The 55,847-nt window shown below is 71.8% G+C and carries 54 protein-coding genes and 1 tRNA gene (1 of these 55 only partly in view); 38 read left to right on the top strand and 17 right to left on the bottom strand.

Features of this window, described 5'->3' with window-relative positions; translation table 11 throughout:
* The 7 genes from ftsX to rpoH all read left to right on the top strand — a co-directional run.
* A protein-coding gene (gene ftsX, locus G545_RS0107315) for a permease-like cell division protein FtsX (RefSeq protein WP_027069808.1) crosses the window boundary here: on the top strand, positions 1–692 show its 3' portion. It extends 247 nt beyond the left edge of the window; 692 of the gene's 939 nt are visible here — the last part of the coding sequence; its start codon lies beyond the left edge, outside the window; the stop codon is at positions 690–692.
* Between the two features lie 35 nt (positions 693–727).
* A complete protein-coding gene (locus G545_RS0107310) occupies positions 728–1,570 on the top strand; it encodes a response regulator (protein WP_027069807.1) in 843 nt (280 codons plus the stop codon).
* A 54-nt stretch (positions 1,571–1,624) separates the two neighbouring features.
* A complete protein-coding gene (locus tag G545_RS0107305) occupies positions 1,625–2,473 on the top strand; it encodes an N-formylglutamate amidohydrolase (protein ID WP_052106777.1) in 849 nt (282 codons plus the stop codon).
* A complete protein-coding gene (locus G545_RS14000) occupies positions 2,464–3,657 on the top strand; it encodes a flavohemoglobin expression-modulating QEGLA motif protein (protein WP_052106776.1) in 1,194 nt (397 codons plus the stop codon). Before G545_RS0107305 ends, G545_RS14000 begins: the two co-directional genes overlap by 10 nt.
* Positions 3,654–4,730 (top strand): ATP-grasp domain-containing protein, encoded by a 1,077-nt coding sequence (locus G545_RS0107295; protein WP_197050220.1) that lies wholly within the window; start codon positions 3,654–3,656, stop codon positions 4,728–4,730. The genes G545_RS14000 and G545_RS0107295 overlap by 4 nt, the downstream gene beginning before the upstream one ends.
* A 26-nt stretch (positions 4,731–4,756) precedes the next feature.
* Positions 4,757–5,515, top strand: coding sequence for a uracil-DNA glycosylase (gene ung, locus G545_RS0107290; RefSeq protein WP_052106775.1), 759 nt, complete (start codon positions 4,757–4,759; stop codon positions 5,513–5,515).
* Positions 5,516–5,678: 163 nt separating this feature from the next.
* The gene (gene rpoH / locus G545_RS0107285; protein ID WP_027069803.1) at positions 5,679–6,557 is read left to right on the top strand and encodes an RNA polymerase sigma factor RpoH; all 879 of its coding nucleotides are present in this window, start codon (positions 5,679–5,681) and stop codon (positions 6,555–6,557) included.
* An 87-nt stretch (positions 6,558–6,644) separates the two neighbouring features.
* Here the strand turns inward: rpoH and G545_RS0107280 are convergent, their stop codons facing one another.
* Complete coding sequence (locus tag G545_RS0107280) at positions 6,645–8,864, bottom strand: primosomal protein N' (RefSeq protein ID WP_043711509.1); 2,220 nt, start codon at positions 8,862–8,864, stop codon at positions 6,645–6,647.
* A 446-nt stretch (positions 8,865–9,310) separates the two neighbouring features.
* Between G545_RS0107280 and G545_RS0107275 the strand changes: the two genes are divergently transcribed.
* The 4 genes from G545_RS0107275 (at position 9,311) to sppA (ending at position 14,365) form a co-directional block, all read left to right on the top strand.
* Positions 9,311–10,348 (top strand): hypothetical protein, encoded by a 1,038-nt coding sequence (locus tag G545_RS0107275; protein ID WP_027069801.1) that lies wholly within the window; start codon positions 9,311–9,313, stop codon positions 10,346–10,348.
* On the top strand, positions 10,335–10,979 hold the full coding sequence (locus tag G545_RS15955; RefSeq protein WP_161625777.1) for a DUF3106 domain-containing protein: 645 nt from the start codon (positions 10,335–10,337) through the stop codon (positions 10,977–10,979). Before G545_RS0107275 ends, G545_RS15955 begins: the two co-directional genes overlap by 14 nt.
* Complete coding sequence (locus G545_RS13990) at positions 10,960–12,408, top strand: MATE family efflux transporter (protein WP_052347285.1); 1,449 nt, start codon at positions 10,960–10,962, stop codon at positions 12,406–12,408. Before G545_RS15955 ends, G545_RS13990 begins: the two co-directional genes overlap by 20 nt.
* Positions 12,409–12,472: 64 nt before the next feature.
* Positions 12,473–14,365 carry a signal peptide peptidase SppA gene (gene sppA, locus G545_RS0107260; protein ID WP_027069800.1) on the top strand — a complete coding sequence of 631 codons (1,893 nt, stop codon included), beginning with the start codon at positions 12,473–12,475 and terminating at the stop codon, positions 14,363–14,365.
* Positions 14,366–14,426: 61 nt separating this feature from the next.
* Here the strand turns inward: sppA and lptM (G545_RS16055) are convergent, their stop codons facing one another.
* Positions 14,427–14,549 carry an LPS translocon maturation chaperone LptM gene (gene lptM / locus G545_RS16055; protein ID WP_269429834.1) on the bottom strand — a complete coding sequence of 41 codons (123 nt, stop codon included), beginning with the start codon at positions 14,547–14,549 and terminating at the stop codon, positions 14,427–14,429.
* Positions 14,550–14,634: 85 nt separating this feature from the next.
* Here lptM (G545_RS16055) and G545_RS0107250 point away from each other — a divergent pair, with 85 nt between their 5' ends.
* Positions 14,635–15,411 carry an SDR family oxidoreductase gene (locus tag G545_RS0107250; protein ID WP_027069799.1) on the top strand — a complete coding sequence of 259 codons (777 nt, stop codon included), beginning with the start codon at positions 14,635–14,637 and terminating at the stop codon, positions 15,409–15,411.
* On the opposite strand, the gene G545_RS0107245 is transcribed toward G545_RS0107250, so the two are convergent.
* Positions 15,399–15,911, bottom strand: coding sequence for a winged helix-turn-helix transcriptional regulator (locus G545_RS0107245; RefSeq protein ID WP_027069798.1), 513 nt, complete (start codon positions 15,909–15,911; stop codon positions 15,399–15,401). The two genes, G545_RS0107250 and G545_RS0107245, sit on opposite strands and share 13 nt — an antisense overlap.
* Before the next feature lie 135 nt (positions 15,912–16,046).
* On the opposite strand from G545_RS0107245, the gene G545_RS0107240 reads away from it, so the two are divergent.
* The 3 genes from G545_RS0107240 to G545_RS16050 are packed head-to-tail and all read left to right on the top strand — an operon-like array spanning position 16,047 to position 18,658.
* Positions 16,047–17,357 (top strand): D-amino acid dehydrogenase, encoded by a 1,311-nt coding sequence (locus G545_RS0107240; protein WP_027069797.1) that lies wholly within the window; start codon positions 16,047–16,049, stop codon positions 17,355–17,357.
* The gene (gene alr, locus G545_RS0107235) at positions 17,336–18,487 is read left to right on the top strand and encodes an alanine racemase (RefSeq protein WP_027069796.1); all 1,152 of its coding nucleotides are present in this window, start codon (positions 17,336–17,338) and stop codon (positions 18,485–18,487) included. Before G545_RS0107240 ends, alr begins: the two co-directional genes overlap by 22 nt.
* 36 nt (positions 18,488–18,523) lie before the next feature.
* On the top strand, positions 18,524–18,658 hold the full coding sequence (locus tag G545_RS16050; protein WP_269429844.1) for a hypothetical protein: 135 nt from the start codon (positions 18,524–18,526) through the stop codon (positions 18,656–18,658).
* A gap of 14 nt (positions 18,659–18,672) precedes the next feature.
* Here G545_RS16050 and G545_RS0107225 read toward each other — a convergent pair whose 3' ends face one another.
* The 6 genes from G545_RS0107225 to G545_RS0107200 all read right to left on the bottom strand — a co-directional run bounded on the left by G545_RS0107225 (position 18,673) and on the right by G545_RS0107200 (position 25,707).
* Positions 18,673–19,539, bottom strand: coding sequence for a hypothetical protein (locus G545_RS0107225; protein ID WP_052347284.1), 867 nt, complete (start codon positions 19,537–19,539; stop codon positions 18,673–18,675).
* 50 nt (positions 19,540–19,589) lie between these two features.
* Positions 19,590–20,150 (bottom strand): L-threonylcarbamoyladenylate synthase, encoded by a 561-nt coding sequence (locus G545_RS0107220; RefSeq protein ID WP_027069794.1) that lies wholly within the window; start codon positions 20,148–20,150, stop codon positions 19,590–19,592.
* Positions 20,150–22,639 (bottom strand): DNA topoisomerase I, encoded by a 2,490-nt coding sequence (locus tag G545_RS0107215; RefSeq protein WP_027069793.1) that lies wholly within the window; start codon positions 22,637–22,639, stop codon positions 20,150–20,152. Before G545_RS0107215 ends, G545_RS0107220 begins: the two co-directional genes overlap by 1 nt.
* A gap of 156 nt (positions 22,640–22,795) precedes the next feature.
* Positions 22,796–23,284, bottom strand: coding sequence for a DUF494 family protein (locus G545_RS0107210; RefSeq protein ID WP_027069792.1), 489 nt, complete (start codon positions 23,282–23,284; stop codon positions 22,796–22,798).
* A 58-nt stretch (positions 23,285–23,342) separates the two neighbouring features.
* On the bottom strand, positions 23,343–24,470 hold the full coding sequence (dprA, locus tag G545_RS0107205) for a DNA-processing protein DprA (RefSeq protein WP_043711506.1): 1,128 nt from the start codon (positions 24,468–24,470) through the stop codon (positions 23,343–23,345).
* A gap of 82 nt (positions 24,471–24,552) precedes the next feature.
* Entirely contained in the window at positions 24,553–25,707 is a 1,155-nt protein-coding gene (locus G545_RS0107200; protein WP_027069790.1) for a LysM peptidoglycan-binding domain-containing protein, read from the bottom strand.
* 165 nt (positions 25,708–25,872) lie between these two features.
* On the opposite strand from G545_RS0107200, the gene def reads away from it, so the two are divergent.
* From def to rsmB, 3 genes are read left to right on the top strand one after another with little or no spacing between them, the layout of a single operon-like run.
* Positions 25,873–26,385, top strand: coding sequence for a peptide deformylase (gene def, locus G545_RS0107195; RefSeq protein ID WP_027069789.1), 513 nt, complete (start codon positions 25,873–25,875; stop codon positions 26,383–26,385).
* Positions 26,386–26,394: 9 nt separating this feature from the next.
* A complete protein-coding gene (gene fmt, locus G545_RS15950; RefSeq protein WP_027069788.1) occupies positions 26,395–27,312 on the top strand; it encodes a methionyl-tRNA formyltransferase in 918 nt (305 codons plus the stop codon).
* The gene (gene rsmB, locus G545_RS0107185) at positions 27,309–28,607 is read left to right on the top strand and encodes a 16S rRNA (cytosine(967)-C(5))-methyltransferase RsmB (protein ID WP_027069787.1); all 1,299 of its coding nucleotides are present in this window, start codon (positions 27,309–27,311) and stop codon (positions 28,605–28,607) included. The genes fmt and rsmB overlap by 4 nt, the downstream gene beginning before the upstream one ends.
* Here the strand turns inward: rsmB and G545_RS13985 are convergent.
* The gene (locus G545_RS13985) at positions 28,583–29,410 is read right to left on the bottom strand and encodes a glycosyltransferase family 2 protein (RefSeq protein ID WP_081677778.1); all 828 of its coding nucleotides are present in this window, start codon (positions 29,408–29,410) and stop codon (positions 28,583–28,585) included. The genes rsmB and G545_RS13985 overlap by 25 nt on opposite strands.
* A 66-nt stretch (positions 29,411–29,476) precedes the next feature.
* On the opposite strand from G545_RS13985, the gene G545_RS0107175 reads away from it, so the two are divergent.
* Positions 29,477–30,319, top strand: coding sequence for a glycosyltransferase family 2 protein (locus G545_RS0107175; RefSeq protein ID WP_027069786.1), 843 nt, complete (start codon positions 29,477–29,479; stop codon positions 30,317–30,319).
* 4 nt (positions 30,320–30,323) lie between these two features.
* Here the strand turns inward: G545_RS0107175 and G545_RS0107170 are convergent, their stop codons facing one another.
* From G545_RS0107170 to G545_RS0107160, 3 genes are read right to left on the bottom strand one after another with little or no spacing between them, the layout of a single operon-like run.
* Positions 30,324–31,865 (bottom strand): PH domain-containing protein, encoded by a 1,542-nt coding sequence (locus tag G545_RS0107170; protein ID WP_052347283.1) that lies wholly within the window; start codon positions 31,863–31,865, stop codon positions 30,324–30,326.
* Complete coding sequence (locus G545_RS0107165) at positions 31,852–32,409, bottom strand: PH domain-containing protein (protein ID WP_043711503.1); 558 nt, start codon at positions 32,407–32,409, stop codon at positions 31,852–31,854. The genes G545_RS0107170 and G545_RS0107165 overlap by 14 nt, the downstream gene beginning before the upstream one ends.
* Positions 32,409–33,443, bottom strand: coding sequence for a lauroyl acyltransferase (locus tag G545_RS0107160; protein WP_407059629.1), 1,035 nt, complete (start codon positions 33,441–33,443; stop codon positions 32,409–32,411). Before G545_RS0107160 ends, G545_RS0107165 begins: the two co-directional genes overlap by 1 nt.
* Between G545_RS0107160 and dtd the strand changes: the two genes are divergently transcribed.
* The 5 genes from dtd (at position 33,376) to G545_RS0107135 (ending at position 38,407) form a co-directional block, all read left to right on the top strand.
* Positions 33,376–33,816, top strand: a complete 441-nt coding sequence (dtd, locus tag G545_RS0107155; RefSeq protein ID WP_027069782.1) for a D-aminoacyl-tRNA deacylase — start codon at positions 33,376–33,378, stop codon at positions 33,814–33,816. The two genes, G545_RS0107160 and dtd, sit on opposite strands and share 68 nt — an antisense overlap.
* Before the next feature lie 109 nt (positions 33,817–33,925).
* Positions 33,926–35,827, top strand: coding sequence for an RNA polymerase sigma factor RpoD (rpoD, locus tag G545_RS0107150; protein ID WP_027069781.1), 1,902 nt, complete (start codon positions 33,926–33,928; stop codon positions 35,825–35,827).
* 131 nt (positions 35,828–35,958) lie between these two features.
* Positions 35,959–36,034 (top strand) — tRNA-Ile (locus G545_RS0107145).
* Between the two features lie 72 nt (positions 36,035–36,106).
* Positions 36,107–36,997 carry a pirin family protein gene (locus G545_RS0107140; RefSeq protein ID WP_407059633.1) on the top strand — a complete coding sequence of 297 codons (891 nt, stop codon included), beginning with the start codon at positions 36,107–36,109 and terminating at the stop codon, positions 36,995–36,997.
* Positions 36,998–37,060: 63 nt separating this feature from the next.
* Positions 37,061–38,407: an FAD/NAD(P)-binding protein gene (locus G545_RS0107135; RefSeq protein ID WP_043711501.1), complete on the top strand. Its 1,347-nt coding sequence runs from the start codon at positions 37,061–37,063 to the stop codon at positions 38,405–38,407.
* A gap of 47 nt (positions 38,408–38,454) precedes the next feature.
* Here the strand turns inward: G545_RS0107135 and G545_RS0107130 are convergent, their stop codons facing one another.
* Complete coding sequence (locus G545_RS0107130) at positions 38,455–39,321, bottom strand: MBL fold metallo-hydrolase (protein WP_027069778.1); 867 nt, start codon at positions 39,319–39,321, stop codon at positions 38,455–38,457.
* A 159-nt stretch (positions 39,322–39,480) separates the two neighbouring features.
* On the opposite strand from G545_RS0107130, the gene G545_RS0107125 reads away from it, so the two are divergent.
* From G545_RS0107125 to hemC, 5 genes are all read left to right on the top strand, one after another.
* Positions 39,481–39,669, top strand: coding sequence for a hypothetical protein (locus G545_RS0107125; RefSeq protein ID WP_027069777.1), 189 nt, complete (start codon positions 39,481–39,483; stop codon positions 39,667–39,669).
* Positions 39,662–40,678, top strand: a complete 1,017-nt coding sequence (locus G545_RS0107120; RefSeq protein ID WP_027069776.1) for an SDR family oxidoreductase — start codon at positions 39,662–39,664, stop codon at positions 40,676–40,678. The genes G545_RS0107125 and G545_RS0107120 overlap by 8 nt, the downstream gene beginning before the upstream one ends.
* A 103-nt stretch (positions 40,679–40,781) precedes the next feature.
* Complete coding sequence (locus tag G545_RS0107115; protein ID WP_036137249.1) at positions 40,782–41,471, top strand: alpha/beta hydrolase; 690 nt, start codon at positions 40,782–40,784, stop codon at positions 41,469–41,471.
* 3 nt (positions 41,472–41,474) lie between these two features.
* Positions 41,475–42,191, top strand: coding sequence for a LytR/AlgR family response regulator transcription factor (locus G545_RS0107110; RefSeq protein ID WP_027069774.1), 717 nt, complete (start codon positions 41,475–41,477; stop codon positions 42,189–42,191).
* 118 nt (positions 42,192–42,309) lie between these two features.
* Positions 42,310–43,242, top strand: coding sequence for a hydroxymethylbilane synthase (hemC, locus tag G545_RS0107105; protein WP_027069773.1), 933 nt, complete (start codon positions 42,310–42,312; stop codon positions 43,240–43,242).
* Between the two features lie 16 nt (positions 43,243–43,258).
* On the opposite strand, the gene G545_RS0107100 is transcribed toward hemC, so the two are convergent.
* Both G545_RS0107100 and G545_RS0107095 read right to left on the bottom strand, forming a co-directional pair.
* Positions 43,259–43,912 carry a DUF481 domain-containing protein gene (locus G545_RS0107100; RefSeq protein ID WP_027069772.1) on the bottom strand — a complete coding sequence of 218 codons (654 nt, stop codon included), beginning with the start codon at positions 43,910–43,912 and terminating at the stop codon, positions 43,259–43,261.
* 91 nt (positions 43,913–44,003) lie between these two features.
* A complete protein-coding gene (locus G545_RS0107095) occupies positions 44,004–45,764 on the bottom strand; it encodes an SLC13 family permease (protein ID WP_027069771.1) in 1,761 nt (586 codons plus the stop codon).
* Between the two features lie 178 nt (positions 45,765–45,942).
* Here G545_RS0107095 and G545_RS0107090 point away from each other — a divergent pair, with 178 nt between their 5' ends.
* Positions 45,943–46,920: a helix-turn-helix transcriptional regulator gene (locus G545_RS0107090; RefSeq protein ID WP_027069770.1), complete on the top strand. Its 978-nt coding sequence runs from the start codon at positions 45,943–45,945 to the stop codon at positions 46,918–46,920.
* A 12-nt stretch (positions 46,921–46,932) separates the two neighbouring features.
* Here G545_RS0107090 and G545_RS0107085 read toward each other — a convergent pair whose 3' ends face one another.
* On the bottom strand, positions 46,933–47,658 hold the full coding sequence (locus G545_RS0107085; protein ID WP_052106773.1) for a DUF481 domain-containing protein: 726 nt from the start codon (positions 47,656–47,658) through the stop codon (positions 46,933–46,935).
* A 145-nt stretch (positions 47,659–47,803) separates the two neighbouring features.
* Here G545_RS0107085 and G545_RS0107080 point away from each other — a divergent pair, with 145 nt between their 5' ends.
* The 8 genes from G545_RS0107080 (at position 47,804) to xerC (ending at position 55,795) form a co-directional block, all read left to right on the top strand.
* Positions 47,804–48,133 (top strand): hypothetical protein, encoded by a 330-nt coding sequence (locus G545_RS0107080; RefSeq protein WP_043711498.1) that lies wholly within the window; start codon positions 47,804–47,806, stop codon positions 48,131–48,133.
* 74 nt (positions 48,134–48,207) lie between these two features.
* Entirely contained in the window at positions 48,208–50,325 is a 2,118-nt protein-coding gene (locus tag G545_RS0107075; RefSeq protein ID WP_027069767.1) for a prolyl oligopeptidase family serine peptidase, read from the top strand.
* 94 nt (positions 50,326–50,419) lie between these two features.
* Positions 50,420–52,573 (top strand): S9 family peptidase, encoded by a 2,154-nt coding sequence (locus G545_RS0107070; protein ID WP_027069766.1) that lies wholly within the window; start codon positions 50,420–50,422, stop codon positions 52,571–52,573.
* A gap of 38 nt (positions 52,574–52,611) precedes the next feature.
* Positions 52,612–53,013 (top strand): YbaN family protein, encoded by a 402-nt coding sequence (locus G545_RS0107065; protein WP_027069765.1) that lies wholly within the window; start codon positions 52,612–52,614, stop codon positions 53,011–53,013.
* Between the two features lie 46 nt (positions 53,014–53,059).
* A complete protein-coding gene (gene lptM / locus G545_RS15845; RefSeq protein ID WP_036137302.1) occupies positions 53,060–53,365 on the top strand; it encodes an LPS translocon maturation chaperone LptM in 306 nt (101 codons plus the stop codon).
* The gene (gene dapF, locus G545_RS0107055; protein ID WP_052106779.1) at positions 53,358–54,245 is read left to right on the top strand and encodes a diaminopimelate epimerase; all 888 of its coding nucleotides are present in this window, start codon (positions 53,358–53,360) and stop codon (positions 54,243–54,245) included. Before lptM (G545_RS15845) ends, dapF begins: the two co-directional genes overlap by 8 nt.
* Positions 54,242–54,907: a DUF484 family protein gene (locus tag G545_RS0107050; protein ID WP_027069763.1), complete on the top strand. Its 666-nt coding sequence runs from the start codon at positions 54,242–54,244 to the stop codon at positions 54,905–54,907. The genes dapF and G545_RS0107050 overlap by 4 nt, the downstream gene beginning before the upstream one ends.
* Before the next feature lie 9 nt (positions 54,908–54,916).
* Entirely contained in the window at positions 54,917–55,795 is an 879-nt protein-coding gene (xerC, locus tag G545_RS0107045; protein WP_027069762.1) for a tyrosine recombinase XerC, read from the top strand.
* Positions 55,796–55,847: the final 52 nt, after the last annotated feature.

Genomic DNA, 55,847 nt, shown 5'->3' with positions numbered 1-55,847 from the left:
TCGAAGTCACCCGTGCCCGGGAGCTCGCCGACGAGCTGCGGGCCCGCCCGGACGTCGCCTCGGTGGAGCTGCGCGAGCCGGAGCAGGGCCTGGCCGACCTGCGCGAGGCCACCGGCCTCGGCGATGCGATCGATGCGCTGGGCAGCAACCCGCTCCCAAGCCTGCTGGTGGTCCGGCCCACCGGGGACGAACGCGCGCTGGCGGACGTGCTTGCGCAGCTGCCGGAGGCGGACCTGGTGCAGCACGACGCGGCCTGGCGCGAGCGCCTGGACGGCTGGCTGCGGTTCGGCAGCCGGCTCGCGTGGGTACTGGCGGCGATGCTCGGCCTGGGTGCGCTGCTGGTCGTGGGCAACACCGTGCGGCTGGACATCCAGCAGCGGCGCGAGGAGATCGGGGTGCTCCAGCTGCTGGGAGCGACCGATGGCTTCATCCGCCGGCCCTTCCTCTACCTGGGCGCCTGCTATGGCGTGCTGGCGGGGGCCCTGGCGCTCGCGCTGCTGACCGCGGCGGACATGGCCCTGCGCACGCCGCTGGCGGAACTGGCGCACAGTTACGGAAGCAGCTTTGCATTGCAGGGGTTCGGCCTGCAGCATGGTGCGATCATCCTGGTCGCCGCCGCGCTGCTGGGGTGGCTCGGGGCCGGACTGGTCACCGGCCACTTCCTGCGCCAGACCCGCCCCACCGACACCTGACGGCCGGGGTGGCGACCCCACCCGCAGGCCAACGCATGAACCAGACCGTCGACAAGCTCAGCCACGTCGTCAGCGACGCGCCCCGGGTGATGGTGGTCGACGGCTCGAGGCTGGTGCGCAAGCTGATCGCCGACGTGCTCGAGCGGGAACTCGGCAACGCCTCCGTGGTCAGCTGTGCCTCGATCGCCGAGGCGCGGCAGGCGCTGGCCGACGGGGCGGTCGACCTGGTCACCACCTCGCTGGCGCTGCCCGATGGCGATGGCATCGAACTGGCGCGCGCGGTGCGCGAGGCCGCGGGGCAGGCGTACGTACCGGTGATCGTCGTGTCCGGCGACGCGCAGTCGCACCTGGAGGAGCGCCGCTTCACCGAGGACGTCACCGACTACTTCGACAAGGCGCTGGGCCACGCCGCGCTGGCGACCTTCATCCGCGGCTACGTGCAGCCCGAGCCGATCCCCGGCGCTCGCGTGCTGTACGTGGAGGACAGCCGGGTGGTCGCGCTGGCGACCAAGCGCATGCTCGAGCGCCAGCAGCTGGAAGTGCTGCACTTCGTCGGGGTGGAGGAGGCGCTGGAGCACCTCGAACAGCGCCGCGCGGCCGGCGACGGCGACCTCGGCGCCGACCTGCTGCTCACCGACGTGTACCTCAAGGGCGAGCTCGACGGCCACGACCTGCTGGAGCGGGTCCGCAACGGCTTCGGCTACGGCAAGCGCCGGTTGCCCGTGCTGGTGATGACCGGGGATGCCAATCCGGAGAACCAGGCCGTGCTGCTGCGCGCCGGCGCCAACGACCTGGTGCTCAAGCCGATCGAGGAGCGCCTGCTGGTGACCAAGGTGCTGTTCCAGTTGCGCCTGTCGCGCCTGCCCGCGGGTAGCTGAACGCCGCCCCGCACGCTCACGGGTCGATGATGCCGCCGGTGGAAACATGCCGGCATGGATGATGCAAAGCGTTACGGGGACTGGTTCACGACCGGTACCCGCTTGGCGGTCGCGCGCCGGGTTCCGGAGTGGGACATCGTCACCGGCCACGGCCCGGTGATCGCCGCGGCGGTGCACGACGGCCACCGGATGCGTCCTTCGCTGCTCCCGCACCTTGCGATCGACGAGGCCGGCCGGCGGCGTGACGAGGATCCGATGACCGGCCTGTTCACCGAGGTCGGCGACGTGCGCATCCGCGTGCGCACCTCCCGCTTCGAGGTCGACCTCAACCGCCCGCGCGACCTCGCCCTGTCCACCAACCCGGAGGACACCTGGGGCATCCGCTTCTGGAAGGGCCCGCTACCCCCGGACGAACTGGAGCGCTCGCTGGCGATCCACGACCGGTTCCGGGCGATGTTCACCGAACTGATGGAGCGCATGATCGACCGCTGGGGCGCGGTGCTGGTGATCGACCTGCACAGCTACAACCATCGGCGCGACGGCGCGCATGCCGAACCCGCGGCCGCCGAAGGCAACCCGGACATCGACCTGGGCATCACCACGCTGGACCCGGACCGCTGGGGCGGCGTGGCGGAGTCGTTCGCCGGGCAGCTGCGCCGCCACCGGGTCGCCGGCCGCGAACCGGACGTGCGCGCGAACGTGCGTTATCCCACCGGCGGCGACTTCCCCGAATGGGTGTACGCCACCTGGGGCGCCGCCGCCTGCACCATCACCGTGGAGTACAAGAAAATCTACATGGACGAGTGGACCGGCCAGGTCGACCTGGAGGCCGTCGAGGACCTGCGCGACGGCCTGCAGGCCGCGGTCGACGCGGTCCGGCCGGAGTTCCTGGCGTGCCGCTGAACCCCCGGCCGCCGCAGCCGTTGCCGCCCTTCGCCGCGGGCGTCGACCGGGCGCTGGCCGAGATGGACGGGGAGGTCGACTGGTTGCTGGCGCTGTCGCCGATCGACAACGAGGCGATGTGGAACGCCTTCGCCGACAGCGGCTACCGCGAAATGCCGGAGCTGAAGTACATCGACCTGGAAACCGACCTGGACGATGTGCGAAGGCGCCTGGACGCCCTTCCGATCGGCTCGGTCGAGTCGCCGTTGCTGCGCCGCCTGCTCGACGAGAAGCGGCGTGAGATGGACCGTCAGGTCGAGCTGGTGCGGTTGCGCGGCCGCGAAGGCTTCCGTGACGCGAGCGTGGCGCTGTTCGGCGGCGTCGATGCCGGGCTGCTGGAGTGCGCCCGGGAGATCATGCGCGACGTGCGCCCCGGTGCGCCGCTCAAGGCCGATGCTGGCATCGACGAAATGCTGGAGGCGGTGGAGGCCGAGCTCGACTGGTACCGCGAGTCCTGCCCCGGCTTCCATGCCGAGGTGGTGGTCGACACCGACCTCAACTCGATGATGATGGTCTCGCATGGGACGTTCTACGTGGACGGCGACCTGCGGCTGCCGCACGCGCGCATCCAGCCGCTGGTCCAGCACGAGATCGGCACCCACGTGGTGACCCGGCACAACGGCAGCCGGCAGCCGCTGTGCCAGCTGCAGGTGGGCCTGGCCGATTACGACCCGCTGCAGGAAGGCCTCGGCGTGCTGGCCGAGTACCTGACCGGCTATCTCCCGGGCGAGCGCCTGCGGGTGCTCGCCGCGCGGGTCGTCGCCACCGACATGGCCATGCAGGGCTGCGGCGTACCGGAAATCTTCGACCTGCTCCACAACACCCACGGGATGCCCACCGACGACGCCTTCGACGTGGCGGTGCGGGCGCTGCGCGGGGGCGGGCTGACCAAGGATGCCGTCTACCTCGGCGGTCTGCGTGACCTGCTCGCGCACCTTGCCGGCGGCGGCGCGCTGGAGGACCTCTACGTCGGCAAGTTCGCCCTCTCGCACATCGATGCGCTGGACGAACTGGCCGAACACGGCTGGCTGGTACCGCCCGAGGTGCTGCCACGCTTCTTCCACCAACCCGGCTTCGCCGAGCGGCTCGAACGCTGCCGCTCGACCCGCGTCGTCGACCTACATCACGAGGTGCCCGTGGCATGACCGCCATTCCCGAGCCCACCAGGGCGATCCAGCTCGGCTTCGTCATCAACGACATGTCGACCGAACAGGAGAACTACACGACCATCCGCCTCGCCCGTACCGCGGTGAACCGCGGCCACCGGGTGGCGCTGGTGGGGCTGGGCGGCTTCATCTACGACGCCAACGACACCGTGCGGGCGCACGCCCACGTGCCTGCGGCAAGCCACTACGAGAGCGATGCCGAGCTGCTGGCCGAGCTGCAGGGCGAGCAGGCCTCGACCGAGCGCATCTCGATCGAGGAACTGGACGTGCTGATGCTGCGCTCCGACCCGGCCGACGAGGTCGAGGAGCGGCCCTGGGCACCCACCAGCGGGCTGCTGTTCGCCCACCTGGCGGCCCTGCGCGGGGTGATCGTGCTCAACGACCCCACGCACCTGGCGCATGCCTCCAACAAGACCTACTTCCAGCACTTCCCGGAGGAGGTGCGCCCGGCCACCTGCATCACGATGGACCGCGACGAGATCAAGTCCTTCATCAACGCACAGGGCGGGCACGGCGTGATCAAGCCGCTGCAGGGCTCCGGCGGGCAGGGCGTGTTCGTGGTCAATCCGGAGAGCGCCAGCAACCTCAACCAGATGATCGATGCGGTGATCCGCGACGGCTACGCGATCGTGCAGGAGTACCTGCCGCGCGCGGCCGACGGCGACCTGCGCCTGCTGACCCTCAACGGCCGGCCGCTCATGGTTGACGGCACCTGCGCCTGCATCCGGCGCTACAACGAGAGCGGCGATGCGCGAAGCAACATCAGCGCCGGCGGCAAGTACGAGCTGGTCACCCCCGACGCGGACGCGCTGCGCCTGGCGGGGATCGTCGCGCCCAAGCTGATGCGCGACGGGATGTACCTGGCCGGCCTGGATATCGTCGGCGACAAGATGATGGAGATCAACGTCGACACCCCGGGCGGGCTGAACATGATCGAGGACCTGAGCGGGCTGCCGTTCTCCGCCCACATCATCGCCGACCTGGAGCGCAAGGTCCGCCTGCGCGACCACTACAAGCGCAGCCTGACCAACACCGAACTGGCAATGATGTGACGGGGCCACGGTGATGTAATAGGCGGATGTCCTCCGCCGCCTCGCCCGCCCCCGCCCCGCCCGCCGCCCGCATCCAGCTGGAACCCTCGTGGAAGGAGCGCGTGGGTGGCTGGCTGGAGCGGCCCGAGATGCGCGCGCTCTCCGCGCACCTGCGCGAGCGCAAGCGCGCCAGGGTCGAGGTGTATCCACCTGGCGGCGACATCTTCGCCGCCTTCGCGGCCACGCCCTTCGACCGGGTGCGGGTGGTGGTGCTGGGCCAGGATCCGTACCACGGCCCGGGCCAGGCGCATGGGCTCTGCTTCTCCGTGCGTCCCGGGGTGCCGGTCCCGCCCTCGCTGGTGAACATCTACAAGGAGCTGCAGGCCGACCTCGGAATTCCGCCGGTGCCCCACGGGTGCCTGCTGCCGTGGGCGCGGCAGGGCGTGCTGCTGCTCAACGCGGTGCTCACGGTCGAGGCGGGCCGGCCCGGGGCCCACCAGGGCCTCGGCTGGGAAGGCTTCACCGACCATGTGGTGGACGTGCTGGCGCGCGAGCGCGAGGACCTGGTGTTCCTGCTGTGGGGCAGCTACGCGCAGAAGAAGGGCGCGGTGATCGATCGCACCCGCCATTGCGTGCTGCGCGCGCCGCACCCCTCGCCGCTGTCGGCGCACCGCGGCTTCCTCGGGTGCGGGCACTTCTCCAAGGCCAACCGGTATCTCGCGTCCCGCGGCAAGGCACCCGTCGACTGGGCTCTCCCCGCGAGCGCCGAGGCGGCGTGGCGCGGCGACGGCATGGTGGTGCCGTGAACCGGAATTGCCTATCTTTTTTATCGGGAACTTACGTTCACCGGGGCAGTCTAAGCAGCCAGCTCGCTTCCGCCGGAAGGGCGGAGTGGTGTTCCATGAATGGAACATCGAGCGCCATCTGATGCATTAGCCCCAAGCTATTGGAACTGGTAAAATCATCGCCATGACGGATACCCCGGTTTCCACGGCGCTTGTCGCCAACAATCTTCCGGTCCCCAGCGCGCTCGGCTCGCTGGACGCCTACATCGGCGCGGTGCACCGCATCCCGGTCCTCACCGTGGAGGAGGAGCAGAGCCTGGCCCGCCGGTTCCGCGACCAGGGGGACCTCGACGCGGCCCGCGAACTGGTGCACTCGCACCTGCGCTTCGTCGTCCACGTGGCGCGCGGCTACAACGGCTACGGCCTGCCACTGGGCGACCTGATCCAGGAAGGCAACATCGGCCTGATGAAGGCGGTCAAGCGCTTCGACCCCGACCAGGGCGTGCGCCTGGTCAGCTTCGCGGTGCACTGGATCCGCGCCGAGATGCACGAGTTCATCCTCAAGAACTGGCGCATCGTGAAGGTCGCGACCACCAAGGCGCAGCGCAAGCTGTTCTTCAACCTGCGCAAGAGCAAGAAGCGCCTCGGCTGGCTCAACGCCGAGGAAGTCAGCGCGGTGGCCGCCGACCTCAACGTGTCCGAGCGCGAGGTGCTGGAGATGGAGTCGCGCCTCTCCGGCCGCGACATCGGCTTCGACGCACCGGCCGGCGAGGACGAGGAGCGTGCGCCGCCGTCGCCGGCGGCCTATCTCCGCGCCGACGAGGAAGACCCCTCGCAGCTGTACGCGCGCGAGGACGACGAGGACAACCAGCTGTCGCTGCTGCGCGAAGGCATGTCCCAGCTGGACGAGCGTTCCCGCGACATCGTCGCCCGCCGCTGGCTGGGCAGCGAGGGCAAGGTCACCCTGCAGGAGCTGGCCGACGAGTACGGCGTGTCCGCCGAGCGGATCCGCCAGATCGAGGCGAATGCCCTGAAGAAGATGCGCGCGCTGTTCGCGGCCTGATCGCGGCGCAGACCGGTCTCACAAGTGGGCGGCCCCGGAAACGGGGCCGTCCGTCTTTGTGCCGTGGGCAATTGCCGATGGCGCCGTTCAGTACAGGTCGACCGGGTCCACGTCGAGCGACCAGCGCACCCGGCGGGCCTCGGGCAAGGCGCGGATCCGCGGCAGCGCCGCCCCGAGCAGGGCGTGCAACCCGGGCCTGGCGGGCGAGGACAGCAGCAACTGCGTGCGCTGGTATCCGGCGCGACGTGGCATGGGCGCCGGCAACGGGCCGTGCAGGTCGACCGCGGGTTCTTCCCCCGCCTCCTCCTCCAGTACCGCCCGCGCGGCGCGCAGGAAGCCGTCGCAGTCGGCCAGCTGCCGGGCCTCGGCCCGGAGCAGCGCGAGGTACGCGAAGGGCGGGAACCCGGCGGCCTCGCGCAGCCCCAGCTCCTGTGCCGCGAAGGCGTGGTAGCCCCCCTGCAGCAGCGTGGCCAGCAGCGGATGGTCGGGATGGTGGGTCTGCAGCAGCACCCGCCCCGGCCTGGCCGCGCGCCCCGAGCGGCCGGCGACCTGGATCAGCAGCTGCGCAAGCTTCTCCGGCGCACGGAAGTCGGCGCTGAACAGTCCCTCGTCGATGCCGACCACGGCGACCAGCGTGAGGTTGGGCAGGTCGTGTCCCTTCGCCAGCATCTGGGTGCCGACCAGGATCCCGGGTCCGTCGCCGAACTCCGCCAGGCGCTGCGCCAGCCCGTCGCGCTGGCGCGTGCTGCCGCGGTCGATGCGGACCACCCGGCGGCCGGGGAAGCGCTCCTGCAGGACCTCCTCGATCCGCTCGGTGCCGGCCCCCTGTGGCTGCAGCCCGAGGCCGCCGCAGTCGGGGCAGGCACTGGGCGCCGGGCGCCGTGCGCCGCAGTGGTGGCACTGCAGCCTGCGCCCGGCCGCATGCACCGTCATCGGCGTACCGCGCTCCTCGGTGCTGCAGCGGACGCAGGCGGCGCTCCAGCCGCAGTCGTGGCACAGCAGCACGGGCGCGTAACCGCGGCGGTTGCGGAACACCAGCACCTGGCCACCGGCGTCTAGTTCGCGCTCGACCTCGCCCAGCAGCTCGGGCGAAAGGCCGGCCTGGAGTGGCCGCTTGCGCACGTCCACCACGCGAACCGACGGCGGCCGCGCCTCGCCGGCGCGGCGGTGCAGCCGCAGGTGCCGGTACCGCCCCGCCTGCGCGTTGTTGAGCGACTCCAGCGAGGGGGTGGCACTGCCCAGGACCACCGGGACGCCCATCGACTTGCCCCGGTAGAGGGCGAAGTCCCGGGCGTGGTAGCGGATGCCGTCGAGCTGCTTGAAGCTGCCGTCGTGTTCCTCGTCGACGACGACCAGGCCCGGTTCGGGCAGGGGCAGGAATACCGCCGAGCGCGTGCCCACCACGACGCGTGCCTGCCGGTCGTGGCAGGCGGCCCAGGTGCGCGCGCGGTCACCGTCCGACAGGCCCGAATGGAACACGTGGACCGGGATGCCCAGGCGGGCACGGAAGCGCGCGAGCAGCTGCGGGGTCAGCCCGATTTCCGGCACCAGCACCAGCGCCTGGCGCCCACGCGCCAGGCACGCCTCGATCGCGTGCAGGTAGACCTCGGTCTTGCCGCTGCCGGTCACGCCGTCGAGCAGGAAGGGGGCGAAGCCCGCCGCGCCGGTGATCGCGTCGATCGCGGCCTGCTGCTCGGCGTTGGGGGCCGGCCCGGGCGCCCCCGTGGTCGCGGCGGCGGGCGCGTCGAGGATGACCTGCACGGCCAACCCCCGCTGCTCGAGCGTACGTGCCGCCGGACGCCAGCCGTCCAGCCGGGCGGCGAGGCCGTCCTCGTCGAGCGGGCCGCTGGCGAGCGCGCCGGCCAACGCTTTCGGGCGACCCTCGCGCATGGACGCCAGCCCTTCCAGGCCCGCCGGGGTCAGCTGCCACCCGCGTGGGCGCACGTCCGGCAACGGCTCGCCGTGGCGCAGGGTGCCCGGGAGGGCGGTCGCCAGCACTTCGCCCAGGGGCGCATGTACATAACGCGCCAGCCAGCGCAGGGAGGCCAGCAGCTCCCCCGACACCAGCGGGGCGGGGTCCAGTGCGGCCATCGCCTGCTTCAGCTCACCGGGCCCGCCGGGTTCCGGCGCGCCCTGTTCCACGACGACGCCGACCAGTTCGCGGCGGCCGAACGGCACCCGCACCCGGCAGCCGACATCCGGCACCGGGCCGGGGGGCGGCAGGTAGTCGAACAGGCGGTGCAGCGGGACCGGCAGGGCGACGCGCAGCACCCCCCCGGCGTCCGTGGAGGGCGCGTCGGAAGCCATGCGGCAAGTCTAGCGACAGCGGCGGTGGGTGACGCCGGGGGTCAACCGGCAATTGCCGCACACTCCTGTCGGAAATCTTCGCAATCGGCTGCAAGTGCCCGTCGCCAAAGAGGAACTCTGCTTATCCACACCGCCTGTGGACAACTCTGTGCATTGGCCGTCGGCAAACCCGCGTAACGCCGATGCCACAAGCACTCCGGTTGGGTTGGTGAAAAAAACGCCAAGGCTCCTATTTCCTGTTATTTCAAGGGCTTGGCCGTGAAACATAGGCGTAACGAACGCTTTGAGCTTGCTGAACACCCGTTCAGACTGGACTTGCGCCCTCTGTGCAAAACCCCTTGTCGCCGCAGGCGCCCTTCACGCGCTGCCTGCAAGCCTGACCGCGCTTGGGGTTGCCCGTCGGCAACCCCCCGGCCGGTATGATCTGGCGATGATGAGGGCCCCCGATGCGTCCTGAGGTTTCCCCGACGGCTTCCCCCGCGCTGGCTGCGTTCCTGCGCGGGATCGAGCGCCGCGCCGCGGTGTTTGCCGAGCTGCAGTGCGGCGATGCCGCCACCGGCGACCGGGCGCTGGCGGCCGCGATGGCCGGGTTCCGGGCCAGTGCGGCGGAGGAGGACCCGGGGGCCGCCCACGTGATGTCGGCCTGGCCGGTCCGGTTCTGGAGCCTGCTGCTGGCCCGCCCGGAGCTGCTCGGACACGTCCCGGTGCGCGCGGAGCTTTCGTCGACCGACCGGCTCGCGTCACTGGGTGCCGGTCCGCGCGCGGCCCTGCTGCTGAGCCTGGCCGGCGGGCTCGACGAGCAGGGGGCGGCGAAGGTCCTGGGCGTGACCACCCAGGGGTACGGCGTCGCCGTGCGCCGCGCCCTGGCCCAGTTGGCGGGGAACGACGACCAGGACGCCCTGGCAACCCAGTGGCGCCAGCTGCGCGACCAGGTGCACCGCCGCATCAAGAGCCTGCCGCCGGACCGGCAGCGCGCCCTTGCAGGCATGCGCGCCGCCGCGCTGGCCGGCGCCGCCACGGATGCCGCGGCGACCGGCCCGGATCCAGGGTCGCCCCCCGCCCGGCCGCGCTGGCTGGTGCCCGCGCTGTGGGTCCTGCTGGCGGTGTGCGTACTGGCGTTCGTGGCGACTTTCTTTGGCGACGCACTGCGGGCGCGGCTGGCGGGTCCGGAAGAAGGCGAGGTCTGGAGCCGCTCGCTCGAGCGGGGGGAGGAGCCGGCCTCGCGCTACGACCGCCAGGTGGAGGTGCTGACCCACCGTGACTTCGAACTGCTCGCCGATCCCGGTGGCATGGACGATGCGCGGGAGCTGGGTTTCCATTCCTGGCTCGCCGCGCAGGGCGTGAGTGCCCCGGCCCCCGGTGCCGAGCCGGGACTCGCGCGTGCCGATACGCCGCGGTTGGCGCCAGGAGGACCGGCGGCCGCAGGGGATGCCGCCGCGCCAACCGGCACCGAGACGGTGGAGACCGACCATGAGCCGCACTGAGCGCCGCGCATGCTGGGCCGTGGTGCCGATGCTGCTGGCCGCGGGCGTGGCGCTTGCCGTGCCGCCTGGGCTGGAAGGACTGGCCGGGGTGTGGGACAAGCTCGATCCCTCGCGCCGCCAGCAGCTCCAGGAACGCGCGGCCACCTGGGAGCGATGGGACGAGGCACGCCGCCGCGCGTTCGTCGAGCGGATGACCGAGTGGGACGGCCTGGCTCCCGGCGAGCAGGCGGCATTCCGGGTGCGCTACCGGGCGTGGCAGGACCTGACCAACTACGACCGTGCACGGGTGCGCGCGGCCGCCACCGCGTACGCCGGGCTCCCGGATGACGAGCGGCGGGCGTTGCGCGAGCAGTTCGAGGCGCTCGACGTCAGCGAGCGCAGGGGCTGGCTGCTGGGTCCGGAACTCGGCGCCGATTACCCGGCGCTGCAGCCCCTGCTGGCCCAGGTGCCCGCGGACCAGCACGACGCGCTGCTGCGGGCGCTGCGCGGAATGGACGCCGTCCAGCGCCGGGACCTGGCGGTGCTGGTGCAGCGCACCGCCCCCCAGGACCGCGACCAGCTGCGGCGCGAACTCGTCTCCACCGCGGCCTCCAACCGGGGCCAGTGGCTGCGTGGACGCCTCGGGCGCTGAGGCCCGGGGCGCCGCGGCGCCGCGCTTCCGCCACGACGTCGCCCGCACCGCACTGCTGGCCGCGCCGCTGGTGGCCGGGCACCTGTCGACCGGGCTGATCGGCTTCGTCGACAGCGTGATCGCCGGGCGCCACGGCACCGACACGCTGGCGGCGGTGGCGGTCGGGACGGCGCTGTTCTGGCTCCCGATGATGGTGCCCCTGGGCACGCTGCTCTCGGTGCCGCCGGCGGTGTCGCAGCTGGACGGCCACGGACGGCGGGAGGAGGTCGGGCCGCTGTTCCGCCAGGCCATGTGGCTGGCCGCGGGCCTGGGACTGCTGCTGTTCTGCTTCCTCACCGCGGTGGTGCACGCGTTGGAGCCGATGGGGATCGCGCCCTCGATCGTCCCCGGCGCGACTGCGTTCCTGCACGGGATCCGCTGGGGCGTCCCGGCGCTGACCCTCTATGTGTGCATGCGCTACCTCAGCGACGGCCTGCACTTCACGGTTCCCGGCATGGTGCTGGGTTTCGGGGGGCTGCTGGTGCTGGTTCCGCTGGGCTACGTGCTGACCTGGGGCGCGCTGGGCTTTCCGGAGCTGGGGCCGGGTGGGCCCGGCTATGCCTCGGCGGTGATGCTGTGGTGCCAGGCGATCGCGTTCGCGCTGTACCTGTGGCGGGGCCGGCGCTTCGCCGGCCTGCGGCTGTTCGGGCGGTTCGAACCGCCGCGTTGGGCGCCGATCCGGCGGCTGCTCGCGGTGGGGCTGCCGATCGGGGTGACGGTGGCGATGGAGGGCGGGCTGTTCGTCGTCACCGCCCTGCTGATCGGGCGGCTGGGAGAGGTGCCGGCGGCGGCGCACCAGATCGCGATCAACGTTGCCAGCCTGTGCTTCATGGTGCCGATGGGGCTGGCGGAGGCGACCACCGTCCGGGTGGGGCATGCGCTCGGCCGGGGCGATGGCGACGGCGTGCGCCGGGCCGCGCGCGCTGGCCTGCTGATCGTGCTGGGGACGCAGGCGGCTTCGGCGCTGGTGCTGTTGCTGGGCAACCAGTGGGTGGTGGGCTTCTACACCGCCGATGCCGCGGTCGCGGCGACGGCGGCCGGCCTGATGCTGTACGCGGCGGCGTTCCAGTTCCCCGACGGGGTCCAGGTGATCAGTGCCGGCGCGCTGAGGGGGCTGGGCGACACGCGGGTGCCGATGCTGCTGGCGGCGGTGTCGTACTGGGGCGTCGGGATGGTCCTGGGGAGCATGCTGGGGCTCGGGCTCGGGGGGTTCGTCGAGCCGATGGGCCCGCGCGGCATGTGGATGGGGCTGATCGCCGGCCTGTCGGTGGCCGCGGTGCTGCTGGGACTGCGCTACCGTCGCTCCACCCGGCCACGGCGGCTCGATCCCCTGCTGCTCCGGCCCGGCAGCGTCGAGCTGCCCGGCGGCGTGAGTCCCGCCAGCGGGTGACCAACGGCGGATGCCGGCCCCCGGGCAACCCGGTAGTCTGCACGCGTTGCCACGGAGTCAAAGAATGAGCCAGCCTGCGCGTCGCGGCCCGATCGCCCGCTTCTTCATCGGCATCTGGGATGCGATGAACTTCACCCGGCGGTTGATCCTCAACCTGCTGTTCTTCTTCCTGCTGTTCCTGTTCGTCGCGATCCTGTCCTCCGGCGAGGGCATCGTGCCGCTGCACGGCCAGACCGCCCTGGTGGTCGCGCCGGAGGGAACGCTGGTCGAGCAGTACAGCACCGACCCGTTCACCCGCAGCCTGACCGAGGGGATGGGCCAGGGCGGAGGCGAGGTGCAGCTGCGCGACCTGCTGGCGGCGCTGGACCACGCCGCCGGGGACGAGCGCATCGAGCGCGTGGTGCTGGAGCTGGACGGGCTTTCGGGCGGGGGCATGGCGTCCTGGCGCGAGGTCGCCGCCGCGGTGGACCGCGTGCGCGCGGCCGGCAAGGAAGTGGTGGCCTTCAGCGAGGGCATGGGCCAGGGCGCGTACCTGGCGGCCTCGCACGCGGACGAGCTGTACATCGACCCGATCGGCGGCGGCGTGGTGCTGGAAGGCCTCGCCAGCTACCGCCCGTACTTCCGCGAGGCGCTGGAGGAGAAGCTCGGCGTCGACGTCCACCTGTTCAAGGTGGGCGAGTACAAGTCCGCCGCCGAGCCGTTCGTGCTCGACGCCGCTTCCCCGGAGTCCAAGGAAGCCGACCTGTACTGGATGAACGACCTGTGGCAGCGCTACCTGGGCGACGTCGGGGCCGGGCGCGGCATCGAGCCGGCACGCCTGTCGGCCGACATCGCCCGGCTGCCGGAGGACCTCGCCGCCGCCGGCGGGGACCTGGCCCGCTATGCGGTGGAACGCGGCCTGGCCGACGGCACCATGACCCGCGAGGAGTTCGGCGAACTGATGGCCGGGCGCGGCGTGGCCGACGAGGACGCCGACAACGGTTACCGGCAGGTATCGCTCAAGGACTACCTGGCCCACCTGGAAGGTGCCCTCGGCGGCGTGGTGGACGCGCGCCCGTCGGTAGCGGTGGTGGTCGCGGCGGGCCCGATCAGTGGTGGCAAGCAGCCCCCCGGTCGGGTGGGCGGGGAGTCCACCTCGGCGCTGCTGCGCGAGGCGCGCGACGACGACCAGGTGAGCGCGGTGGTGCTGCGGGTGAGCTCGCCGGGTGGCGAGGTGTTCGCCTCCGAGCAGATCCGCCGCGAGGTGGTGGCGCTGCGCGAGGCCGGCAAGCCGGTGGTGGTGTCCATGGGCGACGTGGCCGCTTCCGGCGGCTACTGGATCAGCATGGATGCCGACCGCATCTACGCCGATCCGTCGACGATTACCGGTTCGATCGGGATCTTCGGCATGTTCCCGTCGATGCCGCGCGCGCTGGACCGCATCGGCGTGCACACCGACGGCGTGGGCACCACGCCGATCGCCGGTGCCTTCGACATCACCCGCCCGCTCGACCCGCAGGTCGGCATGGTGATCCAGTCGGTGATCGAGAAGGGCTACCGCGACTTTACCGGGAACGTCGCGCAGGCGCGGGGGCGCAGCGTGGAGCAGGTCGACGAGGTCGCCCGCGGCCGCGTGTGGAGCGGTGCGCAGGCGATGGACCGCGGGCTGGTCGACGAGATGGGCTACCTGCGCGATGCCCAGGCGCACGCCGCCTCGCTGGCCGGGCTGGAGGAGGACGGCTACCAGGTGCGCTACCTCGAGAAGACCGGCACCCCGTTCGAGCAGTTCATGCAGGGCTTCGCCTCCAGCCGCCTCGGCGCGCTGCTGCTGCGCGACTCCGACCTGGTGCGTGGCCTGGCCGCCAGCGCGGTGCCGGGAATCGAACGCGACCTGGAGCTGTTCCAGGACGCCCTGCAGGTGCGGCCGGGTACTCCGGTCAAGGCGCTCGCGCACTGCCTCTGCGCCCCGGGCCTGTAGCTACCAATAGCCGGACATCCGGCGCGACGCGATACGCCGCCCGGAGGGCGGCTGTCGCGCCCTACGGCGAATCCCCTGCGGCCTGCGGTTCGGGGCGGTGCTCGGGTTCGGGCGGGTCGGGGCGCCCGCAGGCGGCGAGGACGAGGGCGGCCAGCAGGGCCGCGGCGGTCAGGGTCCTGCGCATGGCAAGCTCCATCGGCGGGATGCGGGGACGCGGCTATCCTAGGGGCCCGCGCGGCAAGGCCGCGTAGACCGTTGCGAGGAACATGATGGACCCCAGGCGCTGGCGGCTGGACGGACAGCTGGCGGTGGTGACCGGCGGCAGCGCCGGGATCGGGCGGGCAATCGCCCGCGAACTCGCCGGCTTCGGCGCCGACCTGCTGCTGGTCGGCCGCGACGCCGACGCTCTCGACGAGGTCCGCGAAGAGATCGCCGACCTGTTCCCGGACCGCGGACTGCACACCCACGTCGCCGACCTGGCCGACGGCACCGCGCGCGGCGCGCTGCTGGACCGCATCGAGGACCTCGGCGAGGGGCCGCACATCCTGGTCAACAACGCCGGCGGCAACCTGCCGCGCGCGGCCACCGACTACGCCGAGGACGAGTACCGGGGGATCTTCGAGCTCAACGTGTTCGCCGCATTCGAGCTGTGCCGCCAGCTGCACCCGCTCCTGGCCCGGCATGGCGCGGCGAGCATCGTCAACGTCGGCAGCGTCTCGGGCATCACCCACGTGCGCACCGGCGCGCCCTACGGCATGAGCAAGGCGGCGATGCACCAGATGACCCGCAACCTGGCCGCCGAGTGGGCCGGCGACGGCATCCGGGTCAACGCGGTCGCGCCCTGGTACATCCGTACCCGCCGCACCTCCGGCGCCCTGGCCGATCCCGACTACCTGGACGAGGTGCTCGATCGCACCCCGCTGGGGCGCATCGGCGAACCGGAGGAAGTCGCCGCCGCGGTGGCCTTCCTGTGCCTGCCGGCCGCCGCCTACATCACCGGCGAGTGCATCGCCGTCGACGGGGGGTTCCTGCGCTACGGCTTCTGAAGCCGCGGCTCGCGCCCGCCGCGCTCCGGGATCGGCAGGCTCAGGGTCTCCTTGGCCTCCTCCATCACGATGTAGCTCTTGGACTCGCGCACGTGCGGCAGCGCCAGCAGGGTGGTGCCCAGCAGCTTGCGGTAGGAGGCCATCTCCGAGATCCGCAGCTTGATCAGGTAGTCGAAGTCGCCGGACACCAGGTGGCACTCCAGCACGTTGGGCAGCTTGAGCGCGGCAGCGCGGAAGTCCTCGAAGATGTCGCCCGACTTGTACGCCAGGCTGATCTCCACGAACACCAGCAGCCCGGCGCCCACCTGGTGGGGGTCCAGGCGGGCGTGGTAGCCGGTGATCACGCCCTCGCGCTCGAGCCTGCGCACGCGCTCGGTGCACGGGGAGGTGGACAGGCCGACGCGCTCGCCCAGCTCGGTGAAGGAAATCCGGCCCTCCTCCTGGAGGATGCGGAGGATCTTGCGGTCGATCTTGTCGAGTTCGCGGCTGCGTACGGGCATATGGAACTGGATGATTGCTGAACCTGCCGGAAGTATCCCTGTTTTGACGGGAGAGTGCAGGAAATATCCTTGCTTGTGCCGTCCTATACTCCCGGCCGGGAAGGCGGGCGGTCCGCCGGCTACGGGGTTTTCGCAATGCGCGTGCTGGTGCTTGGTGGTGGGGTGATCGGCGTGTCCAGTGCCTGGTACCTGGCGCAGGCCGGGCACGAGGTGGTGGTGGTCGACCGGCAGCCGGAGGTCTCGCGGGAGACCAGCTACGCCAATGCCGGGCAGGTTTCCCCGGGCTACGCCTCGCCCTGGGCCGCGCCCAAGGTCCCGCTCAAGGCGGTGAAGTGGCTGCTCTCGCGCCACGCGCCGCTGGCGATCAAGTTGACCACGGACCCGCGGCAGTACCTGTGGATGGCGCGGATGCTGCGCAACTGCACCTCCGACCGCTACGCGGTCAACAAGGCGCGCATGGTGCGGCTGGCCGAGTACAGCCGCGACTGCATGGTCGAGCTGCGCGCCGCCACCGGCATCGCCTACGAGGAGCGGATGCTCGGCACTCTTCAGCTGTTCCGCACCCGGGCGCAGCTGGAGGACGCGGCCAAGGACATCGAGGTCCTGCGCGAGTACGGCGTGCCCTACGAGCTGCTGGACCGTGCCGGCGTCATCGCCGCCGAGCCGGGGCTGGCCCATGCGAAGGCGCCGATCGCCGGCGGCCTGCGCCTGCCGCATGACGAGACCGGCGACTGCGAGATCTTCACCCGCAAGCTGGCGGCGCTGGCGAAGCAGGCCGGGGTCGAGTTCCGCATGTGCAATCGCGTCGAGCACATCGAACACGACGGCGGCCGGGTCACCGGCGTGCGCATCGACGGCAAGGTGGAGACCGCCGACCGCTACGTGGTCGCGCTGGGCAGCTACAGCGCGCCGATGGTGCGCCCGCTGGGGCTGGACCTGCCGGTGTATCCGCTCAAGGGCTACTCGCTGACGCTGCCGATCGTGGACGCGGCGCGTGCGCCGGTCTCCACGGTGCTGGACGAGACCTACAAGATCGCGGTCACCCGCTTCGAGGACCGGATCCGCATGGGCGGCATGGCCGAGGTGTCGGGCTTCGACCTGTCGCTGTCGCCGCGCCGCCGGGCGACGCTGGAGAAGGTCATCAACGACCTCTACCCCGGCGCGGGCGACGTGCCGGGCGCGGAGCTGTGGACCGGACTGCGGCCGGCGACCCCCGATGGCACCCCGGTGGTCGGCGCCACCCGCTACCCGAACCTGTACCTCAATACCGGGCACGGGACGCTGGGCTGGACCATGGCCGCCGGTTCCGGGCGCTACCTGGCCGACCTGATGTCCTCGCGCCAGCCGCAGATCAGCACCGAGGGCCTGGACATCTCGCGCTATGGCGCCGGCAACCGCGCGCGCACGACCCAGGAGCTGGAGCCTTGCGCCCCGCCCGCGCGCTGATCGACCTGGGGGCGCTGCGCCACAACTACCGCCTGGCCCGCCGGCTGGGCGGGGGGCGCGCGCTGGCGGTGGTCAAGGCCGATGCCTACGGCCACGGCGCGGCCGCGTGCGCCCGGGCGCTGGAAGGCGAGGCGGACGGATTCGCCGTGGCCGCCATCGAGGAGGCGCTGGAGCTGCGCGAGGCCGGAATCACCGCGCCGGTCCTCCTGCTGGAGGGCTTCTTCGAGGCCGCCGAGCTGGAGCTCATCGACCGCCACCGGCTGTGGACCGTGGTGCAGGCGCCGTGGCAGTTGGAGGCGATCGAGCGCTTCCGGCCTTCGGCGCCGCTGCGCGCCTGGGTGAAGCTGGATTCCGGCATGCACCGCCTGGGGCTTTCGCCGGACGGATTCGCGGACGCCTGGAAGCGCCTGCGCGCGATGCCCCACGTCGACGGACTGGTTGCGATGACCCACTTCGCCCGCGCCGACGAGCTGGAGTGCGGACGGACGGCGGAACAGGCGGCGGTGTTCGAGCGTGTGGTGGCGGCGCTGGGTGAGCGGCCGGTGGTGAGCCTGGCGAACTCGGCCGCGATCCTGGGGTGGCCTGCGCTCGCTGAGCCCCCTCTCCCGCCTGCGGGAGAGGGCCGGGGAGAGGGCCGGGGTGAGGGCCCGCAGCCGCACGAGGGCCGCACATGGGCCCGCCCCGGCCTGATGCTCTACGGCGCCACCCCCTTCCCCGCACCCCACGCGCAAGCCGACCAGCTGCGCCCGGTGATGACGATCGAATCCAGGCTCATCGCCATCCGCGACCTCCCCGCCGGCGAGCCGGTCGGCTACGGGGCGCGCTTCGTCACGCCGATGCCGATGCGGATCGGCGTGGTCGCGATGGGCTACGCGGACGGCTACCCGCAGTTCGCCCCCGACGGCGCGCCCGTTTCGATCGACGGCCGCCCCGGCCGGCTGGCGGGGCGGGTCTCGATGGACATGCTGACGGTCGACCTGTCGGGGCACCCGGAGGCGACCGTCGGTACGCCGGTACAGCTGTGGGGCGACCACCTCCCGGCCACCGAGCTGGCCCGCCACTGCGGCACCAGCGCCTATGAGCTGCTGTGCGGGGTCAAGCGCGTGGCTCGCAGCTGGCGCGATTCCTAGCTACGCTTCCTGCCTGCGACAGGGAGAGGGGCGGGCATGGCACGGATCGGACGATTGTGGGCAGTGCCGGCGGCGGTCGCCGCCCTGTTGTTGGGGGGCATGGGCGAGGCCCAGGGCCTGGGCGCAAAGCTTGGGTGCCCGATCAGCGCGGTCTACCCGGTCGAGAGCTGACCGGGCCGCCGTGATCAGCAGTCGCTGGCCAGCCGCTGGGCGATGCGCCTGCGCTCGGCGGTGATCTCGCGCTGCTCGCCCTGCAAGGCGTGGTTGAAGCGCTGCCGCAGGGTCCAGCTGCGGTCGCGCAGCACCTGGCAGACCTCGGCCTGGGGCAGCGCGCGGCAGTCGTCCTGGACCCAGGTCCCACCCGCGGCATAGGGCACGTGCCCGCGGCCGTGGCCCCCGGGGCCGGTGCGTGGCGGGTCGCGTGGCTGGTCGGCCGGCAGCCGGGGCGAAGGCCGGCCGACGCCATCGAAGCGGAACCCGCTGCCGACGGCCGACCCCGCCGTCGACCCGGCGGCCGCCGGGCGCACCGGGGCCCCGATGGGGGGGCGCTGCCGCGGCGGCGGCAGGTGCCGGTGCGGTGCGTCGTACCCGCGCCCGCGCCCGTACCCGTATCCCAGCGTCCACAGCGGCACCCAGCGCGGGTTCCCGCTGCCGTCGTCACTGGTGTAGGTGGCGCCGTCGGGCGTGGTGCACTCGTACATCGGGGTGGGCGTGCGGACCACGAGGGTGCGGGCCGGCTGCGGCGCTTCCGCCGGTGGCGGGCCGGCCGGTGCCGCGGGCTCCTGCGGCAGGTCCGGGCGGGGTGGCGGATCCACCGGGCGCTGCATCGTCGACACGCGACGCTGGGCCTGTCCCGGGGCGCAGGGACTGTCGCGTACCACCGGCCGGCCGTCTTCGTCGGCGCAGTGGTAGATGGTCACCGTGCCGTCCTCCTGCGAAGCCGCCGGCGGGATTGCCAGGACCAGCCCCGCGGCGAGGGCGAGGAGCGGCGGCAGGCGGGCGCGCAGCGGGTGCATGCCGGACATCTTGCACCAGGCGCGCTCCGGTGGCATCGGGGGCAGCCCGAGGCTGGCCCGGTCCGCCGCGGTGCTGCCCAGCCGGGCTAGGGGCGCAGCACGCTCCCGTCGCGCGCATCGCGGATCCGCGTTGGCGAGGCGAGGGCACCGGTTTCGCCGCCGCAGACCGCATCGAGCAGTTCGACGAGGCGCGGATCCAGCTCCGCACGGCTGCGTGCCGGCGGCTCACCGGCCAGGTTGGCGCTGGTGGAGGTGACGGGGCCGAATGCGTCGCACAGTGCCGCGACCACGGGATGGGCGCTCACGCGCAGGGCGACGCCCTCGTGCCCGCCGGTGATCCAGCGCGGCACCCGGGCCGTGGCCGGGACGATCCAGGTGTTCGGGCCGGGCCAGCTGGCCAGGACCGCGTCGCGTCGCCCCGGTGGCAGCGCGTCCCAGTCGGCCAGGCCGACCAGCTGGGCCGGCGTGGCGGCGGCCAGGATCAGCCCCTTGTCCACCGGCCGCTGCTTGATCGCGAGCAGGCGCTCGACCGCGGCCCGGTCGAACGGATCACAGCCCAGGCCCCACACCGCCTCGGTCGGGTAGGCGACCACGCCGCCGGCGCGCAGCGCGGCGACGGTGCCGGCGATGTCCGGCGTGGCGGCCATCAGCCTGCCTTCTTCGCCACCTTCTTCGCGGCCTTCTTCACCGCCTTCTTTGCGGCTTTCTTCGCCGTGGCCTTCTTCGCCGTGGCCTTCTTCGCCGTGGCCTTCTTCGCCGTGGCCTTTTTCGCGGCCTTCTTGGCGACCTTCTTCGCCGCCTTCTTGGCCACCACCTTCTTGGCGGCCTTCTTGCCGAACCGCCCGCGCGCCGGCTTGCCGGTTTCCTCGATCAGCCGGGTGGCTTCCTCAAGCGTCAGCGAGGACGGCTCGACGTCCTTGGGGATCTTGGCGTTAAGCTGGCCGTTGCTGATGTACGGGCCATAGCGGCCATTGAGCACCTGGACGTCGCTGCCGTCCCACTCGCGGATGATGCGGTTGCGGGCGATTTCCTCCTTCTCCTCGATCAGCTGCACCGCCCGGTCGAGACCGATGGTGTAGGGATCATCTTCCTTGGTGAGGGAGGCGTAGGTGCTGCCACGCTTGGCGAAGGGGCCGAAGCGGCCGATGCCGACCGTGACCGGTTCACCATCGTGCTCGCCGAGCGTGCGCGGCATCTTGAACAGCTCCAGCGCCTGCTCGAGCGTGATCGAGTAGATGCTCTGGCCGGGCTGCAGCGAGGCGAACTTCGGCTTCTCCTCGTCCTCCACCGTGCCCATCTGGACCAGCGGGCCGTACTTGCCGATGCGCGCGCTGACCGGTCGGCCGCTGGCGGGGTCGTCGCCCAGGATCCGCACGCTGCCGGCGTCGACCTTGTCGAGCGACTCCTTCTTGTCCTCGACCAGCTGCTTGAAGGGGGTCCAGAACCGCTCCATCAGCGGTACCCACTCCTCCTCGCCGCGGCTGACGGCGTCCAGCTCGTCCTCCATCCGCGCGGTGAAGTCGTAGTCCACGTACTGGGTGAAGTGGCCGGCCAGGAACTTGCTCACCGCGCGGCCGACGTCGGTCGGCCGGAAGCGGCGGCTGTCCAGTTCCACGTACTTGCGGAACAGCAGGGTGGCGATGATCGAGGCGTAGGTGGACGGGCGACCGATGCCGTACTCCTCCAGCGCCTTGACCAGGCTGGCCTCGGAGTAGCGGGGCGGCGGCTCGGTGAAGTGCTGGGCGGTGGTGACCGCGTCCAGCGGGATCCGGTCGCCGGGCTGCATCGGCGGCAGCTTGCGGCCCTCGTCGTCGGCGTCGGCCGCGCGCTGGTCCTTGCCCTCCTCGTACACGGCGAGGAAGCCCGGGAACACCACCGTGGTGCCCGACACGCGGAAGGCATGGTCGCTGCCGGCGGCGAGTTCGACCGAGACGGTGTTGAGGGTGGCGGGGACCATCTGGCTGGCGACCGCGCGCTTCCAGACCAGCTCGTAGAGGCGGCGGCCGTCGTCGTCCAGGTAGCGCGCGACCTGCGAGGGCGTGCGCAGCGCGGAGGTCGGGCGGATCGCCTCGTGGGCCTCCTGGGCGTTCTTGGACTTGGACTTGTAGAAGTTGGGCTTGTCGGGGACCGAGTCGGTCCCGAAGTCGCGCGCGATCACGTCGCGGAGCTCGCCCAGCGCCTCGCCCGACAGGTGCACCGAGTCGGTACGCATGTAGGAGATCAGGCCGACGGTGCCCTCCTCGCCCAGCGACACGCCCTCGTACAGCTTCTGCGCCACCTGCATGGTGCGCTTGGTGGTGAAGCCCAGCTTGCGCGCGGCCTCCTGCTGCAGGGTCGAGGTGGTGAACGGCGGCGCCGGCCGGCGCTTGCGCTCCTTGCGGGTGACGTCCGTGACCTGGAGCACGCCGCCGGCGTCGCGGGTGATGCGGGTGCGCGCGTCCTCGGCGGTCTCGCCGTCGGTGATGGTGAACTGCTCGAACTTCTCGCCGTCCAGCTTCACCAGGCGCGCGTTGAAGGGTTGCGAGGGGTGGCGGCACTCGGCCTGCACGGTCCAGTACTCGCGTGCCTGGAAGGCCTCGATCTCCTCCTCGCGCTCGACGATCATCCGCAGCGCCGGGCTCTGCACGCGCCCGGCCGACAGGCCGCGCTGGACCTTGCGCCACAGCACCGGCGAAAGGTTGAAGCCGACCAGGTAGTCGAGTGCGCGCCGTGCCTGCTGGGCATCGACCAGCGGCTCGGCGATGCCGCGCGGGTTCGCGATCGCCTCCTTGATCGCGCGCGGGGTGATCTCGGTGAACACCACCCGCTGCAGCGGCTTGTCCTTCAGCAGGCCGCGCTCGCGCAGGATCTCGGCAATGTGCCAGCTGATCGCCTCGCCCTCGCGGTCCGGGTCGGTCGCGAGGTAGAGGTTCTCGGCGGCCTTGGCGGCCTTGGCGATCGCGTCGACGTGCTTCTGGTTCTTCTCGATGACGTCGTAGCGCATGGCGAACCCGTCGTCCGGGTCCACCGCGCCCTCCTTCGGCACCAGGTCGCGCACGTGGCCGTAGGAGGCCAGCACGGTGAAGTCCTTGCCAAGGTACTTGTTGATCGTGCGTGCCTTGGCAGGCGACTCGACGATGAGGAGGTTGCGGGCCATCGGGGGAAAGAGCCTGTGGTTGGGGGACGGGGCGGGGCGTGAAGGCGCAGGGCGCCGGGCCGCGCGTGCGGCGGCCGTCCCCGTCGGGGCGCGCACTATATCAAGAGGAATCACGCGGCCGCGGGGCTGTCAAGCCACGACGCTGCCGCGGAGCGGTCAATGCACGGGTTCCGGGTCGTCGGCGTACATCTGGGTCTCCATCCAGGCGTACGCGGCCTCGCTGCCGGGCTGGTTGAACAGGACCATCAGCACGACCCACTTCAGGTCGTCCAGGTCCAGGACGTCCTGGTCGAGGGCCATGGCGCGGTCGACCACCAGCTCGCGCTGGCCGGCGTCCAGGACCTTGTGCAGCTCCAGGAACTGCAGGAAGCCGCGCGCCTCGATGTCCAGCCGGTCCAGCTCGGGGCCGGCGTAGACCCGCACCGGGGCGTCGGCGCGCAGCGGCTGCGGCACCGGCCTCTGTCGCGCCAGCGCGTCCAGCCACTCGAACGCCTTGTTGATCTCCACCGGGCTGAAACCGGCCTGGCCGAGCTCGGCGATGAGGGCGGCGCCGTGGAGGTTCTCGTGGTCGCGGACGAGGTCGGCGTCCTCGGCGAAGTAGTGCTCGAACAGGTACAGCAGGACGTCCAGGATGCTTTCTTTCATTTCCTCGGCCTGCGCCGTGGGCGCGGTGGTCGACGGGATGCGCACGGGCGGGTGGTGCTCAACCGGTGCGGTACCAGCGGCCGTGCCGGGCCGCCACGCGTCCTTCCAGTTCCAGCGAAAGCAGCATGGACGACACCTCCGCGACGGTCAATCCGCTGCGCACGGCCAGTTCATCCAGGCTGCCCGGGTCGTGCGCCAGCGCACGCCACACCGGATCCGGAGGGGCGGCCGCCGGGTCGATCACGGCCCGCGGCGGCCCCGTCGGGACGCCCTGGATGGGGGCGGCGATCCGGCCGCGCAAGTCCCCGGCCAGCCGCGAAACCACCGGTGCGACCAGCTCCAGCACCTCGGCGGGGTCCTCGACCAGTGCCGCGCCGTCCCGGATCAAGCGGTGGCAGCCGCGCGCGACCGGGTTGCGGATGGAGCCGGGGAAGGCCATCACCTCGCGCCCGTACTCGCCGGCCAGGCGGGCCGTGATCAGCGCCCCCGAGCGCCGGGCCGCCTCCACCACGACGGTACCGACCGACAGCGCGGCGAGGATGCGGTTGCGGCTGGGGAACTGGCTGCTGCGCGGTCCGGTCCCGGGCGGGAGCTCGCTGGCCACCAGTCCGGTGGCGCACAGCCGGCGGTGCAGGGCGGCGTTGCGGCGCGGATAGGGCACGTCGGGGCCCGTGCCCAGTACCGCGAGGGTCCCGCCGCGGGCGTCGAGTGCCGCCTCGTGGGCGGCGGCGTCGATGCCTGCCGCCATTCCGCTGGCCACTACCAGGCCGGCGCGCGCCAGTGCGGAGCCGAGCTCCCTTGCGGTCTCCACCCCCACCGGGCTGGGCGAGCGGCTGCCGACCACTGCCACGCCGGGGCGCCACAGCAGTGCCGGGTCCCCGTCCAGGAAGAGCGCCGCCGGCGGGTTGCCGCCGCGCCGCAGCAGCGGCGGATAGTCCGGGTCGTGCCAGCCGAGCAGGTGCCGGCCGGGTACCTCCAGCCACGCGCGGGCCCGGTCGAGCATTGCCCCGTCGGGGCGCTGCAGCCGGGCCGACTGCAGCGGCGTCAGCCCGCAGGCACTCCACAGGGCGGGGCCCGCCGCCAGCGCCTCGGCCGGCGTGGCCTGCTCGAGCAGCCGGCGTGCTCCCTGGCTGCCGGGGCACGCGGCCAGCCGCAACAGGGCCTCGATGTCGTCATTGCGCTCCATGCCCGCCAGCGTGCGCCGGATACGACAACGGCGCCCTGGGGCGCCGTTGTGCTGGAACGTCGGAAAAGCCCGCCGCGCAGGGTCAGTACGGCGCGTCGGGGTGCTTGAGCTCCTGACCCACCTGCACCGGGCGCACGCCCTGCATGACCATGGCGTAGCTGACGTTCTCGAAGGTGCGGAACACCATCAGGTGCGCGGCATACTCGTCGGGAAGGCGGACCTCACTGCTGCGCGCGTACATGTCCTCGCTGCGTTCCCAGCCGCCGTGGGTCACGCGGTCGGGGACCGAGTCGCCTACCCGCCAGCTGGAGAACACGGTGCCGTTGTCGACGCCGTCGCGCGAGCCGACCGACAGCGCGACCACGTCACGCGGACCACCGGTACGCAGCATGTCCGCCACCGCCAGCACGCGCGCACGCCCGTACTCGAGCTGTTGCGCCGGCGGATGCGGGAAGAACTGCAGGTCGTACGGCTGCGCCTCGATCGGGATCAAGCGGTCGCCAACGCGGACCTCTCGGCCGCTGCCGTCGAGCAGGAGGGTGGACGCCTCGATGCCGCCGACCTCGCCGCGGCTGATGGTGCCCGTGTCCTGGCGCATCAGCTCGTAGCCCAGCAGCTCGTGGCCATGGTCCGGGACCACGGCGTTGGTCCACATCTGCTCGAAGTCGAGGTGGCGCTTGCCGCGGAAGTCCAGGTCGTCGCTGTGGAAGATGTCGCAGCACTGGGTGCGGTCCAGGCGCGTGTAGCGCTGGGTGGGGCGCACCACGGCGTAACGCTGGCCGGGCTGCGCGTCCGGCAGGCCCTTGACGTAGGCGACCTGGCCCTCGGCCCCGCGCAGGCGGTTCTCCTCCAGCCCGACCACGTGCGGGAGGTGCTCGAAGGCGTCGACGACGCGCAGGTCCTTCAGGAATGGTTCGATCTCCGCAAGCGGCACGCCGGTCAGCGGCTGCGCGGTACGCGGCCCCGGCGCGACCCGTGCGGCGACGCGGTCCAGATACGCCAGCGAGATCACGTCACCGGGGTAGATCAGGTGCGGGTTGGCGATCTGGGGATTGGCCTGCCAGATCTCCGGCCACAGCCACGGCCGCTCCAGGAAGCGCCCGGAGATGTCCCAGAGCGTGTCGCCCTTCTGGACCACGTAGGTGTCGGGATGGTCCCCGCGCAGCCCGTCGGCTACGGCGTAGGTGGCAATGGTCAACAGCGCTGCGGCGAAGACCGCGCGGATCGGTTTCAGCATGGCGTGTACCTGGCTCCCCTTCAGGTGCGCCCGTGCGTCACAAACCGACACGGGCAGGGCACTATAGCCCAGAAAATACGCGCCGTTGCAAGCGTTCAGCACCGGTCCGCGCTAGAATGGGCGTCCATTGCTTGTGTCTGTGACAGGCACCCCCATTTCCCGATCATGGCCCAGCTCCCCATCCTCGAGTTCCCGGATCCGCGCCTGCGCACCGTCGCCGCGCCGGTCGACGTCGCCCGGGTTTCCACGCCGGAATTCCAGCAACTCCTCGACGACATGTTCGAGACCATGTACGCCGCGCCGGGCATCGGTCTGGCGGCGAGCCAGGTGGATGTCCACCAGCGCTTCATGGTGATCGACGTGTCCGAGGAGCACGACCAGCCGCTGGTGTTCATCAATCCGGAGATCACCGCGCGCGACGGCGAGCAGGTGTGCCAGGAAGGCTGCCTGTCGGTGCCCGGCATCTTCGCCGACGTGACCCGCTCCGACACCATTACCGTCAACGCGGTCGGCCGCGACGGCCAGCCGTTCACGATGGACGCCGACGGCCTGCTGGCGGTCTGCATCCAGCACGAGATGGACCACCTGCTGGGCAAGCTGTTCGTCGACTATCTCTCGCCGCTCAAGCGCGAGATGGTGCGCAAGAAGCTGGCCAAGGCCCGCCGCAAGGCCGCGTAAGGCATCCCCTTGAGGATCGTCTTCGCCGGGACCCCGGAATTCGCCGTTCCCTCGCTCCGCGCCGCGGCCACGCGCGCGGAGGTGGTGGCCGTCTACACCCAGCCCGACCGGCCGGCCGGCCGCGGGCGCGGCCTGGTCGCCTCGCCGGTGAAGCAGGCCGCCACTGAAATGGGCATCGAGGTCCGCCAGCCCGCCAGTTTCCGCGACCCCGGTGCGGTCGAGGCGCTCCGCGCGCTGCAGCCGGACCTGATGGTGGTGGTCGCCTACGGACTGATCCTGCCGCAGGCCGTGCTCGACATCCCGGCCGAGGGGTGCTGGAACGTGCATGCCTCGCTGCTGCCGCGCTGGCGGGGCGCCGCGCCCATCCAGCGCGCGATCCAGGCCGGTGACGCCGAGACGGGCGTATGCCTGATGCAAATGGAGCGCGGCCTGGATACCGGCCCGGTGCTCCTCGAACAGCGCACCGCGATCGCGCCCGACGAGACCGGCGGGCAGCTGCACGACCGGCTGGCGGAGATGGGGGCCTGGGTCCTGGCCGACGGCCTCGGCCTGTTGCGCGCCGGCATCGCCCCGGTCCCGAGGCTGCAGCCAGCGGAAGGCGTCACCTACGCCCACAAGCTCGACAAGGCCGAGGCAAGGCTGGACTGGGCGCGTCCGGCGGCCGAACTGGCCAATACCGTGCGCGCCTTCAACCCCTGGCCGGTGGCGGAAGCCGCGCTGGCGGGAGAGCGCGTGCGCATCCACCAGGCCATGGCCCTGGACGTGGAGCACGCCGCCGGACCCGGCACGGTGCTGGCGGCCGGCCGCGACGGCATCGACATCGCTTGCGGCGAGGGCGCGTTGCGGCTGCAACTGGTGCAGCGCGATGGCGGCCGTCCGCTCGCCGCCGCCGACTACCTCAACGGCCGGCCGGGCCTGGTCCCGTGAACCCGCCCCCGGGCACCGGTACCCGGGTGGCCGCCGCGCGCGTGCTCGACGCGGTGCTGCATCACGGACGTTCGCTGAAGGCCGAGCTGGCCACCGCCCTGCCGGGACTCGGGGACACCCGCGACCGCGCACTGGTGGAGGCGATCTGCCTGGCGGTACTCCGCAACGCGCCGCGCTATGACGCCGCGCTGGCCGCCTGGCTGCCGCGCCCGCTGGCGCGCCGGGACCGTCCGCTTCGTGCCTTGCTGCTGGCCGGTTTCGCCCAGCTCGATCCGCTGGGGTTGCCGCCGCACGCAGCGGTGGGGGCGACGGTGGACGCCGCGCGGGCACTGGGCCGCACCCACCAGGCCAAGCTGGTCAATGCACTGCTGCGCCGCGCGTTGCGCGAAGGCCTGCCGGAGGCGGATGCGTCGGCAGGGTGGCCTGGCTGGTTGCTGGACCAGGTGCGTGCGGACTGGCCGGGGGATGCCGACGCGATTCTTGCCGCCAGTGCCACGACGCCCCCGATGTGGCTGCGCGTGAATACGCGCGTCGCGACCCGCGAGGACTGCAAGCGCGAACTGGAGAAGGCGGGACTCGAGGCGATGGTGGAGCCGCTGTTGCCCGACGCGCTGCGCCTGGACCGGCCGGTCCCGGTCGCGGCGCTGCCCGGATTCGCGGATGGTCGCCTCTCGGTCCAGGATGGCAGCGCCCAGCAGGTGGCCGACGCGCTTGCGCCCGTCCCGGGTGCCCGCGTACTGGACGCCTGCGCCGCGCCGGGCGGCAAGGCGGCCCACCTGCTCGAGCGCGACCCCGGGCTGCGGCTGCTCGCGCTCGACGTCGACGCGGGGCGTGTCGGCCGGATCGAGTCGAACCTGGCGCGTCTCGGCCTGGAAGAAGCCGCCACGCTGCGCACCGGCGACGCGGCAGACCCCGGCGCATGGTGGGACGGCGAACCCTTCGACGCGGTGCTGCTGGATGCCCCGTGCTCGGCGACCGGTGTGGTCCGCCGCCACCCGGACGTGCTGCTGCATCGCCGCGCAGCCGACGTGGATGCGCTGGTCGCCCTGCAGTCGCGGCTGCTTGACGCCACCTGGCGCACCCTCGTGCCGGGCGGCGTGCTGGTCTATGCGACCTGCTCGATCCTGGCCGCGGAGAACCGCGACCAGGTTGCCGCTTTCCTCGCCCGGACCCCAGATGCGTCCGCGGAGCCGCTTCCCGATGCCTTCGGCCGCGTCTCTGGCGAGGGCAGGCAGCGGCTGCCAGGGGAGCAGGGCATGGACGGCTTCTTCTATGCCCGGGTGCGCAAGGCCTGAGCCGGCCCGGGCTGCCGGTCGTGGCCCGTTTGCTCCAGCCCGTTCTGCAGCAGCCACAACCGGACTGCCTTCTGCCGCGCCGTCCAAGCGGTGACGTAGGCGTAGACCAGCCCCGGCCAGCCATCGAGGAAGCCGCCTCGGAGCACGTAGCCGCGGAAGAACCGCCAGGCCGGCCCCAGCAGCAGCTTGCCCAGGCTGGCCCGCTTTCCACGGGCATGGGCATGCTCGGCCATCATCCGCGAGTACTGCATGCCCTTGGCCAGCTGGTGGTCGAAGGAGCGAAAGGGCCGGTGCAGCAGGTCACCCGGCAAGGTGACCACCTCGCCGTCCACGGTTGCGGCTTCGTGGATCTCGCGCTCGCCGCGCCAGCCGCCGCGTCGGCGGTCGAACAGCCGCAACTTGCGGTCCGGATAGGCATTGCCGTGGCGCAGGTAACGTCCGAAATATTCCGAGCTCCTGGCGAACCGGTAGCCCGCGGCGCCTGCAAAGCCGCGTTCCTGCTCGGCGATGATCGCGGCGGCGAGCTCCGGGCTGAGTGACTCGTCGGCATCCAGGCTGAGGATCCAGTCGTGGCTCGCCTGCTCCACTGCGAACTGCTTCTGGCTGCGGAAGCCGTCGAAGGGACGTACCACGACCCTCGCGCCCGCCTCGCGGGCCAGCTCCCGGGTCGCGTCGGTCGACCCGGAGTCGACCACCACCACCTCGTCGCAGAAGGCCAGCGACGCAAGGCATTCGCCGATCCGGTCGGCCTCGTTGTAGGTGATCACGGTGGCCGAGATCTTTGACCGCTGAACGTGGTCCATGGGCGGGCATGCGGTGGGCGGGGGCGACAGGGTACCCTTGCCGCCCCTGCCCCGGACACCGCGGACGTGCCCCAGACTCCCGCAGCCAGCGTCGTGTTCACCACCTACAACCAGCCCGACTGGCTGGAGAAGGTGCTGGTGGGCTTCGGCGCCCAGGACCGCACCGACTTCGAGGTGCTGGTGGCCGATGACGGCAGCCGCGCCGAGACCCGCGAGCGCATCGAGGCCGTGGCCGCCACCCTGCCGGTGACGGTGCGCCACCTGTGGCAGCCCGACGACGGCTTCCGCAAGTGCGAGGCGATGAACATGGCCATCGGCCAGGCGGCCTCGGACTACCTGATCTTCACCGACGGCGACTGCATCCCGCGCGCCGACTTCGTGTCCACCCACCTGGCGCTGCGCGAGCCCGGCCGGTTCCTGTCCGGCGGCTACCACAAGCTGCCGATGGAGACGAGCCTGGCGATTGGCAACGACGACATCCGCAGCCAGCGCTGCTTCGACGCGGCCTGGCTGGCGGAGCGGGGGATGCCGTCCTCGTACCGCAACATCAAGCTCACCGCCGGGCCGGCCCTGCGCCGCGCGCTGGACGTGCTGAGCCCGGCCCGGGCGAGCTGGAACGGCCACAACGCCTCTGGCTGGAAGGCCGACATGCTCGCCATCAACGGCTTCGACGAACGCATGCGCTACGGCGGCCAGGACCGCGAGTTCGGCGAACGGCTGGAGAACGCCGGCATCCGCGGCAAGCGCATCCGCTACCGGGCGATCGTGGTGCACCTGGACCACAAGCGCGGCTACGCGACGCAGGAGAGCATCGAGTTCAACCGCAAGCTTCGGGCCGAGACCCGCTCCAGCCGCCGCAGCTGGACCGAGCACGGCATCGTGAAGGGGCCGCGCCCCGGCTCCGCCTGAGGGCCTACCAGCGCAGCGGCCGGCGGGCCAGTTCGCCCGCCAGCCGATGTTGCAGCGCCAGCGCCCGCCGCAGCGGAAGGAACGGGATGCGCAGGGGCGGCCCCAGCGCACCGGCGCCGGCCGTGTCCAGCACCAGCGTCGCCGTGCCCAGGCGGCGGTCCACCGGGTTGCGGCTGACCCGCAGCGCCTGCAGTTTGTCAAGCTCCGCCCAGTACCAGTGCCGGCTCCACCAGCCGGTGCGGAACGCGGCCAGCCGGCCATTGAACGCCCAGCCCATGCGCGCGGCCTGCCGGCGGGCCTTGAAGGCCGCCCAGGGCAGCCAGAGGGCCGCAAGCAGCCCAGGGGCGCCGAAGCGCCAGCACAGCACCGTGGTCGCCACCGCCACCAGCGGCAGCGAGGGCCAGAACAGCCGCCACCAGGTCGCGGGACGGAACGGCATCCACTCCATCCGGTCCCAGCCCGACCCCGGCAACAGGTGGGCGACCAGCGCCCGGCACTGCTCCGGCGTCCCCACCGGCACCAGCTCCCGCAGGCTCCTGGCGTCTTCCTGCCCCCCGCCGGTCGCGATGTCGACCTTCAGCGTGCGCCGGTCCAGCAGCCGGTGGATCACGCCTTCCTGCATCCGCCAGGCCTGGATGCGGCGGCGCGGGCTGCTCGTACGCCAGCGTGCCAGCAGGCCGCGCTCCACGGTCAGGCGCCGCCCGTATTCGGCCAGGGTGAAGCCATGGAACTGCAGCAGCGCCAGCAGCACCGACAGCAGGCGCACGCCGAGCAGGGCGGCCAGCAGCAGGGTGGTCCCGGCGACCACCCATTGCGCGGTATCGAAGCCGCTGGTGTCGACCCAGCCGAACAGCCAGCGGCCCAGTGCCTCGAAGATGCGCGCCGCGTTCTCGCCTGACTGGCCGACCAGCGCGAACGCCGCGGCCACCAGCACCATGCCGCGGTTGGAGATGATCCCCAAGCGCAGCAGTTCCCCGGCCGGCAGGTGGTGCAGCACCGTGCGGGATGCCGCCGCGCCTTCCGGGCGGTCACGGTTGGCAGCGGCATCGGCGACGGAAGGCTGGCCCGTACCGCTCCCGGGCGCGGTTGCACCGCGGTGGCGGATCAGGTCCTCCAGCGCCAGCGCCTGGTCGAGCCGGAGCACGCGCATCTCCGCCTCGGGCTTCTTGCCGCCGGCGGACTCCAGCCGCACCGAGGCCACGTCGAAAAGGCGGTGCAGCAGCGTCTGGTCCACGGCGACGTTGTGGATGCGCCCATAGGGAACGACCCGCACGTTGCGCGACAGCAGCCCGGTGCGCAGCACCAACTGGTCGGCCTCCGGCTGGTAGCGGAAGGCGAAGTAGCGCCACAGCGAGGCGGCCACGAGGACCGCCAGGCCGGCCAGCGGCCACAGTTCGCTGCGGTCGCCCTGCCCGAAGACCACCAGCGCCAGCAGCGGGACCAGGAACTGGCGCAGCTGGGCGATCAGCTCGAACAGCCACGACATCGGGTGCAGCCGATGGCCCGCCGCGACGGCCGCCGGCGCGGCGGGGTCAGGCGTCGTCATCGTCTTCGATCCGCCGCGACAGCCGCTCGCGCAGGCGCTCGGCGTCGGCGGCGTCCATGTGCGGGACGGTGACCGCACTCGCCGCGCTGCCGGCGGTATGCACGACCAGGCTGGACACGCCGCGGCGGCGCTGCAGCGGGCCGCGCTGGATGTCCAGGTGCTGCACCCGCGTCGCCGGGACCCGCGTCTCGCTCCACCACAGCCGGCCGCGGCGCACGCTCAGGCCCTTGTCGTCCAGCCGCCACGCGGTGCGCTGGTACTGGCGCACCGCCAGCCAGCAGCCCCAGAGCCCCAGTACCAGCAGGCCGCTGGCGGCTCCCTGCAGCATCGGCGGCAGCGGGGACGGCAGGTCCAGCCGCCAGGAGGCGAGCAGGCCGGCCAGCCCCCCGAGGACCAGGCCCGCGATGGCCAGCCCGATCCCGGTATCGAGCAGGAACAGCAGCCGCGCCGCGGGCGGCAGCCCGCGCCAGCCGGTGTCGCCGGTCCAGTCCGTGCCAGGCAGCGCCTGCTCCGGTGCGGTCTCGTCCATGGGCGATTGCGTCATCAGCGATAGCACTCCGGCCAGTACGGGTTGTCCTCGCCGCGGCCCGAGGGCTGCAGCGAGTAACGCTTGTAGGTCCACTGGTACTGCACCGGGTCGCGGCGGGCGACGCGCTCGACCTCGGCGTTCAGCGCCGCCACCGCGCGCGCCGGGTCCGGGTCGGCCACGGCCGGATCGGCCGGTTCCAGGTGCAGGGCGAAGCGGGGGCGGCCTCCGGGCCCATGGCCGGGCAGGCGCTCGCACCAGGCCAGCAGCACCGCCGCGCCGGTGCGCGCGGCGAGCTTGCCGAACAGGGTCATGGTCAGGGCCGGCACGCCGAAGAAGGGCGCGAACTCGCCCTCTCCGCCGCGCGGTTGCTGGTCGGGAAGGATCCCGACCACGCCGCCGTCGCGCAGGTAGCGCAGCAGCTGCCGGACCCCGGCGGTCTCCGCCCGCACCTGGGTGACGCGGTCCTCGTCGGCGCGGACCAGCTGCAGGAAACCTTCCATCACCTTCGAGGAGGGCGGTGCATACAGGATCGACAGCGGGGTACGGGCGGCCAGCCACCGGTTGAGCAGCTCCCAGTTGCCGAAGTGGGGCGCCGCCAGCACCACGCCCCGGCCGGCGGCGATCGCCTCGTCGAGGTACCGGGTGCCGTGCATCTCCACGATCAGCGAATCCAGGTTGCCGCGGCGGGTGCGCGACCAGATCGCCACCGTCTCCATCGCCTGGCGTGCGGTGGTGTGCATCACCGCACGCTTGAGTTCCGCGCGCTCACCCGGGTCCATTCCAGGGAAGGCCAGGCGCAGGTTGCAGTCCGTCACCCTGGACTCGCGCCGGTTGGCGGCGAGGTTGCGCGCGGCGATGCGGTCGCCCAGCCACCACAGCCAGGGCCAGGGCAGGCGGCCCACGAGCAGGGCGCACAGGTACAGGAGGCGGGCGGCGAGTCGGCTCATCGCGGGCAGTGTAGCCAGCGGGTAAGCTGGCGCGATGCTGGCACTGATCCAACGGGTGGAACGCGCCTCGGTGAGCGTCGGTGGCGAGGTGGCCGGGAGCATCGGCGCGGGCCTGCTCGCGCTGGTCGGGATCGAGCCCGGCGACGGGCCGGCCCAGGTCGAACGGATGGCCCGGCGGCTGCTCGGCTACCGCGTCTTCGCCGACGGTGCCGGCCGGATGAACCTGGGGCTGTGCGACACCGGCGGCGGGCTGCTGCTGGTCAGCCAGTTCACGCTGGCGGCCGACACCAGCCGCGGGATGCGTGCCGGTTTCAGTACCGCCGCTCCGCCGGACGAAGCTGAACCGGTGTTCAACCTTCTGGTGGAAACGTGCACCCGGGTTCACGAGGGAAGGGTGGAAACCGGCGTGTTCGGTGCCCATATGAAGGTGGACCTGGTCAATGACGGCCCGGTGACATTCCTGCTGCGGTCCTGAATGGACGCAGCAGGGAAGCCGGCTCCAGCGCCGCCGGCGGGGTGGAAAGCCCCGCCGCTGGTATACTGGAGCGTTTCTCCCCATCCCCAACCCACGGTGGCGCAGCCCTATGGCCAATGAACGTCCGGCCCCCCAGTCCGACATCAAGCAGCTGATCAGCAAGGGCCTGGAACAGGGCTACCTGACCTATGCCGAAGTCAACGATCACCTGCCCGACGACATCGTCGATCCGGAGCAGATCGAAGACGTGATCGCGATGATCAACGGCATGGGCATCGAGGTCCACGAAGTGGCCCCCGATGCCGACACCCTGTCCCTGGGCGACAGCAGCTCCAGCGGCAACGAGGTCGACGAGAGCACCGCCGAGGAGGCCGCCGCCGCCCTGACCGGGCTCGACGCCGAGGGTGGCCGCACCACCGACCCGGTGCGCATGTACATGCGCGAGATGGGCACGGTCGAACTGCTGACCCGCGAGGGCGAGATCGCCATCGCCAAGCGCATCGAGGAGGGCCTCAACCAGGTCCAGGCCTCGCTGGCGCTGTTCCCCTCGACCATCGAGCTGGTGCTGCAGGACTGGGAGCTGCACAAGGCCGGCAAGAAGCGCCTGCCCGAGCTGCTGGTCGGCTTCCTGGACCTGCTCGAGGACCCGACCGTCGCCGCTTCCCCGGCCACCCTGGTGGACGAGAAGGAAGAGCCGGAGGAGAAGGTCGCCAAGGATGAGGCCGACGAGGACGAGGCGGACACCGACGACGAGGACGACGACACCGCCTCGGCCACGACCGAGGAAGCCCCGACCGGGCCGGACCCGGCCGAGGTCGAGCACCGCTTCGAGGCGCTGGCCGAGCTGTACGGCAAGTTCGAGAAGGCCTACGCCAAGCACGGCCCGGCGCACAAGACGGTCACGAAGCTGCGCCAGGACATGGCCGACATCTTCGTCACCTTCAAGCTGCCGCTGCCGTTGACCGACGTGCTCGTGCAGAACATGCGCGATACCCTGGCCGACATCAAGCGCCACGAGCGCCGCATCCTCGAGCTGGCCACCCGCCGGGCGAAGATGCCGCGCAAGGACTTCATCCGCGCGTGGGATGGCAACCAGGTCAACCTGGAGTGGGTGGACGAGCTGCTCAAGCGCAAGCAGAAGTGGGCGTCCGGCCTGCGCGAGGTGCGCGACGAGATCATCGCCGAGCAGCAGGCGATCCTCGACATCGAGAAGCAGATCCGCATGACCCTGGGCGACCTGCGCGAGGTCAGCCGCATCATGGCCTACGGCGAGGCCAAGGCGCGCAAGGCCAAGAAGGAGATGGTCGAGGCCAACCTGCGCCTGGTGATCTCGATTGCCAAGAAGTACACCAACCGCGGGCTGCAGTTCCTGGACCTGATCCAGGAGGGCAACATCGGCCTGATGAAGGCGGTGGACAAGTTCGAGCACCGCCGCGGCTTCAAGTTCTCGACCTACGCCACCTGGTGGATCCGCCAGGCGATCACCCGCTCGATCGCCGACCAGGCGCGCACCATCCGCATCCCGGTGCACATGATCGAGACGATCAACAAGCTCAACCGCATCTCCCGCCAGATGCTCCAGCAGTACGGCCGCGAGCCGACGCCGGAGGAGCTGGCCAAGGAGATGGAGATGCCCGAGGACAAGGTCCGCAAGGTGATGAAGATCGCCAAGGAGCCGATCTCCATGGAGACCCCGATCGGCGACGACGAGGACTCCCACCTGGGCGACTTCATCGAGGACACCAACGCCGAGTCCCCGGTGGAGACCACGACCAACATCAACCTGTCCGAGACCGTCCGCGACGTGCTCGGCGGGCTGACCCCGCGCGAGGCCAAGGTCCTGCGCATGCGCTTCGGCATCGACATGAACACCGACCACACCCTGGAGGAAGTCGGCAAGCAGTTCGACGTCACCCGCGAGCGCATCCGCCAGATCGAGGCCAAGGCCCTGCGCAAGCTGCGCCACCCCAGCCGCTCCGAGCAGCTGCGCAGCTTCCTCGACACCGAGTAAGCGCCGCCGCAACGCCATGCCCGCTCCTCCCCCTCTCCCGCTCGCGGGAGAGGGCCGGGGTGAGGGCCCTCAGGAAGCCTCGCGTCAGCGGGGCTTCTTCGTTTTCGCCGCTACAATTCCCGTCCTCTGGCGGGCCTATAGCTCAACGGTTAGAGCAGAGGACTCATAATCCTTTGGTTGCAGGTTCGAATCCTGCTGGGCCCACCATCTCCGCCCCCCGTACCCGCCTGGCGTACCCTCGGTCGCACCACCAGTCCAAGCCAGGGGGGCGGCCCCATGATCGAACTCCTCATCCAGCAGCGCTCCCGCGACCTGGGCGCCTTCGAGGTCGGCCGTGTGCTGCCGTTCGCCAAGCGCCGCATGGTCGGGCCGTACATCTTCTTCGACCGGATGGGGCCCAAGCAGATCCGCCCGGGGCTGCCCCGCGAGGCCGACGTACGTCCCCATCCGCATATCGGCCTGTCGACGATCACCTACCTGTTCGACGGCGAGATCATGCACCGCGACAGCGTCGGCTCGGAGCAGCCGGTGCGGCCGGGCGAGGTCAACTGGATGACCGCGGGCCGCGGCATCACCCACTCCGAGCGCTTCGAGAAGCTGCGGGCCCACGGCGGACCGCTGGACGGCATACAGGCCTGGGTGGCGCTTCCGGACGAGCGCGAGGAGACGGATCCGGGGTTCTGGCACTACCCGGCCGATGCGCTGCCGGTCTTCGAAGGAGAAGGCCTTGCCGGACGCCTGATCGCCGGCCGGCTGGACGGCATGGAGTCGCCGGTCCGGGTCGACTCGCCGCAGTTCTACGTGCACTGGCAACTGCATGCCGGCGCGCGCGCCTCGTTGTCCTCCGAGTACAGCGAGCGCGCCGTGTACGTCGCCGGGGGCGAGGTGGAGGTGGATGGCCAGCGCGTGGAGGCCGGCAGCATGGCGGTACTGGCGCCGGGCCGGCCAGTGACAGTGGCGGCGCTGGGCGAGGCCGTGGTCATGGCGCTCGGCGGGGAGCCGGTCGGGCCGCGCTATATCGACTGGAATTTCGTGTCGTCCTCGAAGGAGCGCATCGAGCAGGCGCGCGAGGACTGGGCCGCAGGGCGCATGAAGCTCCCCGACCTGGACGACGAAGAGTTCATCCCGCTGCCACCGAAGTTCGGCGCGATGCCGGAGCCGATGTCCTGAGCCGCCCGCACGGGCGATCATGATGGCCGCGGATTTCCCCGCGGGCGGCCCGCAGGAGGCCTGATGGTGGACGTGGTGGTCGTCGGCGGCGGTGCCGCGGGCGCAGCGGTATTTGGTGAACTCATCGGCCGCGCCGACGCCGGATGCGTGCATTGGGTGACCGGGCAGGGACGACCCGGCCGGGGCGTGGCGTACTCGACCGGCGAGGACCACCACCTGCTCAACGTGCGCGCGGCGGGCATGGGGCTGTTCGACGGCCCCGGCTCGGTGTTTGCGCGTCATCCCGCGGCCGGCGATGCGGAGCCCCACCAGTTCGTGCCGCGGAGCCGGTACGGGGACTACGTGCAGGCGCGGCTGGCCGAGCGGTCCTGCGCGGCGCGCCAGGCGGGCCGGTGTTTCGAGCTGCACGCCGCCACCGCCGTGGACGCCTGGCGCGACGGCGGGCGCTGGCGGGTGCGGCTGGAGGGCGGCGCCACCCTGGAAGCGGACGAAGTGGTGCTGGCGACCGGCGCGCTGGAACCGCGGCCGCTGCGCAACGCCTCCAGCGAGGCACTGGCCAGCGGCGCGTACGTGGTCGATCCCTGGCAGACGCGGGAACCTTCCGCCCCGCCCGGGCGCGTGCTGGTCGTCGGCACCGGCCTGACCGCGGTCGACGTGCTGCTGAGCGCCGCAAGGCGTTGGCCCGGAGCCCGGCTGCAGGCGGTGTCCCGCCACGGCCGGCTGCCCTTCATCCATCGCGAGTACCCGGCCCCGCCCTGGCCAGGCCAGGCGGCACTCAACGAGGCGTTGCTGGGCACCACCCGCGTGCGGGAGCGGCTGCGCGCGCTGCGCTGGGCGATGGACGGGGCACCGGACTGGCAAGCGATCGTCGACGGGATGCGGCCGGTGATGGTTCCGCTCTGGCAGGGACTGCCGGTGGCCGAACGCCGTCGCTTCCTTCGCCACCTCCGCTGGCTCTGGGAGGCCGCGCGCCACCGGATGCCACCGGCCTCTGCAAACGTCCTGCAACGGTTGCAGGCGGAGGGCCGCCTCCGGATCGCCGCCGCACGGGTGCTCGGGGTCGACGGCAAGGGGCCACTGCAGGTCCGGATACGCGCACGCGGAGCGGAAGGGGAATCCTCCATCGAGGCCGACCTGGTGGTCCAGGCCACCGGCCTGGAGATGTCGCCCGCGACCGCCACGGGCCTCCTGCGGCAGCTGCTGGACCGCGGCCTGGCCGCACCGGATCCGCTGCGCCTTGGCCTGGCCGGAACCGAGGACGGGCGGCTCACCGGACCCGGGGGCGGGATCCAGCCCGGGCTGTCGGCGATAGGGCCGCTACTGCGCGGCACGCTGTGGGAATGCACGGCGATGCCGGAGATCCGGGCCGCGGCGCGGGCGCTCGCCGAGCGGCTCCTGCCGGGCGACTGACCGGGGCGCGATTCCGCGAGGAGGCGCGGGACCGCGCCCCCGTGTCCTCAGTGCGCCGGCGGGGTCGCCGGCACGCCCGCCGGCCGCCCGGCGAGGCGCTCGAACTCGGCGACATCGTGCGAGCAGAACACCGTGACCTCGTCGCGGTGCCCGCGCAGCAGCTCCCGCAGCCGTTCCTGGTTGCCGAGCCGGGCGTCCCGGTCCTTCTCCATCATCCACTGGTAGAACCGCAGGCCGGGGGTGCAGGACGGGTTGCGCAGGTCCATCTCGTGCTCGTGGAAGTAGGCGTCGCCCGCCAGCAGGTGCCAGCCCGCGGCGTGCCGCAGCGCGACCCCGGCGTGGCCATGGGTATGCCCGGGCAGCGGAACCATCAGCAGCTCGGGCGGCAGCCCCTCCAGGTCGCGCACGCAGTCGAACCCCATCCATGGCCCGCCGGTGCCGCCCGGATAGGTGCGCCACTGGCCGCGCGTGTTCCACTGCTGCGGCCGGAAGCGCTGGCGGTCGAGCCAGGTCTTCTGCTGCTCGGCGTAGTCGCGCTCGGCGCCCATCATGTGGACGGTGGCATGGGGGAAGTCGTCCAGGCCACCGGCGTGGTCGAAATCCAGGTGGGTCAGCAGGATGTGGCGCACGTCGCGCGGATCGAAGCCCATGCGCTCGATCTGCCGCACCGCGGTCATCTCCTCGCGGAAGTCCGGGCTGACCAGCATCAGGAAGAAGCCGCTAAGCCGCCCGCGCGGGTCGGCGACATCGCGCAGTCCCATGCCGGTGTCGACCAGTACCAGGCTGTCGGCGGTCTCCACCAGCAGGCAATGGCAGGTGAGCGAGCCGCGTTCGAGGATCCCGTCGCTGCGGCCGTCCATCAATCGGCCGCCGAGCGGACAGGTGGAGATGCAGTTGAGGTGGTGGATGCGCATGCGGGCGTCCTCCGCGGCCGGCGGCCGCGCCGGAAATGGGCGTGTCGTTCCGCGCCGACTGTGCCGGCCCGCCGGTCGGCAACCGGTGACGTGCCGCCGGCCACGCCGCCTTGACCGCCCGGCCCGCACTCTGTCTGCCCGACACCAGCGGAGACCGACGTGGGCAACGACGAAGGACGTAACCGCGAGGAACAGGGCGCCAGCAAGGGCAAGAACCTGGGACAGGGCGTGGCCAACATCTCTGGCAAGGACCGGCACGACCAGGCGGGCACCGGGACCGACCGGGCCCAGACCCAGGACCAGCGGCAGGCGAAGCCTTCCGAAGGCGCGCAGTCCGGCGATGCATGACGGCGCAGCCCCGCGCGCGCGCCGGGTGGTGGTCGTCACCGGCGCTTCGGCGGGAATCGGCCGGGCGACCGCCATCGAGTTCGCGCGCCACGGCTGGCGGGTCGCGCTGCTGGCGCGTGGGCAGGACGGGCTCGAGGGCGCCCGCGCGGACGTCGAGCTGGCCGGCGGCGAGGCGCTGGTTATCCCCACCGACGTTGCCGACCAGGCGCAGGTCGAGGCCGCGGCGGAGCGGGTGGAACGCGAATGGGGCCCGATCGACGTGTGGGTCAACAACGCGATGGCTACGATCTTCGCCGAGTTCCTGGACGTCGACCCCGACGACTACCGCCGCGCCACCGAGGTCACCTACCTGGGAACCGTGTGGGGTACGCGCGCGGCGCTCCGCCGCATGCGGCCCCGCGACCGCGGGACCATCGTCCAGGTCGGGTCCGCGCTGGCCTACCGTTCCATCCCGTTGCAGGCACCGTACTGCGGCGCCAAGGCGGCGATCCGCGGCTTCACCGACTCCCTGCGCAGCGAGCTGATCCACGCCCGCAGCCGGGTGCACCTGACGATGGTGCAGCTGGCGGCGTTCAACACGCCGCAGTTCCAGTGGGGCCGCACGACCATGGGTTGCCGGCCGCGGCCGATGGGCCGCATCTTCCAGCCCGAAGTCGCCGCGCGCGGCATCTACCATGCCGCCACCCACCGGCGCCGCGAGATGGTGGTGGGAGCCCCGGCGCTGGCGGCCATATACGGCGGCGGGATGCTGGCGCGCGGCTACGCCGACCACAAGCTGGCGCGCGACGCGGTGGACGGCCAGCACACCGACGAGTCCCTGCCCCCCGACCGCCAGGACAACCTCTACCAGCCGGTCCCCGGCGACCACGGCGCACACGGCCGCTTCGACGACGAAGCCACCGCCCACAGCACCCAGCTGTGGATGACCACCCACCGTGGCCGCATCGCCGCCGGCGCCGCGCTCCTCGCCACCGCCGCCGGCGCCCTCGCCGCCCTCCGCCGCCGCTGACCCCACAGCCCGCCCGGCCTCGCGACGCTGTTCCCTGTTCCCTGTTCCCGTTTCCCCGCTCCACCCCCATGCATTCCCCGCCCCCCTTGGCCACAATGCGCCAATGGACACCAAGACCCTGCTCGACACCCTGGAACACGAGACCGGCCCCTCGCCGGACTGGTCGGTGCTCTGGCTCCACGGCCTGGGCGCGGACGGCAACGACTTCATGCCGATCGTGCCGGAGCTGGTGCGGCCGGACTGGCCCGCCGTCCGCTTCGTCTTCCCGCATGCGCCGGTGCGGCCGGTCACGATCAACAACGGCGTGCCGATGCGGGCCTGGTACGACATCCGCGACTTCGACCTGGCGAACCGCGCCGACGCGGGCGGGGTCGAGGAGTCCGTCGGCCAGGTCGAGGCGCTGATCGCGCGCGAGGAAGCGCGCGGCGTTCCCGCGTCCAAGGTGGTCCTGGCGGGCTTCTCGCAGGGCGGGGCAGTGACCCTGGCGGCGGGCCTGCGCCGCTCCACGCCGCTGGCCGGACTTGTTGCCCTGTCGACCTACCTGCCACTGGCGCCCGACGTGCTCCAGGCATTGCCGGCCACCACTGGTTCGCAGGCGCGTACCCAGCCGGTGTTCATGGCGCACGGCACGCACGACCCGGTCGTACCGCTGCAGGCCGGGCGGATGGGCGCGGAGATGCTGCGCAGCCTGGGCTTCGCCGTGGAGTGGCACGAGTACCCGATGGCCCACCAGGTCTGCGGCGAGCAGATCGGGCACCTGGCCGCGTGGCTGGGCCGGGTGCTGAAGGGCTGAGCCGTGCGGGTGGTGCTGGCCGACGACGAGCCGCTGGCGAGGACGCGGTTGGCCGCGATGCTGGCGTCGGTGGACGGCGTCGAACTGGTCGCCGAGGCGGTCGACGGCGCGCAGGCGCTGCAGGCCTGTGAAACGCACCGGCCGGACCTGGTGCTGCTCGACATCGCCATGCCGGGAATGGACGGGATGGAGGCGGCGCGCCGCCTGCGCGCGATGGACACGCCGCCCGCGGTCGTTTTCTGCACCGCCTACGACGGCCACGCGGTGTCGGCCTTCGAGGTCGATGCGGTGGATTTCCTGGTCAAGCCGGTGCGCCCGGAACGGCTGGCCGCGGCGCTGGCGCGCGCCCGCACCTTCCTGGCCGGACGCCGCGCCGGGGGCGGGGAAGGCCGGCGGAACCTGTGCTCGCGCGTGGGCGGCAGCCTCAGGCTGATCCCGCTGGAGGACGTGCACTTCCTGCAGGCCGAGGAGAAGTACGTCGTGGTCGGCCACGCCGGTGGCGAGCACCTGATCGAGGAGTCGCTGAAGTCGCTGGAGGAGGAGTTCGGCGACCGTTTCGTGCGCATCCACCGCAGCTGCCTGGTCGCACGCGCCAGGATCAGCGGCCTGCACCGCGGAGGCGACGGCCGCCACATGGTCAGCCTGCGCGGCGTCGACACCCCGCTCGAAGTCAGCCGCCGTTGCGCCCCCACCGTACGCGAAGTCGTCCGCGCGCTCTGACCCGGGCGCGCCCCCCTACTTCCCCGGGCGGCCTCCCCCGGGCGGGAACCTGACGTTCCCCGCGCCCCGTCGTTCCCCGTTCCCGGTTCCCGCTCCTCCCCGATGCGATAATCCCCGCATGACCACCCCCCGTCCGCACCTCCTCCGCATCGCCACCCGCAAAAGCCCCCTCGCCCTCTGGCAAAGCGAACACGTCGCCGACGCCCTGCGCGCGGCCCACCCTGGCCTGGAGGTCACGCTGGTGCCGATGAGCACCCGCGGCGACGAGGTGCTGGACCGGTCCCTGTCGGCGATCGGGGGCAAGGGGCTGTTCCTGAAGGAGCTGGAGGTCGCGATGCTGCGCGGGGAGGCGGACTGCGCGGTGCACTCGCTCAAGGACGTGCCGATGGAGCTGGAGCCGGGCTTCATGCTGCCCGCCATCCTGCCGCGCGCCGAGCACGCCGACGGCTTCGTCAGCAACCGCTTCGAGACCCTGGACGCGCTGCCGGCAGGCGCCGTGGTCGGCACGTCCTCGCTGCGCCGCCAGGCCCAGGTGCGCGCGCTGCGGCCGGACCTGGTGCTGCGCGACCTGCGCGGCAACGTGAACACCCGGCTCGCCAAGCTCGATGCCGGCGAGTACGACGCCATCATCCTGGCGTGCGCCGGGCTGGAGCGGCTCGGGCTGGAGGCGCGCATCCGCTCGCGCCTCACCGCGCCGCAATGGCTCCCCGCACCCGCCCAGGGGGCGATCGCGATCGAATGCCGGGACGATGCGGGCGACATGGCGGCCCTGCTTGCCGCCCTCGACCACGCGCCGACCCGGCGCTGCGTGGAGGCCGAGCGGGCGATGAACCGGGCGCTGCATGGCAGCTGCCACGTGCCCGTGGCGGCGCTGGCGAGCGAACGCGGCGACGCCCTGTTCCTGCAGGGCATGGTGGGCTCGGCATCCGATGGCCGCGCGGTGCGGGCGGAGGGGGAGGGTGCCGATCCGGAGTCACTCGGGCGCCGGGTGGCGGAGCAACTGCTGGAGCAGGGTGCCGGACCGCTGCTCGGGATCGAGCCACCCGCCTAGGCGCGGGCCGCGCCGGCTAGAAGCGCCGGTGCAGCTGCACCGAGGACTCGGCCGATTCCAGGCCGCTGCGTCCCATCTCGTCGTGGCGGATCGCGAAGTCCGTCTCCAGCGTCCAGTCCGGCCACAGCAGCACGTCCAGCCCGATCGACTGCTTGACGAAGGTCTGGCCCTGGCCGGCTTCCCACTGGATGAGCTGGTTCCAGTTCACCCGCTCGCCGAAGCGGTAGCCGAAATCGAGCGCGCCACGCACCACCGGTCCCGGCTGGTGGATGCCGTCGTCGCCCAGTGGCGCCAGCCGGTATCCCGCGCCCAGCTGCACCGCCACGCGCGCGGGGCCGTCGCGCAGCGCCTGCACGCCGTAGCGCGCGCCGACCCGCCAGTCATTGGCGTAGCTGGCATGGGACTCGCGAGGGGTCGCGGGCGCGCGCAGGCCGATCCAGGAGCCGCTGCCCGGGAGCGGCCCGGCCACCCGCACGCTGGCGAACCGTGGGCGCTCCAGCTTGGGCGCATGCCACTCCTCGTCCCCGCAGCGCAGCGAGTAGCACCACAGCCGCATGTGCGCGGGGTCGGAACCCAGCTGCGCGACGTGCGGCGCGGGCTCGACCAGGGTGCTGGCGGGAAGCGTGAGGAACGGGCCGGCCATGAGGGCCAGCCCCAGGGCGGCGGACATGACGGGCCAGGGGCGATGCGAACGGACCCCGATTATGCCGCCCGCATTCAGGAATCCCTGCCCGCCCGCTGAACAAAGGCCGCGGCGGGCCTCAGAACGGGAAAAAGCGTGGAATCAGCACAATCCCCGCGATCCAGAAGATCAGGTTGAGAGGCAGCCCGATGCGGATGAAGTCGGCGAAGCGGTAGCCCCCCGCCGCGTGCACCATGGCGTTGGTCTGGTAGCCCACCGGCGTGGCGAACGCGGTCGAGGCGGCAAACGCGACCGCGACCAGGAACGGCTTGGCGTCCACGCCCAGCGACTCCGCCGTGGCGATGCCGATCGGGACCACCAGCACCGCGGCCGCGTTGTTGCTCATGATCTCGGTGAGGACGGAAGTGAGCAGGTAGATCGCCGCCAGGCAGGCCACCGGGCCCAGCACCGCCACCAGTCCCAGCACGTTGCGGGCCAGCCAGGCGGCGCCCCCGGAATGCTCCAGTGCGATCCCCAGCGGGAGCACCCCGGCGAGCAGCATGACCACCTTCCAGTCGACCGCGGCGTAGGCCTCGTCGGGCTGCAGGCAACGCAGCACCACCAGTGCCACGCAGCCCAGGATCGCCGAGGCGACGATCGGCAGCAGGCCCAGTGCCGCGGTCGCGATCACGCCCACCATCACCAGTGCGGAGGTCCAGGCGCGACCGGCATCGATCCGCGGCTGCGCGCGCTCGCCCAGCACGATCAGGCCGGGGTCGTCGCGCAGCGTGCCCAGCGCCTTCTCGGTCGTGTCCACCAGCAGGATGTCGCCCACCGCCAGGGGCACGTGGTCCAGCCGCTGCCGCAGGGGCGCGCGCTGGCGCTGCAAGCCGTGCACCCGGACCCGGTACACGTGCCCGAACCGCATCCCCGCCAGCGAGTGGCCGATCAGGTGCGAGCCCGGTGCGACCATCACCTCGGCATGCAGCCGCTCGGCGCCGGCCGGACCCTCGAGGTCGCGTGCCACCCGGTCGTGCTCGAGCCGCAACTGCTTGCGCAGCGCCTGGATCCGGCTCCACTCCGCGCGCACCAGCAGGCGGTCGCCGGGCTGCAGTTCCACGTGGCGGCTGGGCAGGATCGCGTTGTCGCGGATCACCTGCAGGACCGTCACCGGGCCGATGTCCTCCGGGACCACGTCGCGCGCGCGCGCACCGACGGCAGGCGACTTCTCCGGCACCAGCAGCTCGACCATGTAGGGGCCGCCGTGGCCATCGGTCTCCATCTCCGGCACGCCCAGGTCGGGGAGCAGGAACCTGCGCACGAGCATCAGGTAGACCGTGCCGATCGCGACGAACACCACCCCCAGCGGGGCGAACTCGAACAGCTCGAACCCCTCGCGGCCGGACTGGATCGCCAGCGAGTTCACCAGCAGGTTGGTCGAGGTGCCCACCAGGGTGCACACGCCACCGAACTGCGCCGCGTAGGACAGCGGGATCAGGTACTTCGAAGGCGCCTGCCGGTTGGCCACCGCCGCGCTGATCACCAGCGGCAGGAACACCGCCACCGCGGCGGTGTTGTTGACGAAGGCGGAGATGAAGGCGATCGCCAGCATCATCACCAGCGCGAACGCCCAGCTCCAGCGGATCCGCGCCAGCGCCTCGCCCAGGCCGAGCAGGGCGCCGCTGCGCTGCAGGCCGGCGCTGAGCACGAACATCGCCGCCACCGTGATGGTCGCCTGGCTGCTGAACCCCGACAGCGCCTCCGCCGGGCTGACCAGGCCGAGCACCAGCAGGCTGGCCATCACCAGCAGCGCCACCACGTCGACCGGCAGCTTCTCGGTGATGAACAGGTACACCGCGCCGGCCAGCACCGCCAGCGTCAGCCACAGCTCCATGCCCATCAGCCGCGCCTCCCGCGTGGGGCGGCGCCGGGGCCTCGACGGGGCCTCAAGGGACGGGGAAACGGCGGATGCACATGGCGCGCATTGTGCCTCGCCCGCGTGACGGGCGGCGAACGCCTACGCCGGCGCGTGCCGTCCCCCGCTGGCGGGCGCGCGGGGGCGATGCCATGCTCCGTGCATGGAACGAATCGAACGCATCCACGCCCTGCACCGCATCTTCTCCAGCGCACGCTACCCGGTGAAGGTGGCGCGCCTGCAGGAGGAGCTGGAGTGTTCACGGGCCACCGTCTACCGCGACATCGCCTACCTGCGCGACCAGCTGATGGCGCCGGTGGAGGGCGATGGCGAGGCGGGGTTCCGCTATGACCGCGGCGAGGACGACCGCTTCGAACTGCCCGGGTTGTGGCTGAGTTCGGAGGAGCTGCACTCCCTGCTCGCAGCGCAGCAGGTGATGCGGCGCAGTGGTGGCGGCGTGCTGTCGGAGGCCCTGGCGCCGCTGCAGGAGCGCATCGAGAAGCTGCTGGACGAGCACGCCGGCGGGCGCCGGGTGCCGGTGGAGCGGGTCCGGGTCATCCCGCACCGCACCCGCAAGCTGGACCAGACCGCCTTCCGCCACGTCGCCACCGCCGTGCTCGACCGGCGCCGCCTGGCGTTCGAGTATCGCGCCCGCTCCACCGACGAGCACACCCGCCGCGTGGTTTCCCCGCAGCGGCTGACCCACTACCGCGACAACTGGTACCTGGACGCCTGGGACCACGAGCGCGAGGGCCTGCGCAGCTTCGCCGTGGACCGCATCAGTGCCGCCCGGCCGCTGGAGGACCCCGCCACCGACCTGCCGGAGGAGGAGCTGGACCGCCACTTGGCCTCGAGCTACGGGATCTTCTCGGGCGAGCCGCGAGGCTGGGCGACGATCCTGTTCAGCCCCAAGGCAGCGCGCTGGGTGGCCGACGAGCACTGGCACTCGCGCCAGCAGGGGCGGTTCCTGCCCGACGGCCGCTACGAGCTGAAGCTGCCCTACAGCTCCGGCCGCGAGTTGCTGATGGACGTGCTGCACTACGGCAGCGATGCGGAGATCGTGGAGCCGGCGTCGCTGCGGGAGCAGGCGCGTTCGCTGCTGTCGCTGGCGACCGCCAACTACGACCGCCCGCCGGGCTGATCAAGGCACCGCTCAGAACCCGTAGGCCACATTGACCGTGGTCAGCGTGTCGGTCTTCCTGGTACCGGGCAATGTGTCGGTGTTGTGGCGCACTTCCAGCCCGGCCTTAAGTGCCAGCGCGTCGCTCATCTTCACCGCCACGCCCACGTCGTTGCGGGCGAACGTGTTCTGCTGCCCGGCCTCGATCAACAGCGTGTCGTAGACCGACGTCGAGGGGTTGAGCTGGTGGCTGAACTCCAGTTGGCCGCGGACGATGGCGCCGTTCTCGTGTACGCGCACGCCCTGCAGCTTGGACCAGCGATACCCCGGGCCGATCTCGAAGTGCAGCTGCGTTGCCTCCTGATCCACCAGTTCGTGGCTGTACCCGATCGAGACGGCCGACTGGTATTCGTAGGCCGCGAAGTGGTCGCGCTCGGTGCGCATCGAGCCGGACCATTGCCTTCGATCATCCATGCGACGGCCGATCTTGCCGAACGCCTCGTAGCGCGACGCGCTTTCGACACCGTCCTGCTTTCCGTACAGCAACGACAGGCCCATAGCGTGTTCCCAGAAGGCGTCCTCGCGTGTCAGCCCGAGCTTGCCGTTGAGCGTCTGGCTGTCGGTGTTCCCGCTGGTGAGGGCGAGGCCCAGCTCGCCCTTGCCATGCCAGCCACGGCCTTCCGTCGCCGGATCGGCGAGGGCGGCAAACGGGGCGGCGAGCGCCGCGGCGGTCGCCACGGGGAGGATCGAGAAACGCATCGGGGGGGCTCCGGTCACAAAGAAAACGGCCGAACAGGGTCGGCCGCGGGATGATTATCCATGCACGCCGATGAACGATCATCCGGTCGCAATCGGTGAGATGCCGGGCCATGAAGCTGTCGCTCCAGTCCCGTGGAGCCCCGCCATGAACCGTTCCGACATCCGCCGCGAAAGCCCCGTCGACGACGTCCTGCGCTACGCGGTCGCCGTGGGCGCGACCCTGGTCCTGCTGGTTCCGGCGGCGCGCGGGGAGTCCGCGGTGGGCTGGCTGCCGCTGTGGCTGGTGGGCATGCCGCTGTGCGCCTGGGCCTGCCTGCGGTGGGCCACGCGCCTCGAGCGGGCCGCCGTACCCGCCGGCAGCGCGGCAGGGGTGCAAGCGCGTCCCGCCGCCGTGCCTCGCTCGCCGGCCGTGCAGCCAGCGTCCCGCCGCCGGCGCATCCCCGCGGCAAGGCGCCGTGCCGCCCGCGCCGCATGACTTCGGGCACGGCGGCGCCGGCGGCCGGCTGTGCTAGCTTCCGCGGTTTGATCCGCATCACCATCGGAGCGCCCATGTCCAAGCTGTCGCAGGCCTGCAAGGCCGCCGTCCTTGCTGCCGGCTTCCTCGCCGCGGCGGGTGCCGCCGGCGCCCAGGAGGCCAACGTGAACGATCCCCACCAGTGGCTGGAAGAGGTCGAGGGCGAGGAGGCCCTGGACTGGGTCCGCGCGCGCAACGCCGAGGCCGAGGCCGAGCTCGCCAACACCCCGGAGTTCCGCCAGCTCAAGGCCGACCTCCGCGCCATCCTCGATTCCGACGCCAAGATCCCCGGCGTGCAGAAGATCGGCGAGTACTACTACAACTTCTGGAAGGACGCGCAGCACGAGCGCGGCCTGTGGCGCCGCACCACGCTGGAGGAGTACCGCAAGGACGAGCCGGCGTGGGAGACCGTCCTGGACCTGGACGCGCTCAACGCCGCCGAGGGCGAGAACTGGGTCTGGCATGGCGCCAACTGCCTGGAGCCGGAGTACCGCCGCTGCCTGGTCGCGCTCTCGCGCGGCGGCGCGGACGCGGACGTCACCCGCGAGTTCGACCTGGTCGAGAAGGACTGGGTCGAGGGCGGCTTCTTCCGCGAGGAAGCCAAGGGCGGCATGAGCTGGATCAACCAGGACACGGTGTACGTGTTCACCGACTTCGGCGAAGGCAGCATGACCGAGTCCGGCTACCCGCGCGTGCTCAAGCAGCTCTCGCGCGGCCAGTCCATGGACGAGGCGGTGACGATCTACGAAGGCCAGGCCGATGACATGTACATCGCCGGCTACCGCGACCTCACCCCGGGCTACGTGCGTGACTTCGTGAGCCGCACCCTGGCGTTCTACAACGACGAGCTGTACCTGCGCACCGACGATGGCAGCCTGGCCAGGGTCGACGCGCCGAACTCCGCGAACAAGTCCGTGTTCCGCGAGTGGCTGGCGCTGGAGCTGCGCGAGCCGTGGACGGTCGAGGGCGCCACCTACCCTGCGGGCAGCCTGATCGTGACGAAGTTCGACGACTTCATGGACGGCGGCCGTGACTTCACGGTGCTGTTCGAGCCGACCGAGCGCAGCTCGCTGGCCGGCTTCACCGTCACCCGCAACCACGTCGTGCTGAACGTGCTCGAGGACGTCAAGAACTCGATCGTGGTGCTGACCCCGTCCGACTCGGGCGAGTGGGACCGCCGTCCGTTCGGCGACCAGGAAGGCATCGGCACCCTGTTCGTCAGCGCCGTCGACAGCGACCACTCCGACGCGGTCTGGGTTACCGAGAGCGGCTACCTGGTCCCGACCACGCTGTCGATCGCCGACGTGTCCACCGACGCGCCGCCGCAGCCGCTGAAGTCGAACCCGGCCTTCTTCGATGCGTCCACGCACGAGGTCGAGCAGCACTTCGCCACCAGCGAGGACGGCACCCGCGTGCCGTACTTCCTGGTCCGCCCGAAGGACATGCCCACCGACGGCTCCACCCCAACCCTGCTGTACGGCTACGGCGGCTTCGAGATCCCGATGCTGCCCGGCTACTCGGCGACGGTAGGCAAGGGCTGGCTGGAGAAGGGCGGCGCCTACGTGGTGGCCAACATCCGCGGCGGCGGCGAGTACGGCCCGCGCTGGCACCAGGCCGCGCTCAAGGCCAACCGCCACAAGGCGTACGAGGACTTCGCGGCGGTCGCCAAGGACCTGGTCGCCACCGGCGTCACCTCGCCGGAGAAGCTCGGCATCCAGGGCGGCAGCAACGGCGGCCTGCTGATGGGCAACATGCTCACCCAGTACCCGGAGCTGTTCGGCGCGGTCGTGGTGCAGGTCCCGCTGCTGGACATGCAGCGCTACCACAAGCTGCTGGCCGGTGCCTCGTGGATGGCCGAGTACGGCAACCCGGACAAGCCGGAGGAGTGGGAGTTCATCCGCACCTTCTCGCCGTACCACCTGTATGACCCGGCGAAGGACTACCCGCCGACCCTGTTCACCACCTCGACCCGCGACGACCGCGTCCATCCCGGCCACGCCCGCAAGATGATGGCGAAGATGATGGAAGGCGGCGAGGACGTGCGCTACTACGAGAACATCGAGGGCGGCCACGGCGGTGCGGCGAACAACCAGCAGGCCGCGCACATGAGCGCGCTGGCCTATACCTTCCTCTGGAACCAGCTCAACGACTGAGCGACGAACGGGCCGGCAGCTTGCCGGCCCGTTTGCTTCCGGGCACCCGCCCCATTGACGGGTGCTTGCCCCCGCCCCTTCCAGGCCCCATCCAATGAAGCCCACCCTGTTGCTGGCTGCCGTGATGACCTTCTCCACCCCGACCCTGGCGCAGGACCTGCCGCCGCCCCCCGACGCCGAGAAGCGCGAGCACACCGTCACCGCCCCGCACGGCGCCGAGCGCCGCGACGAGTACTACTGGCTGCGGGACGACAGCCGCCAGGACCCGGACGTGATCGCCTACCTGGAGGCGGAGAACGCCTACGCCGACGCGTACATGGCCCGGCTGAAGCCGCTCGAGGACCGCCTCTACGACGAGATCGTCGGCCGCATCAAGCAGGACGACAGCTCCGTTCCCTACCGGGAGCGTGGCTGGTGGTACTACAGCCGCTTCGAGACCGGGCAGGACTATCCGGTCTACGCCCGCCGGCACGGGTCGATGGAGGCGCCGGAACAGGTGCTGCTGGACGTGAACGCCATGGCGGCCGGCAAGGACTACTTCAACATCGGCGACTGGGAAGTCAGCCAGGACAACCGGCTGCTCGCCTGGGCCGAGGACGACGTTGGCCGCCGCCAGTACGTCGTCCGCATCAAGGACATCGACAGTGGCGAGGTGCTGCCTGACGAGATCCGCGGCGTGTCGCCCAATATCGTCTGGGCCGACGACAACCGCACGATCTTCTACGTCGAAAACGACCCCGAGACGCTCCTGACCGTCCGGGTGAAGAAGCACGTCCTCGGCACGCCTGCCAGCGAGGACGTGCTGGTCTACGAGGAGCACGACGACAGCTTCTACATGGGCATCGGGCGCACCCGCGACGACCGCTTCATCTGCATCGGCGTGGAGAGCACCGTCTCCAGCGAAACCCGCTGCACGCCCGCCGCCGATCCCGGCGAGTTCACCGTGTTGGCTCCGCGCGAGCGCGACGTGGAGTACGACGCCGACCACCACGGCGGCCGCTGGGTGATCCGCACCAATGCCCCTGGCCCGGGCGGCACCCCGGCGGCCAACTTCAAGCTGATGACCGCGCCGACCGGCGCCACCTCGCGCGCGGAATGGCAGGAGTGGATCGGCCACGACGAGGACGTGTTCATCGGCGGCTTCGAGCTGTTCGACGGCTTCACCGCCATCGACGAGCGTTCCGGTGGCCTGGAGCGCATCCGCCTGCTGCGCGGCGCGCCGGGCGACGCGATCGGCGGGGCCGAGTACGTCAAGGCCGACGAGAGCGCCTACTCGATGGGCCTGTCGACCAACTCCGAGCCCGACACCGAGTGGCTGCGCTACAGCTACACCTCGCTGACCACCCCGGCGACCACCTACGAGCTCAACGTCCGGACCGGCGAGCGCCGCACCCTCAAGCAGCAGCCGGTGATCGGCTACGACCCGGCGAAGTACACCACCGAGCGGGTCTGGGTGACCGCCCGCGACGGGGTGAAGGTGCCGGTGTCGCTGGTCTACCGCAACGGGTTCCGGAAGGACGGCACCGCCGCGATGCTGCAGTACGGCTACGGCAGCTACGGGGCGTCGATGGACCCCAACTTCAACCTGCCGGTGGTGAGCCTGCTCGACCGCGGGATGGTCTACGCCATCGCGCACATCCGCGGCGGCCAGGAGATGGGCCGCAAGTGGTACGACGACGGCAAGCTGATGTCGAAGAAGAACAGCTTCACCGACTTCATCGACGTCACCCGGGGCCTGGTGGAGCAGGGCTACGCCGCGCCGGACCGGGTCGCGGCCTATGGCGGCAGCGCCGGCGGGCTGTTGGTCGGCGCGGTGGCCAACATGGCGCCGGACGACTACGCGGTGATCCTGTCGCAGGTCCCGTTTGTCGACGTGGTCACCACCATGCTCGACGCCTCCATCCCGCTGACCACGAACGAGTACGACCAGTGGGGCAACCCGGAGACCAGCGTCGAGGCCTACGAGTACATGCTCAGCTACTCGCCCTACGACAACCTGGAGGCCAAGGCCTACCCGGCGATGTTCGTGGGCACCGGCCTGTGGGACTCGCAGGTGCAGTACTGGGAGCCGGCCAAGTACGTGGCCCGGCTGCGCGACCTGAATACCTCGGACGCGCCGGTGCTGTTCCGTACCAACATGGACGCCGGCCACGGCGGCAAGTCCGGCCGCTTCCGCCGCTACCGCGAACTGGCGGAGATGTACGCCTTCCTGCTGGATCGCCTGAGCGTGGCCGAGCCGGCGCGATGACGCCGGCCGGCGGCTGAAGCGGCACCTACAATGGCCGGATGCCCGGACTCCCGCCTGACCCGCCACCTTCCCGCCTGCGCTGGGCCTGGTGGCTGCTTGCCTGGCTGAGCCTGGGGCTCGGGCTGCTCGGCGTGCTCCTGCCGGGGCTGCCCACGGTGCCGTTCATCCTGCTGTCGGCCTACGCCGCCGCGCGCGGGTCGGCGCGGCTGCACGCCTGGCTGCTCGCGCACCGGCGCTTCGGCCCGATGATCGTGGACTGGCAGCGGCACGGGGCCGTTTCCCGGCGGGCAAAGCGGCTGGCGCTGGCGATGATGTCGGTGGCGGCGGTGGTGATGTTCCTGACTGCGCCGCGCTGGTGGATGGCCGCCACCGGTACCGGGATCATGGCCGTGGTCGCCACCTGGCTGTGGTCGCGGCCGGAGCCCCCCGGCGCGGGCTGAGCGCGTGGCGGCGCAATCTCCACGGACGCCGGCTTACACTTCGACGATGAAATCCGCCTTCGCTCTGCTGCTGATCGCGCTGCCGCTGGCCCTCGCCGGTTGCGGCAACAAGGGACCGCTGGTCCTGCCCACGCCCGAGCCGGCCACCGTCGAGGTGGAGCCGGAAAGCGGCGTCCTGGTCGAGACCGATCCGCCGGCCACGCTGCCTGAAGAGGTCCCGGAGGACACGCTCCCCGACCCGCTCGAGCCGGAACCCCTGGTCCCGCTCGACGACGGGGACGGGGCGCCGACCGGCGACGACGAGGGTGCTGGCGACGACGGGGATGGAGCCGACGGAAGCCGCGATGGCTGACGCGGCAGCGGCCGCGACCGGCGCCACGCGCCTTCCCGCGGGCCGGGCCTTCACCAAGATGCACGGCGCGGGGAACGACTTCGTCGTGCTGGACTGCCGCGATGCGGACGCCCCGGATCCGTCGCTGTGCAGGGCCATGGCGGACCGCCATACCGGCGTGGGCTGCGACCAGATCCTGACCATCGAGGCGCCCCGCGGCCCCGGTGCGCTGGCGGCGTACCGCATCTGGAACGCGGACGGCTCGCAGGCGGGACAGTGCGGCAACGGCGCTCGCTGCGTCGCCGCCTGGGTGCTGCGCGACGTGCGCGCCCGTGGCGACGAGCCCCCTCGCCGCTTCCATCTGGAAAGCCCGGCGGGGCGGCACGAGGTGGAGGCGCTCGGCGACGGGCGCTACCGGGTGGCGATGGGAATCCCCCGCTTCGATCCCGCTTCGGTCCCGTTGCTCGGATTCGATGTCCCGCGCGAGCGCTACGTGATCGCCGCCGGCGGCTCCATCCTGGAGGTCGGCGCGGTGTCGATGGGGAACCCGCACGTGGTGCTCGAGGTGGAGGACATCGAGGCGGCCGAGGTCGGCCTGGTCGGATCGAGGGTGCAGGGCTACGACGGCTTCCCGGATTCGGCCAACGTCGGCTTCGTCCAGGTGCTGGCCCCCAACCGCGTCCGGTTGCGGGTGTACGAGCGCGGCGTCGGCGAGACCCGCGCCTGCGGCAGCGGCGCCTGCGCGGCGGTGGCGGTACTGGTGCGCCGCGGCAGCGCCGCCCGCGAGGTCGCCGTCGAGTTGCCGGGCGGTACCCTGCAGGTGGCCTGGCCGTCCGATGACGCCCCCATGACCATGGCCGGCCCGGCCGAATTCGTGTTCGAAGGAGTATGGCCCGCATGAGCGAGACCACCGACAAGCCCCGCGCCCACGAGGTCGCGGCCTGGCTGCGACAGAACCCGCGCTTCCTGCAGCAGTTCCCGGACCTGGCGCTGAGCCTGGAGGTCCCGCGCGAGAGCGGCCAGGCCGCCTCGCTGGCCAGCTACCAGCTGGAGGTGCTGCGCGAGAAGAACCGCGAACTTTCCCGCCGCCTGCAGGAGCTGTTCGCCAATGCACAGGAGAACGAGCGCCTCGCCGTGCGCACGCACCAGCTGACCCTCGCGCTCATGCGCCAGCCCAGCGCGGGCGGGGTGGTGCGGGCGATGGCGGCGAGCCTGGCCGAGGACTTCGCCGGCGACCGGGTGCGCATCGTGCTGTTCCAGCAGGTCGAGGGCGGCGAGGGCGCGCACTGGCTGCGGATCGTCGATGCCGACGATGCCCGGCTGGTTCCGTTCCGTGACTGCCTCGCCGACGGCGAGCCCCTGTGTGGCCGGCTGCATCCGGACAAGCACGCGTTCCTGTACGGCGAGGATGCCGAGCAGGTCCAGTCGACCGCGTTGCTGCCCCTGCCCGGGGTGGGACTGGTGGCGGTCGGCAGCGTCGATCCCAACCGTTTCTTCCCGGGCATGGGGACCCTGTTCCTGCGCATGATGGCCGAGGCGTTCACCACCGCCCTGTCGCGCTGAGCCGCGCCGATGTCCACCCCCGGCCGGTACCTGGAGCATCTGGCGGTCGAGCGGCGCATGTCGCCGCACACGCTGGACGGCTACCGCCGCGACCTGGCGGCGCTGGAGCAGTGGGCCGGGGAGGAGGGGCGGGCGCTGGAGTCGCTGGACGCCAACGCGATCCGCGCCTTCGTCGCCGCCGGGCACCGCGGCGGGCTGTCCGCGCGCAGCCTGCAGCGCCGCCTGTCGGCCTGCCGCGGCTACTTCGACTGGCTGCTGCGCCAGGGCAGGATCCCGGCCAATCCGGCGGCCGGTGTCCGCGGACCGAAGGCCCCGCGCAAGCTGCCCCAGGTCCTCGATCCGGACGAGGCAAAGGCACTGGTGGAGGTGCCGGTCGATGCACCACTGGGCCTGCGCGACCGGGCGCTGCTGGAGCTGTTCTACTCCTCCGGCCTGCGGTTGTCCGAGCTGTGCAACCTGCGCTGGCGCGACCTCGATTTGGACGACGGGCTGGTGACGGTGCTGGGCAAGGGCAGCCGCCAGCGCAGCGTGCCGGTGGGCTCGCATGCCCGCCAGGCGTTGGCCGAATGGCGCGCATCCACCGGGGCCGGTGCGGCGGACCCCGTCTTCCCGGGACGGAACGGCCCGATCACGCCCCGCGCCGTGCAGCTGCGCCTGCGCAAGCTCGCCCAGCAGCAGGGCCTGTTCAAGCGCGTCCACCCGCACCTGCTGCGCCACAGCTTCGCCAGCCACGTGCTGGAATCCTCGGGCGACCTGCGCGGGGTGCAGGAGCTGCTGGGGCACGCGGACATCGCGACCACGCAGGTTTACACGCACCTGGACTTTCAGCACCTGGCGGGGGTGTATGACGGGGCGCATCCGCGGGCGAAGCGGAAGGGGAGCGGGTAGAAGCGGGAACGGGGAACGGGGAACAGGGAACAGGGAACAGGGAACAGGGAAC

The sequence above is a fragment of the Lysobacter defluvii IMMIB APB-9 = DSM 18482 genome (genome assembly GCF_000423325.1).
In the GTDB taxonomy this organism is placed as follows: Bacteria; Pseudomonadota; Gammaproteobacteria; order Xanthomonadales; family Xanthomonadaceae; genus Novilysobacter; species Novilysobacter defluvii.
Note: the sequence above shows the minus strand (reverse complement) of the source record. Positions and strands in the feature narration are given on the sequence as shown.

Bases quoted from the DNA above. Each gene is read 5' to 3' on its own strand.
- lptM (WP_269429834.1), bottom strand. From the start codon at position 14,549: ATGCGCAGGACCCTGACCGCCGCGGCCCTGCTGGCCGCCCTCGTCCTC.
- dapF (WP_052106779.1), top strand. From the start codon at position 53,358: ATGGCTGACGCGGCAGCGGCCGCGACCGGCGCCACGCGCCTTCCCGCG.
- G545_RS0107220 (WP_027069794.1), bottom strand. From the start codon at position 20,150: ATGGCCGCCACGCCGGACATCGCCGGCACCGTCGCCGCGCTGCGCGCC.
- G545_RS0107050 (WP_027069763.1), top strand. From the start codon at position 54,242: ATGAGCGAGACCACCGACAAGCCCCGCGCCCACGAGGTCGCGGCCTGG.
- G545_RS0107305 (WP_052106777.1), top strand. From the start codon at position 1,625: ATGGATGATGCAAAGCGTTACGGGGACTGGTTCACGACCGGTACCCGC.
- G545_RS0107165 (WP_043711503.1), bottom strand. From the start codon at position 32,409: ATGACGCAATCGCCCATGGACGAGACCGCACCGGAGCAGGCGCTGCCT.
- G545_RS0107095 (WP_027069771.1), bottom strand. From the start codon at position 45,764: ATGGGCATGGAGCTGTGGCTGACGCTGGCGGTGCTGGCCGGCGCGGTG.
- G545_RS0107065 (WP_027069765.1), top strand. From the start codon at position 52,612: ATGCCCGGACTCCCGCCTGACCCGCCACCTTCCCGCCTGCGCTGGGCC.
- rpoH (WP_027069803.1), top strand. From the start codon at position 5,679: ATGACGGATACCCCGGTTTCCACGGCGCTTGTCGCCAACAATCTTCCG.
- sppA (WP_027069800.1), top strand. From the start codon at position 12,473: ATGAGCCAGCCTGCGCGTCGCGGCCCGATCGCCCGCTTCTTCATCGGC.
- G545_RS0107280 (WP_043711509.1), bottom strand. From the start codon at position 8,864: ATGGCTTCCGACGCGCCCTCCACGGACGCCGGGGGGGTGCTGCGCGTC.
- G545_RS0107160 (WP_407059629.1), bottom strand. From the start codon at position 33,443: ATGCTCCCGGCCACCTCGCCACCGACGCTCACCGAGGCGCGTTCCACC.
- G545_RS0107075 (WP_027069767.1), top strand. From the start codon at position 48,208: ATGTCCAAGCTGTCGCAGGCCTGCAAGGCCGCCGTCCTTGCTGCCGGC.
- dprA (WP_043711506.1), bottom strand. From the start codon at position 24,470: ATGGAGCGCAATGACGACATCGAGGCCCTGTTGCGGCTGGCCGCGTGC.
- G545_RS0107130 (WP_027069778.1), bottom strand. From the start codon at position 39,321: ATGCGCATCCACCACCTCAACTGCATCTCCACCTGTCCGCTCGGCGGC.
- G545_RS15955 (WP_161625777.1), top strand. From the start codon at position 10,335: ATGAGCCGCACTGAGCGCCGCGCATGCTGGGCCGTGGTGCCGATGCTG.
- G545_RS0107210 (WP_027069792.1), bottom strand. From the start codon at position 23,284: ATGAAAGAAAGCATCCTGGACGTCCTGCTGTACCTGTTCGAGCACTAC.
- G545_RS16050 (WP_269429844.1), top strand. From the start codon at position 18,524: ATGGCACGGATCGGACGATTGTGGGCAGTGCCGGCGGCGGTCGCCGCC.
- G545_RS0107245 (WP_027069798.1), bottom strand. From the start codon at position 15,911: ATGCCCGTACGCAGCCGCGAACTCGACAAGATCGACCGCAAGATCCTC.
- G545_RS0107085 (WP_052106773.1), bottom strand. From the start codon at position 47,658: ATGCGTTTCTCGATCCTCCCCGTGGCGACCGCCGCGGCGCTCGCCGCC.
- G545_RS0107215 (WP_027069793.1), bottom strand. From the start codon at position 22,639: ATGGCCCGCAACCTCCTCATCGTCGAGTCGCCTGCCAAGGCACGCACG.
- G545_RS0107240 (WP_027069797.1), top strand. From the start codon at position 16,047: ATGCGCGTGCTGGTGCTTGGTGGTGGGGTGATCGGCGTGTCCAGTGCC.
- G545_RS0107115 (WP_036137249.1), top strand. From the start codon at position 40,782: ATGGACACCAAGACCCTGCTCGACACCCTGGAACACGAGACCGGCCCC.
- G545_RS0107295 (WP_197050220.1), top strand. From the start codon at position 3,654: ATGACCGCCATTCCCGAGCCCACCAGGGCGATCCAGCTCGGCTTCGTC.
- G545_RS0107200 (WP_027069790.1), bottom strand. From the start codon at position 25,707: ATGCTGAAACCGATCCGCGCGGTCTTCGCCGCAGCGCTGTTGACCATT.
- G545_RS0107090 (WP_027069770.1), top strand. From the start codon at position 45,943: ATGGAACGAATCGAACGCATCCACGCCCTGCACCGCATCTTCTCCAGC.
- G545_RS0107080 (WP_043711498.1), top strand. From the start codon at position 47,804: ATGAACCGTTCCGACATCCGCCGCGAAAGCCCCGTCGACGACGTCCTG.
- xerC (WP_027069762.1), top strand. From the start codon at position 54,917: ATGTCCACCCCCGGCCGGTACCTGGAGCATCTGGCGGTCGAGCGGCGC.
- ung (WP_052106775.1), top strand. From the start codon at position 4,757: ATGTCCTCCGCCGCCTCGCCCGCCCCCGCCCCGCCCGCCGCCCGCATC.
- lptM (WP_036137302.1), top strand. From the start codon at position 53,060: ATGAAATCCGCCTTCGCTCTGCTGCTGATCGCGCTGCCGCTGGCCCTC.
- G545_RS0107135 (WP_043711501.1), top strand. From the start codon at position 37,061: ATGGTGGACGTGGTGGTCGTCGGCGGCGGTGCCGCGGGCGCAGCGGTA.
- G545_RS13985 (WP_081677778.1), bottom strand. From the start codon at position 29,410: ATGGACCACGTTCAGCGGTCAAAGATCTCGGCCACCGTGATCACCTAC.
- G545_RS0107120 (WP_027069776.1), top strand. From the start codon at position 39,662: ATGCATGACGGCGCAGCCCCGCGCGCGCGCCGGGTGGTGGTCGTCACC.
- G545_RS0107070 (WP_027069766.1), top strand. From the start codon at position 50,420: ATGAAGCCCACCCTGTTGCTGGCTGCCGTGATGACCTTCTCCACCCCG.
- rpoD (WP_027069781.1), top strand. From the start codon at position 33,926: ATGGCCAATGAACGTCCGGCCCCCCAGTCCGACATCAAGCAGCTGATC.
- dtd (WP_027069782.1), top strand. From the start codon at position 33,376: ATGCTGGCACTGATCCAACGGGTGGAACGCGCCTCGGTGAGCGTCGGT.
- hemC (WP_027069773.1), top strand. From the start codon at position 42,310: ATGACCACCCCCCGTCCGCACCTCCTCCGCATCGCCACCCGCAAAAGC.
- G545_RS0107170 (WP_052347283.1), bottom strand. From the start codon at position 31,865: ATGACGACGCCTGACCCCGCCGCGCCGGCGGCCGTCGCGGCGGGCCAT.
- G545_RS0107225 (WP_052347284.1), bottom strand. From the start codon at position 19,539: ATGCCACCGGAGCGCGCCTGGTGCAAGATGTCCGGCATGCACCCGCTG.
- G545_RS0107250 (WP_027069799.1), top strand. From the start codon at position 14,635: ATGGACCCCAGGCGCTGGCGGCTGGACGGACAGCTGGCGGTGGTGACC.
- G545_RS0107310 (WP_027069807.1), top strand. From the start codon at position 728: ATGAACCAGACCGTCGACAAGCTCAGCCACGTCGTCAGCGACGCGCCC.
- def (WP_027069789.1), top strand. From the start codon at position 25,873: ATGGCCCAGCTCCCCATCCTCGAGTTCCCGGATCCGCGCCTGCGCACC.
- G545_RS0107275 (WP_027069801.1), top strand. From the start codon at position 9,311: ATGCGTCCTGAGGTTTCCCCGACGGCTTCCCCCGCGCTGGCTGCGTTC.
- G545_RS0107100 (WP_027069772.1), bottom strand. From the start codon at position 43,912: ATGTCCGCCGCCCTGGGGCTGGCCCTCATGGCCGGCCCGTTCCTCACG.